The organism is Geodermatophilus obscurus (assembly GCF_900143215.1).
GTDB lineage: Bacteria > Actinomycetota > Actinomycetes > Mycobacteriales > Geodermatophilaceae > Geodermatophilus > Geodermatophilus obscurus_A.
Window position 1 is genome coordinate 1 of record NZ_FRDM01000024.1, and the last position, 57,671, is coordinate 57,671.

General features: G+C 74.2%; 50 protein-coding genes, 1 tRNA gene and 1 pseudogene (1 of these 52 running past the window's edge). 33 read left to right on the top strand and 19 right to left on the bottom strand.

Annotation, left to right across the window (positions count from 1 at the left end; all coding sequences use genetic code 11):
• The 7 genes and pseudogenes from BUB17_RS18090 to BUB17_RS28295 all read right to left on the bottom strand — a co-directional run.
• A pseudogene (locus BUB17_RS18090) lies at positions 1-241 on the bottom strand (ISL3 family transposase); the annotation flags it as partial.
• A gap of 224 nt (positions 242-465) precedes the next feature.
• Positions 466-597: a hypothetical protein gene (locus BUB17_RS28290; protein ID WP_280173889.1), complete on the bottom strand. Its 132-nt coding sequence runs from the start codon at positions 595-597 to the stop codon at positions 466-468.
• Positions 598-870: 273 nt separating this feature from the next.
• Positions 871-941 (bottom strand) — tRNA-Gly (locus BUB17_RS18095).
• A 16-nt stretch (positions 942-957) separates the two neighbouring features.
• A complete protein-coding gene (locus BUB17_RS18100) occupies positions 958-3,732 on the bottom strand; it encodes an ATP-binding protein (protein ID WP_072920085.1) in 2,775 nt (924 codons plus the stop codon).
• A gap of 64 nt (positions 3,733-3,796) precedes the next feature.
• Positions 3,797-4,762: a methyl-accepting chemotaxis protein gene (locus BUB17_RS18105; RefSeq protein WP_244277350.1), complete on the bottom strand. Its 966-nt coding sequence runs from the start codon at positions 4,760-4,762 to the stop codon at positions 3,797-3,799.
• Between the two features lies 1 nt (position 4,763).
• Positions 4,764-5,339 carry a PAS domain-containing protein gene (locus BUB17_RS18110; protein WP_208983467.1) on the bottom strand — a complete coding sequence of 192 codons (576 nt, stop codon included), beginning with the start codon at positions 5,337-5,339 and terminating at the stop codon, positions 4,764-4,766.
• Positions 5,340-5,486: 147 nt separating this feature from the next.
• Positions 5,487-8,225, bottom strand: coding sequence for a S8 family serine peptidase (locus BUB17_RS28295; protein WP_175561407.1), 2,739 nt, complete (start codon positions 8,223-8,225; stop codon positions 5,487-5,489).
• A gap of 154 nt (positions 8,226-8,379) precedes the next feature.
• Here BUB17_RS28295 and dcd point away from each other — a divergent pair, with 154 nt between their 5' ends.
• A complete protein-coding gene (dcd, locus tag BUB17_RS28590; RefSeq protein WP_072920087.1) occupies positions 8,380-10,020 on the top strand; it encodes a dCTP deaminase in 1,641 nt (546 codons plus the stop codon).
• Here dcd and BUB17_RS18125 read toward each other — a convergent pair.
• Both BUB17_RS18125 and BUB17_RS18130 read right to left on the bottom strand, forming a co-directional pair.
• Positions 9,986-11,242, bottom strand: coding sequence for an MFS transporter (locus tag BUB17_RS18125; protein ID WP_072920088.1), 1,257 nt, complete (start codon positions 11,240-11,242; stop codon positions 9,986-9,988). The two genes, dcd and BUB17_RS18125, sit on opposite strands and share 35 nt — an antisense overlap.
• A 233-nt stretch (positions 11,243-11,475) precedes the next feature.
• Positions 11,476-13,764: a (Fe-S)-binding protein gene (locus tag BUB17_RS18130; protein WP_072920089.1), complete on the bottom strand. Its 2,289-nt coding sequence runs from the start codon at positions 13,762-13,764 to the stop codon at positions 11,476-11,478.
• Positions 13,765-14,122: 358 nt separating this feature from the next.
• Here BUB17_RS18130 and BUB17_RS28445 point away from each other — a divergent pair, with 358 nt between their 5' ends.
• The 7 genes from BUB17_RS28445 to BUB17_RS18160 all read left to right on the top strand — a co-directional run bounded on the left by BUB17_RS28445 (position 14,123) and on the right by BUB17_RS18160 (position 20,178).
• Positions 14,123-14,371 (top strand): type IV toxin-antitoxin system AbiEi family antitoxin domain-containing protein, encoded by a 249-nt coding sequence (locus BUB17_RS28445; protein WP_348537049.1) that lies wholly within the window; start codon positions 14,123-14,125, stop codon positions 14,369-14,371.
• Positions 14,284-15,102 (top strand): hypothetical protein, encoded by an 819-nt coding sequence (locus BUB17_RS18135; RefSeq protein WP_244277352.1) that lies wholly within the window; start codon positions 14,284-14,286, stop codon positions 15,100-15,102. Before BUB17_RS28445 ends, BUB17_RS18135 begins: the two co-directional genes overlap by 88 nt.
• 263 nt (positions 15,103-15,365) lie before the next feature.
• Positions 15,366-17,249: a molecular chaperone DnaK gene (dnaK, locus tag BUB17_RS18140; RefSeq protein WP_072920091.1), complete on the top strand. Its 1,884-nt coding sequence runs from the start codon at positions 15,366-15,368 to the stop codon at positions 17,247-17,249.
• Complete coding sequence (grpE, locus tag BUB17_RS18145; RefSeq protein ID WP_072920092.1) at positions 17,246-17,950, top strand: nucleotide exchange factor GrpE; 705 nt, start codon at positions 17,246-17,248, stop codon at positions 17,948-17,950. Before dnaK ends, grpE begins: the two co-directional genes overlap by 4 nt.
• A 19-nt stretch (positions 17,951-17,969) precedes the next feature.
• Positions 17,970-19,181 (top strand): molecular chaperone DnaJ, encoded by a 1,212-nt coding sequence (gene dnaJ / locus BUB17_RS18150; protein ID WP_072920093.1) that lies wholly within the window; start codon positions 17,970-17,972, stop codon positions 19,179-19,181.
• Positions 19,178-19,636, top strand: coding sequence for a heat shock protein transcriptional repressor HspR (locus BUB17_RS18155; protein WP_072920094.1), 459 nt, complete (start codon positions 19,178-19,180; stop codon positions 19,634-19,636). The genes dnaJ and BUB17_RS18155 overlap by 4 nt, the downstream gene beginning before the upstream one ends.
• A gap of 74 nt (positions 19,637-19,710) precedes the next feature.
• The gene (locus tag BUB17_RS18160; protein ID WP_072920130.1) at positions 19,711-20,178 is read left to right on the top strand and encodes a MarR family winged helix-turn-helix transcriptional regulator; all 468 of its coding nucleotides are present in this window, start codon (positions 19,711-19,713) and stop codon (positions 20,176-20,178) included.
• Positions 20,179-20,398: 220 nt separating this feature from the next.
• Here the strand turns inward: BUB17_RS18160 and BUB17_RS18165 are convergent, their stop codons facing one another.
• The 5 genes from BUB17_RS18165 to aceB all read right to left on the bottom strand — a co-directional run bounded on the left by BUB17_RS18165 (position 20,399) and on the right by aceB (position 28,307).
• Positions 20,399-22,198, bottom strand: a complete 1,800-nt coding sequence (locus BUB17_RS18165) for an L-lactate permease (protein WP_072920095.1) — start codon at positions 22,196-22,198, stop codon at positions 20,399-20,401.
• A gap of 139 nt (positions 22,199-22,337) precedes the next feature.
• A complete protein-coding gene (glcF, locus tag BUB17_RS18170; protein WP_175561408.1) occupies positions 22,338-23,969 on the bottom strand; it encodes a glycolate oxidase subunit GlcF in 1,632 nt (543 codons plus the stop codon).
• Positions 23,970-25,157 carry an FAD-binding oxidoreductase gene (locus BUB17_RS18175; RefSeq protein WP_072920096.1) on the bottom strand — a complete coding sequence of 396 codons (1,188 nt, stop codon included), beginning with the start codon at positions 25,155-25,157 and terminating at the stop codon, positions 23,970-23,972. It abuts the gene before it with no gap.
• Complete coding sequence (locus BUB17_RS18180) at positions 25,157-26,689, bottom strand: FAD-linked oxidase C-terminal domain-containing protein (RefSeq protein ID WP_083606419.1); 1,533 nt, start codon at positions 26,687-26,689, stop codon at positions 25,157-25,159. Before BUB17_RS18180 ends, BUB17_RS18175 begins: the two co-directional genes overlap by 1 nt.
• Before the next feature lie 7 nt (positions 26,690-26,696).
• Positions 26,697-28,307 carry a malate synthase A gene (gene aceB, locus BUB17_RS18185; protein WP_072920097.1) on the bottom strand — a complete coding sequence of 537 codons (1,611 nt, stop codon included), beginning with the start codon at positions 28,305-28,307 and terminating at the stop codon, positions 26,697-26,699.
• Between the two features lie 191 nt (positions 28,308-28,498).
• Between aceB and BUB17_RS18190 the strand changes: the two genes are divergently transcribed.
• The 4 genes from BUB17_RS18190 to BUB17_RS18205 all read left to right on the top strand — a co-directional run bounded on the left by BUB17_RS18190 (position 28,499) and on the right by BUB17_RS18205 (position 32,529).
• Positions 28,499-29,275 carry an IclR family transcriptional regulator gene (locus BUB17_RS18190; RefSeq protein ID WP_072920098.1) on the top strand — a complete coding sequence of 259 codons (777 nt, stop codon included), beginning with the start codon at positions 28,499-28,501 and terminating at the stop codon, positions 29,273-29,275.
• A 97-nt stretch (positions 29,276-29,372) separates the two neighbouring features.
• Positions 29,373-29,843 carry a MarR family winged helix-turn-helix transcriptional regulator gene (locus tag BUB17_RS18195; protein ID WP_072920099.1) on the top strand — a complete coding sequence of 157 codons (471 nt, stop codon included), beginning with the start codon at positions 29,373-29,375 and terminating at the stop codon, positions 29,841-29,843.
• A gap of 53 nt (positions 29,844-29,896) precedes the next feature.
• Positions 29,897-31,546 (top strand): MDR family MFS transporter, encoded by a 1,650-nt coding sequence (locus tag BUB17_RS18200; protein ID WP_072920100.1) that lies wholly within the window; start codon positions 29,897-29,899, stop codon positions 31,544-31,546.
• Between the two features lie 56 nt (positions 31,547-31,602).
• A complete protein-coding gene (locus BUB17_RS18205) occupies positions 31,603-32,529 on the top strand; it encodes a diacylglycerol/lipid kinase family protein (protein ID WP_072920101.1) in 927 nt (308 codons plus the stop codon).
• A 93-nt stretch (positions 32,530-32,622) separates the two neighbouring features.
• Here the strand turns inward: BUB17_RS18205 and BUB17_RS18210 are convergent, their stop codons facing one another.
• Positions 32,623-33,063 carry an OsmC family peroxiredoxin gene (locus BUB17_RS18210; RefSeq protein ID WP_072920102.1) on the bottom strand — a complete coding sequence of 147 codons (441 nt, stop codon included), beginning with the start codon at positions 33,061-33,063 and terminating at the stop codon, positions 32,623-32,625.
• A gap of 88 nt (positions 33,064-33,151) precedes the next feature.
• Positions 33,152-33,595, bottom strand: a complete 444-nt coding sequence (locus BUB17_RS18215) for a MarR family winged helix-turn-helix transcriptional regulator (RefSeq protein ID WP_072920103.1) — start codon at positions 33,593-33,595, stop codon at positions 33,152-33,154.
• Positions 33,596-33,796: 201 nt separating this feature from the next.
• Between BUB17_RS18215 and clpB the strand changes: the two genes are divergently transcribed.
• The 12 genes from clpB to BUB17_RS26945 all read left to right on the top strand — a co-directional run bounded on the left by clpB (position 33,797) and on the right by BUB17_RS26945 (position 45,908).
• Positions 33,797-36,382 (top strand): ATP-dependent chaperone ClpB, encoded by a 2,586-nt coding sequence (clpB, locus tag BUB17_RS18220; protein ID WP_072920104.1) that lies wholly within the window; start codon positions 33,797-33,799, stop codon positions 36,380-36,382.
• 240 nt (positions 36,383-36,622) lie between these two features.
• Positions 36,623-37,324 carry a hypothetical protein gene (locus BUB17_RS26940; protein ID WP_072920105.1) on the top strand — a complete coding sequence of 234 codons (702 nt, stop codon included), beginning with the start codon at positions 36,623-36,625 and terminating at the stop codon, positions 37,322-37,324.
• 65 nt (positions 37,325-37,389) lie between these two features.
• Positions 37,390-39,027 carry a molybdopterin-dependent oxidoreductase gene (locus BUB17_RS18230; RefSeq protein WP_072920106.1) on the top strand — a complete coding sequence of 546 codons (1,638 nt, stop codon included), beginning with the start codon at positions 37,390-37,392 and terminating at the stop codon, positions 39,025-39,027.
• A 96-nt stretch (positions 39,028-39,123) separates the two neighbouring features.
• Positions 39,124-39,789: a fasciclin domain-containing protein gene (locus BUB17_RS18235; protein WP_072920107.1), complete on the top strand. Its 666-nt coding sequence runs from the start codon at positions 39,124-39,126 to the stop codon at positions 39,787-39,789.
• Between the two features lie 139 nt (positions 39,790-39,928).
• The gene (locus BUB17_RS18240) at positions 39,929-40,582 is read left to right on the top strand and encodes a fasciclin domain-containing protein (protein WP_072920108.1); all 654 of its coding nucleotides are present in this window, start codon (positions 39,929-39,931) and stop codon (positions 40,580-40,582) included.
• A 154-nt stretch (positions 40,583-40,736) separates the two neighbouring features.
• The gene (gene pyrE, locus BUB17_RS18245; protein WP_244277354.1) at positions 40,737-41,339 is read left to right on the top strand and encodes an orotate phosphoribosyltransferase; all 603 of its coding nucleotides are present in this window, start codon (positions 40,737-40,739) and stop codon (positions 41,337-41,339) included.
• Positions 41,340-41,400: 61 nt separating this feature from the next.
• Complete coding sequence (locus BUB17_RS18250) at positions 41,401-42,753, top strand: FAD-dependent oxidoreductase (protein ID WP_072920109.1); 1,353 nt, start codon at positions 41,401-41,403, stop codon at positions 42,751-42,753.
• On the top strand, positions 42,750-43,346 hold the full coding sequence (locus tag BUB17_RS18255) for a pentapeptide repeat-containing protein (RefSeq protein WP_072920110.1): 597 nt from the start codon (positions 42,750-42,752) through the stop codon (positions 43,344-43,346). Before BUB17_RS18250 ends, BUB17_RS18255 begins: the two co-directional genes overlap by 4 nt.
• Before the next feature lie 77 nt (positions 43,347-43,423).
• On the top strand, positions 43,424-44,458 hold the full coding sequence (gene fbaA / locus BUB17_RS18260; protein ID WP_072920111.1) for a class II fructose-bisphosphate aldolase: 1,035 nt from the start codon (positions 43,424-43,426) through the stop codon (positions 44,456-44,458).
• A 78-nt stretch (positions 44,459-44,536) separates the two neighbouring features.
• Positions 44,537-44,959 carry a DUF3151 domain-containing protein gene (locus BUB17_RS18265; RefSeq protein ID WP_072920112.1) on the top strand — a complete coding sequence of 141 codons (423 nt, stop codon included), beginning with the start codon at positions 44,537-44,539 and terminating at the stop codon, positions 44,957-44,959.
• 114 nt (positions 44,960-45,073) lie between these two features.
• Positions 45,074-45,658, top strand: coding sequence for a hypothetical protein (locus BUB17_RS18270; RefSeq protein WP_072920134.1), 585 nt, complete (start codon positions 45,074-45,076; stop codon positions 45,656-45,658).
• 106 nt (positions 45,659-45,764) lie between these two features.
• On the top strand, positions 45,765-45,908 hold the full coding sequence (locus tag BUB17_RS26945; protein ID WP_175561409.1) for a GPGG-motif small membrane protein: 144 nt from the start codon (positions 45,765-45,767) through the stop codon (positions 45,906-45,908).
• A gap of 56 nt (positions 45,909-45,964) precedes the next feature.
• Here BUB17_RS26945 and BUB17_RS18275 read toward each other — a convergent pair whose 3' ends face one another.
• A complete protein-coding gene (locus tag BUB17_RS18275; RefSeq protein WP_072920113.1) occupies positions 45,965-46,582 on the bottom strand; it encodes a hypothetical protein in 618 nt (205 codons plus the stop codon).
• Positions 46,583-46,648: 66 nt separating this feature from the next.
• Here BUB17_RS18275 and BUB17_RS18280 point away from each other — a divergent pair, with 66 nt between their 5' ends.
• Positions 46,649-47,938 (top strand): adenylosuccinate synthase, encoded by a 1,290-nt coding sequence (locus BUB17_RS18280; protein ID WP_072920114.1) that lies wholly within the window; start codon positions 46,649-46,651, stop codon positions 47,936-47,938.
• 106 nt (positions 47,939-48,044) lie between these two features.
• Here the strand turns inward: BUB17_RS18280 and BUB17_RS18285 are convergent, their stop codons facing one another.
• Positions 48,045-49,076 (bottom strand): glycerophosphodiester phosphodiesterase family protein, encoded by a 1,032-nt coding sequence (locus BUB17_RS18285; RefSeq protein ID WP_072920115.1) that lies wholly within the window; start codon positions 49,074-49,076, stop codon positions 48,045-48,047.
• Positions 49,077-49,180: 104 nt separating this feature from the next.
• Here BUB17_RS18285 and rsgA point away from each other — a divergent pair, with 104 nt between their 5' ends.
• Positions 49,181-50,203, top strand: a complete 1,023-nt coding sequence (gene rsgA / locus BUB17_RS18290; RefSeq protein ID WP_072920116.1) for a ribosome small subunit-dependent GTPase A — start codon at positions 49,181-49,183, stop codon at positions 50,201-50,203.
• A 25-nt stretch (positions 50,204-50,228) separates the two neighbouring features.
• Positions 50,229-51,485: a phosphoribosylamine--glycine ligase gene (gene purD / locus BUB17_RS18295; RefSeq protein WP_072920117.1), complete on the top strand. Its 1,257-nt coding sequence runs from the start codon at positions 50,229-50,231 to the stop codon at positions 51,483-51,485.
• Here purD and BUB17_RS18300 read toward each other — a convergent pair.
• Positions 51,472-52,902, bottom strand: a complete 1,431-nt coding sequence (locus tag BUB17_RS18300; RefSeq protein WP_072920118.1) for an AI-2E family transporter — start codon at positions 52,900-52,902, stop codon at positions 51,472-51,474. The two genes, purD and BUB17_RS18300, sit on opposite strands and share 14 nt — an antisense overlap.
• Before the next feature lie 94 nt (positions 52,903-52,996).
• On the opposite strand from BUB17_RS18300, the gene purB reads away from it, so the two are divergent.
• The 6 genes from purB to purQ form a co-directional block, all read left to right on the top strand.
• A complete protein-coding gene (purB, locus tag BUB17_RS18305; protein ID WP_072920119.1) occupies positions 52,997-54,304 on the top strand; it encodes an adenylosuccinate lyase in 1,308 nt (435 codons plus the stop codon).
• A 52-nt stretch (positions 54,305-54,356) separates the two neighbouring features.
• Positions 54,357-55,217, top strand: a complete 861-nt coding sequence (locus BUB17_RS18310; protein WP_072920120.1) for a phosphoribosylaminoimidazolesuccinocarboxamide synthase — start codon at positions 54,357-54,359, stop codon at positions 55,215-55,217.
• Positions 55,218-55,366: 149 nt separating this feature from the next.
• The gene (locus BUB17_RS18315; protein WP_072920121.1) at positions 55,367-55,984 is read left to right on the top strand and encodes an alpha/beta fold hydrolase; all 618 of its coding nucleotides are present in this window, start codon (positions 55,367-55,369) and stop codon (positions 55,982-55,984) included.
• 68 nt (positions 55,985-56,052) lie between these two features.
• Positions 56,053-56,832, top strand: a complete 780-nt coding sequence (locus BUB17_RS18320; protein WP_141243084.1) for an endonuclease domain-containing protein — start codon at positions 56,053-56,055, stop codon at positions 56,830-56,832.
• 147 nt (positions 56,833-56,979) lie between these two features.
• Positions 56,980-57,219 carry a phosphoribosylformylglycinamidine synthase subunit PurS gene (purS, locus tag BUB17_RS18325; RefSeq protein ID WP_072920123.1) on the top strand — a complete coding sequence of 80 codons (240 nt, stop codon included), beginning with the start codon at positions 56,980-56,982 and terminating at the stop codon, positions 57,217-57,219.
• Positions 57,220-57,229: 10 nt separating this feature from the next.
• Positions 57,230-57,671 carry the 5' portion of a phosphoribosylformylglycinamidine synthase subunit PurQ gene (gene purQ, locus BUB17_RS18330; protein ID WP_072920124.1) on the top strand. 230 nt of this gene lie beyond the right edge of the window, so the window shows 442 of its 672 coding nt (coding positions 1-442); the start codon lies at positions 57,230-57,232; the stop codon falls past the right edge of the window.

A 57,671-nucleotide genomic window follows, 5' to 3' on the forward strand; every position in this document is an offset into this window, starting at 1 on the left:
GCACGAGTACCTCCAGCGTCGTGGGGCGCCAGCCCAGCGGCTCGTGCGCCAGCCGTCGCAGGACGGTGTCGCGCGGTGTGCCCTCGCAGCCGCAGCGCCGGCACCACTGGTCGGGTTCCACGACACGGCACGCCAGCACCGCACGATCGGGCTCGAGCCGCTGCCCGAGCACCTCCAGGCCGAGCTCGTCCAGGCGGCAGAACGTGGTCAGGTCGGGGCGAGCGAAGGTAGCGTCAGGCACGTCGAGGTCTTCCGGATGGGCAGTGTGAGAACTTCCATCCTCGGGAGGCCTCGACGTCTATCCCAGGACCGACGCGCCAGCCCGATCTACACCCTCAACTGCGAAGAGCCTGAAAACCTCCCCCTTCAACGATCTCCGATTGCTTCGCTCGCGGCCGAGATGCCGCGAGCGCGCTCACGAACGCCGGTCGAATCAGGCTCAAGGCCGGAGCTGCGGATCGCCTGCTACAGGGCTGCGACGACCTCCTGCTCTGCCCGACCGGCGAACGCCCGCTCGACCTCCTTGAGGGCACGGTCGTGGTACTCCATGGCGCTGCCGCGCGGCTGTCGACCGGGGTCACCGTGGAAGGTCGTCATGCCTCGACGCTACGGCCTCGACCTGGCCGGGGAACGGCGACGCCCCGTGAAGATCTGCCCGGCGGGAACGCGTGACCGATGTTGGTCACGGCGAGCGGCACGCATCTCCGCATGAGGGCCTCACCTGCGCATAGAGACCTCTTGGCGTGACCTATCCATGACCTACGCGGCGGAAAACAGAGGGTCGCAGGGGGCTGGAACGGGCCGTTCAGACGATCCTCCGGTACTCCTCCGGAGGACCCAACAGCAGCCCTGACCTGCAGCTTTACGCGGAGCGGGTGACGAGAATCGAACTCGCACTGTCAGCTTGGGAAGCTGATGTTCTGCCATTGAACTACACCCGCGGAGTGCGACCCGAGCTTACCGGAGCGCCCCGTCGGAGGGGAGCGGGGGGCCGCCCGCGCGGATGACGACGGTGGTGCCGGCCGGGCTCGGCGTCGCCGTGACGTCCCCGACCGCGCTCATCAGCATCGAGCCCCGGCCGCGGTCCATGCTCGGCACCCGCTCCCGCCACCGGCCGTGGTCGCGGACGGCGACCTCCACCCGGACGCCGGCGACCTCGACCCCGACGTCGATCACCGGCTCGGCGGGGTCCTGGGCGTGCTCGATGGCGTTCGTGGCCGCCTCGCACGCCGCCAGGACCAGGTCGTAGGCGAGGTCCTCGTCCAGGCGGGCCTCGGCGAACAGGGTCCGCAGCCGCCGGCGCAACGCCGGAACGGACGACGTGGTGGCCGGGAAGCGCCAGTGCCGGCGGAGGGCGGCCTTCGCGGGGGCTCCGGAGCCCCGCCGCGCGGCCTGGTCCCCGGCGGCAGGTGCAGCCACCGGTGGGGTCATCGGCGGGCGCGGGCGGGGCGGCACCGAGGGCGGTCCGCCCCCGTCGGCCGCAGCCGCGCCGGACGGGACAGCCGCGCCGGACGGGACAGCCGCGCCGGCCGGGAGCTCCGCGCCGCGGTCGGCGGGGCGGGCACCGGTCGCGCGCCCGGCGGCGCGCTCGACGACGGCGCGCAGCCGTCCGATCAGTTCGGCGGACTCGAACGGCTTGGCCAGGTAGTCGTCCACCCCGGCGTCGAACCCCTCCACGGCGGCCTCCTGGCCGGCGCGGGCGGTGAGCATGACCACCGGGACGTCGCGCAGGGCGGGATCGGCCCGCAGGGCGCGCAGCAGGTCGAAGCCGTCCAGCCCGGGCATCATCACGTCGGTCACGACGACGTCGGGCCGCGCGGCCCGCACCGCGTCGAGTGCCTCCTGGCCGTTGGTCGCCGTCCGGACGGTCCAGATCGGTGCCAGCAGCCGCGTCAGGTAGGCGCGCATGTCGGCGTTGTCGTCCACGACCAGGACGCTGGTGCCCGGGGTGCTGGCCGGCGTCCGCGGGGCCGCGCCGTCCGTGACGTCGTCCCACGGGGTCACCACGCCGCCGCGCGAGGAGGTCGAGGGGGCGGCCGGCGGGCCCGCCGGGGCGTCGGGTTCCCCGAGGGGGAGCCGGACCGTGAAGGTGCTGCCGGCGCCGGGCTCGCTGGTGGCCCCCACCTCGCCGCCGTGCAGGGCGACCAGCTCGCGCACGAGGGCCAGGCCCAGCCCGCTGCCCTCCCGGCTGCGCGCGGCGGTTCCGACGCCGCGGTGGAACCGTTCGAACAGGCGTGGCAGCTCGGCGGCGGGGATCCCGACCCCGGTGTCGGACACCTGCAGCACCAGGTCGTCGCCGTCGGTCCGCAGGACGACGTCGATGCCGCCGACGAAGGTGTACTTGACCGCGTTGGCGACCAGGTTGAGGACGACCTTCTCCCACATCCGCGGGTCGACGTACGCCGGCCGGCCCAGCGGCGGGCAGTCGACGGTGAGCCGCAGGCCGGCGCGCTCGGCTGCGGCCCGCAGCACCCCGGCCAGCTCGGCGGTGTAGGCGGCCACGTCGGTCTCCACCCGCACCGCCGACGCCCGGCCGGCCTCGATGCTCACGAACTCCAGCAGGTCGTTGACCAGCCGCTGCAGGCGCTGCCCGTTGCGCAGCGCCAGGGTGAGCGACTCGCGGACGCCCCCCGGCAGCGCCGGCCCGTGCTCGGCGAGCGTGTCGGCGATCGGCCCGAGCAGCAGGGTGAGCGGGGTGCGCAGCTCGTGGCTGACGTTGGCGAAGAACGCCGTCTTGGCCTGGTCCAGCTCGACCAGCGCCTCGGCCCGGGCGCGCTCCTCGGCGTAGGCACGCGCGTTGCGGACCGCGGCGGTGAACTGGCCGGTCAGCAGCTCGTGGAAGGAGCGGTGCTCCCCGTCCAGCGCTCGGTTGGGGTTCAGGCCGACGACCAGCGCCCCCACGCCGTCGCCGTCCGGGTCGCCCAGGGGCAGCACGGCGGCCTCGGTGACCGGGTCGCCGAACGGCCCGCCGGGAACGCCCAGGGCGCTCACCGCCGGGGGCAGCAGCTCGCCGGGCGTGGCGGCCACCTCCGGGAGCAGCGCGGGGTCGCAGCCGACCGTGGCGGTGCGGCGCAGCCCGGTGCCGGGGGTGTCGAGGTAGACGGCGGCGAACGGCACGTCGAGGGGGTGACCGGCCAGCGCGGCGGTCATCGCCGTCACCGTGGCCGTCTCGTCGGCCAGCTCACCGGTCGAGGTCGCGACGTCGTGCAGGAGCCGCTGCCGGCGCTCGGCCAGCACCTGCCGCGTGACCTCGGTGCAGACCGCGTGCATGCCCGCGACCCGGCCGTCGTCTCCGTAGGCGGGGGCGTGGGAGACGGTGAAGTAGGTCTCCTCGCGGTAGCCGGCGCGCTCGAGGAGCAGCAGCAACTGCGGGATCCAGGAGGCCTCGCGGGCGGCCATGGCGTGCTCCACCGGCTCCTGCAGTGCCGCCCAGCCCTCGGCCAGGGTTCCCCGGAGGTCGTCACCGATGGCGCCGGGGTGCTTGGTGCCGATCAGCGTCGCGTACGCGTCGTTGTAGAACTGGGTGTAGCCGGGCCCCCAGGCCAGGATCATCGGGAACCGCGACACCAGCACGGTGCGCACCGCGTGCCGCAGGCTGGCCGGCCAGCCCCCGACCGGCCCCACCGGCGTGGCGGCCCAGTCGAAGGCGGCCATCAGCCGGCCGTTCTCGCCGCCGTCGCGGAAGAGCTCGTCGTCCCCCGGGGCGGGGGACGGGGAGGGCCCTGCGCTCACGTGCGGCCCCCTTCCGCGTGCTGCTCCCCGGCCCTCCCGACGCGGCCCGAACGGTACCCCGGTGTCAGCGGCGCATCGCCGCCAGGAAGCCGGTCGCCTCCGAGCGCAGCCGTTCGGCCAGCTGGGACAGGCCGGTGACGTCGTGGCCGCCGGGCCCGAGCGACGCCGAGCCGTCGACCGCGGCGGCGATCCCGTCCACGACGCCGTTCATCTCGGTGACCGTCGTCCCGACCCGGGTCATGACGGCGGCGACCTCCTCGCAGGCCGCCCGGACCTGCTCGACCTGGGCGGTCACCCGCTCGGTCGCCCGGCCGGTCTGGTCGGCGAGGTCCTTGACCTCGGAGGCCACGACGGCGAAGCCCTTGCCGGCCTCGCCGGCCCGGGCCGCCTCGATGGTCGCGTTCAGGGCCAGCAGGCGCGTCTGGGCGGCCACGGAGTCGATCAGCGCGATGACGTCGCGGATCTCGGTAGCCGACCGCGTGAGCGCGGTCATCGTCTCCTGGGCGGTCTCCGCCTGGGCGCTCGCGGCCGACGCCGCGCTGGCCAGCCCCGAGGCCGAGGCGCTCATCTCCGTCGAGGCGGTGGCCACCTGCTCGGAGGTGGAGAGGACGACGGTCTCGAACTCGTCGGCCAGTCGCAGTCGGGCGCTGGTGGCCTCGGTGACCCGGCCCGCGGTGGCCTGCATGGCGTCGCGGGCGGCGTTGATGTCGGCAGCCCCCTTCCGGTAGCCGCCGGCCAGTCCGGCGAGCAGCACCGAGCGGTGGAAGCGGCCGCCCGCCGCCGAGGTCAGCACGGCCGAGGCCTCGCGCACGAACGCGTCGGAGACGTCGAGCACGCGGTTGACGCCGTCGTTGAGCGCCTGCAGCTCCGGCACGCTCCCCACGCCCGGCGCCGGGCGGCTGCGGGCCTCCATGTCGCCGCGGGCCGCGGCCCGGCAGGTCTCGGTCAGCTGCCGGACGAACGCGCGGTACACCGCCAGCTCATCGGCGTCGCTGCGCCGTCCGGCGTCGGGTCGCCTGCGGATGCCCACGTCAGCGCTCCTCACGGTTGATGACCGACCAGACGAACTCCTCGTAGGACTCCGCCTGCGCGGCGACCAGCTCGTCGAGCAGCCGGGAGGAGGCGGTGACGGCGGCCTTGGCCGTCGGGTGCCGCCGCTCCTCGGCCAGCAGCTGCTCGTAGAGCGGGACGACCGTGCGGATCGCGCCCGGGGAGGGGCGGCGCCGGTTCGAGTGGTAGCCGACGATCCCGCCGTCGGGTCCGTACGACGGCGTGACGTGGGCGAGCACCCAGTAGTGCGCGCCGTCGGAGGCCAGGTTGTTGATGTAGGCGAACAGCTCGCGGCCCTCCGAGAGGGTCTGCCACAGCAACGCGAAGACGGCGCGGGGCATCTCGGGGTGCCGGATCAGGTTGTGCGGCCGGCCGATCACCTCGTCCAGCTCGTAGCGGCTCACCCGCAGGAAGACGTCGTTGGCGTAGGTGATGACGCCGCGGAGGTCGGTCTTGGAGACGATCAGCTCGTCGGGCGCGAAGGTGCGCGCCTCCCCGGTGGGGCGGGGGCCACGGCCGACCTCCCGTGCCGCCGGTCGCGCCTGGATCTCCGGCAAGGGTCCTCCCACGGGTCTGGACGCAGTCGTCCTCTCCGTCATCGGCAGGACGGCCGGGCGATCCAGTCGGGCCCGTCGCTGCGGGGAACGACCGGGCCACCGGCCGGACGGGTGTCCGGCCGGTGGCCCGGTGGGAACGCCCGCGCGTCAGACGCGGATCCCGCGGCAGGACACCGAGCAGTCGGTCGACCAGACCGTCCGCAATCCGGCGAAGACCGCGCTCCGGACGAGCCGCAGTCCGCCGGCGCCGGTGCGCACGTCGGACGAGGAGCCGCCGCCGGCGCCCGCGGAGCCGTCGGTGCCGCTGCCGGCACCGCCACCGGTGCCGGGCGCGCCGCCACCCGTGCCGGACCCGCCACCGGAGCCGCCCGGCGTGCTGCTGCCGGGTGCCGTGCCGCCGGGGGAGGCGGTGTAGGTCAGCGCCGCGGTCAGCACCGAGTACCGGCCGTCCGGGGCGAAGACGTGCACGTCGTACACGCCCGCGGCCCGGGCGGGCACCCGGACGACGACCTCGGTCGGCGACGAGCGGACCACGGTCGCCGCCGCGCTGTCCCCGATGCGGACCCGCGGGTTCGCCGGCAGGGCCGCGCCGGTGATGGTCACCAGGGTGCCGCCCGCCGTGCCGACCCGGGCCGGGCTCAGCGAGGTGATCCCGAACGGGCCGACCGACGGGTAGACGTGCTGGCCGCCGGGGGTCGGGCTGCCGGAGCCACCCGGGCTCCCGGACCCGCTGGGAGTGTCCGGGGACGTCGGCGTCCGGGTGCCCGAGGGCGCGTCCGGGACGACGGGCGTCGTGCGGCCGGACGGCGCGTCCGGGCTGCCGGAGCCGCCGCCGGCGCCGCCCGACCCCGGGCCGGCCGGACCCGACCCACCGGACCCGCTGCCGCCGGAGCCACTGGCCCCGCTGCCGCCGGAGCCGCTGCCGTCGGAGCCGCCGTCCCCCGACCCGGCACCGCCCGATCCGGAGCCGCCGGTCCCCGAGCCGTCCGGGCCACTGCCGCCGGAGGCGGACCGGTCCGTCCCGCCGGTCCCGGAGCTCCCCGGGTCCGAGCCGCCCGAGCCCGAGCCACCCGAGCCGGAGCTCCCCGAGCCGGAGCCGGATGAGCCGGGGCCGGGCGAACCCGACGGGCCGCTGCCCGGGGCGTTCCCGCTCCCGCCCGGCGCGGGAGCCACCGTCGTCCCGACGACCAGGGGGGCGGCGAAGGTGCGCCCGACGGCCGTGCCGTCGCGGTCGAGCTGGACGGTGAGCACGTAGCGGCCGTCGCCGAGCTCCACGGAGGGGGCGAGGGCGAGATCGGCCGGGCCGGCCGCGCGGCCGAGCGGGAAGCGCGCCGTCCCGGTGTCGTCGGTCGCCAGCGTGGTGCCGCCGACGGTGAGCGCCGCGCCGGACACGGCCCAGACCTCGCCCTCGTGCTCCATGCCCAGGCCCAGCGTGACGCCGTAGTCGCCGGCCACGGCCGGGCCGGCCGCGGCGACGCCGGGGGAGACCACCCCGGCGGGGGCCGACATCGAGGTGAACGTGTAGGAGACGGTGTCCCCGGCGCGGGCCGGCAGGCGGCTCAGCGAGAGCCGGCCACCGGTGACCGACGTCCCCGCGAAGCCGGCGACCGGGTCCACGTCCTCGAGCAGGGCCTGGCGCAGCTGCTGTGGCGTCGCGGCCGGCATCGCCTGCCGGTAGAGCGCCACCGCGCCGGCGACCTGCGGGGAGGCGATCGACGTCCCGTTGATCAGCCGGTAGCCGCCGTCGTTCCAGGTGGTGAAGACGATCGTGCCCGGAGCGTGGAGGTCGACCGAGCGGGCGCCCCACGCGGAGAAGTCGCTGCGGGTGTCCGACGCCGTCGAGGAGCCGACCGTCACGACGTTGGCCTCGGTCAGGCTGGCCGGGTAGAGCGGGGCGGCGTCCCGGTCGCGGGCGTCGTTGCCGGCCGCGACGACGACCACCACGCCCTTGCTCGCGGCGTAGGCGACCGCCGAGCGCAGGTTGTCCAGCGCCCAGCCACCGGCCGGGCCGCCCCACGAGGCGTTGACGACGTCGGCGCCGTGGTCGGCCGCGTAGCGGATCGCCTCGGCGCCCAGGGTCAGGTCGACCGACCCGCCGCTGCCGATGACCAGCGGCATGATCGTCACGCCGGGGGCCACGCCCGCGGTGCCCAGGCCGTTGCCGGCGCGGGCGCCGACGGCACCGGCGACGCTCGCGCCGTGGGTGCCGCCCGCCCCGTTGTCGACGTCGGCGCTGTTGGTCGTGAAGTTCCAGCCGTGGCAGTCGCCGGCCATGCCGTTGCCGTCGCGGTCGGTGGGGCCGCACGGCTCGGCCGGGTTGGTCCACAGCGCGCCGGCCAGGTCGGGGTGGTCGGAGTCGTAGCCGGTGTCGACGACGGCGACGACCACGCCCTCGCCCGTGCCGGCCTCCCAGCCGGTGGTGACGTCGTCGTCCGCGTCGACCCGCGCCGGCTGGTTGTAGGCGTTGGTGCCGGTGTTCTCCAGGTTCCAGCCGTACTGCGGCCAGTAGGGGTCGGCGACCGTGCCGGCGGCCACGGGCACCGCCGGTGAGTACTCGGCGTCGGCGACACCGGGCAGCGCCTCCAGGTCGTGCGGCGCGAGACCCTCGGTCGCCACCAGGGCGCGGTCGGCCCCGACCGGCTGGGCGTTGACGACGCCGTCGGCGAGGGCGACCGCCTGGGCCAGGTCGGCCGGCGCGACACCCTCGTCGGCGGTGAGCACGTAGCGGGTCAGCCCGTCGCCGGGGCCGAAGTCGGAGACCAGCGGCACGGCGGGGGAGGCGAGAGCGCTGTAGGCCGCGGCGCCGGCGTAGCCGGCGACCGAGGCGGAGACGAGCACGACCGCCAGGGCGCCGCGACGCAGCGGGGCTCCTCGGGACTGGGACACGGACCCTCCACTCCACCGGGACCGCGGCCCCGGGTCAGAGCCGGCCCAGAAGGGAGCCGGCGGGAGGGGATCGGCGTCCGGGTGCGCCGGGTTGAGGGCTCGCCGGCCGGGTTCGCCCGGAGTGGTGAGCGGAGGCGTCCCTAGACTCCGCCGCATGCTGCTGTCCGACCGCGACATCACGGCCGCGATCTCCGAGGGCCGCCTGGGCATCGAGCCCTACGACAAGGCCCTGGTGCAGCCCTCGAGCATCGACGTCCGGCTGGACCGCTTCTTCCGCGTCTTCAACAACGCGCGCTACACCCACATCGACCCCGCGCAGCAGCAGGACGACCTGACCACGCTGGTCGAGCCCGACGGCGAGGAGCCGTTCGTGCTGCACCCGGGTGAGTTCGTGCTCGGCTCGACGCTCGAGGTCGTGAGCCTCCCGGATGACCTCGCAGCACGGCTGGAAGGCAAGGCGTTGGCCCTGGAGACCCAGGTGCCGACCCCCACCGGCTGGAAGACGATGGGCGATCTCTCCGTCGGCGACGAGGTCTTCGGCGAGAGCGGCATGCCGTGCCGGATCGTGGCCGCCACGGAGGTGATGGTCGGCCGGCCGTGTCGTGAGGTCGAGCTCAGTGACGGTTCCCTGTTCACAGCCGACGCCGCTCACCTGTGGGTGACGACCAGCAAGCAGGAGCGCCGCACCGGCCGACCCCGGACGTCGTCGGCGAAGACCACGGACGAGATCGCCGCCACCCTGCGCTACGGCCAGGAGCTCAGTCACCACATCGCACTGGCCGGAGCCGCGCAGTACCCGACGGCGGATCTGCCCATCGACCCCTACGTCCTCGGTTACTGGCTCGGCGATGGTGCGAGCACCGAGGGGGAGATCACCGTCGGCCGTGGTGACGAGGAGGTCCTCGCCTCCTTCGAGGCCGCGGGGTACCGCGTGTGGCCGGCGACCGCCCCGTCGGCGTACCGGCTCGGCGGTGCCGTCCGCGGCGACGACCACGCACACCGGCACGGTGCGGGCGGGCGGTTCGCCGGCAACGGCTCGTTGAGCAGCCACCCCCGTGCTCTCGGCCTGCTGGGGGACAAGCAGGTGCCCGCCGCCTACCTGACCGGCGACGTCCAGCAGCGGCTGGCGCTCCTGCAAGGCCTCATGGACTCCGACGGGTACGTCGACGAGCAGGGCCGCTGCGAGTTCGTCAACACGCGCGAGGACCTCTCCCGGGCGGTGCACGAACTGGCGGCGAGCCTCGGCCTGCGACCGACCCGCCGGAAGAAGCGGGCGATGCCGAACGGCATCGACTGCGGCCCGGCCTTTCAGGTGACGTTCACGCCGCGGCTGCCGGTGTTCCGGTTGACCCGCAAGCTGGCCCGACTCAAGACCGACAGCCGGGGTCACGAGCACCGCAGCGTGCGCGCCGTCAGGGAGGTGCCGACCGTGCCGGTGCGGTGCATCCAGGTGTCGGCTCCGAGCGGCATGTTCCTGATCGGGGACAGCTACGTCCCCACCCACAACTCCTCGCTGGGGCGTCTCGGACTGCTGACCCACTCCACTGCGGGCTTCGTCGACCCGGGCTTCTCCGGGCACATCACCCTCGAGCTGTCGAACGTGGCCAACCTGCCGATCACGCTGTGGCCGGGCATGAAGATCGGCCAGCTGTGCATGTTCCGGCTGACCAGCCCCGCCGAGCACCCGTACGGCTCGGCGGTCTACGGCTCCCGCTACCAGGACCAGCGCGGCCCGACGCCGTCGCGGTCCTTCCGGAACTTCACCCGGGCCGAGACGCGGCGTCCGGCTCCCTGACCGCCCCGGCCGCGCGGGCGGCCACCTCGTCGTCGACGAACCGCTCCCGGGTGGCCACCCAGCCGGTGGCGGTCAGTGCCACGACGCCGGTGAGGGCGACGGCGAACATGCCGGCGTAGCTGCCGGTCGCGCCCAGCAGGACGCCGGCCAGCAGCGGCCCGCCGCCGGCGAGCACGTACCCCCACCCCTGGACGACGGTGGACAGCGCGGCCGTGGCCTCCGGCGTGCGAGCGCGCAGGCCGATGAGCGCGAGCACCATGGCGAAGGTGCTCATGCCGACCGCGAGCAGGCTCATCCACAGCCACGGGACGGTCCGCGGGGCGAGCATCAACCCGATCCAGCCGCCGACGTAGCAGGCGCTGAAGACCACCAACAGCGGCCGCTGCAGGCGCGGACGCACCGCCAGGGGCGGGACGATCGCGTTGAGCGGCACGACCACCACGGTGTTGACGCCGAGCAGCAACCCGGCGGTGCCGGCATCCAGCCCGGAGTCGCGCAGGTACTGGGCCGTCCAGCCGATGATGAGGTAGGCCTGCATCGCCTGGAACCCGAAGAAGGCGGCCAGGGCGACCGCCGTGGGGCTGCGCGTCAGCGAGCGCAGCGGCATCGGGGCGCGCGTCGTCTGGGAGGCGCCCGGCCGCGGCCGCACCGCGAGCCACGGCAACGCCGCCAGCAGCGCGGGGAGCGCCCACACCCCGAGGGCCCAGCGCCAGCCGGCGTCCCCGGCGGCCGCCGCGATGGGCGCGGCCGACACCGAGGCGACCGCCCCGCCCGCGGCCATGGCGGTGCCGTAGGCGCCCACGAGCAGCCCGGTGCGCGCCGGGAACCACCGCTTCACCAGGCTGGGCAGCAGCACGTTGCCCAGCGCGCCGCCGGCCATCGCCAGCACGGTGCCGGCGACGAAGAGCCAGAACGGCCCGGCCACCGCCCGCACCACCAGGCCCGCGGCCATCGCCAGCAGGGCGCCGGCCAGCACGTGCCCGTCGCGGAACCGCGCGGCCAGCGGCGGCCCGGCGAACCCGATGACGGCGAAGCAGATGAGCGGCAGGCTGGTCACCAGCCCGGTCAGGCCGCTGGAGATGCCCAGCCCGGACTGCAGCTCCTGCAGCACCGGGCCGACGCTCTGGACCGCCGTCCGCAGGTTCAGCCCGGTGAGGACGATCGCCGTCCCGACGAGCAGCAGCCCCCGGCGGGAGGAGGCGGGGGCGGCGGTGCGGGGCACCCGGTGATGGTCCCGCCCCGGTGCGGGTCGTCCGGCAGCGGGGGCCGTTCCCCCGTCCGACGACGGCGGCGCGTGCCCCCGCCCGGGGACACGCGCGCCGCCGTCGCGGTGGTTCGGCCCGCCCCCCTGGGGCCCTCTCGCAGGGGCCCGCCGCGAGCCTGGGGACGTACTGGAACGGCTCCCTCGCAGGGCCGCGCCGCGGGCCTGCGAGGGGTGGGGGCGAAGGGGTCCTCCTACTGCGCGCCGTGCTCCGTCGCCGCCGAGCCGGTGCCGGCGACGTCGTCGTCCTTCGTCCCGACGTCCGCGCCGTGCTCGGTACCCGGCGTGCCGACCGGGGCCAGCGAGCGCAGCAGGATCTGGCTGACGTCGAGCACCTCGACGTGCTCGCCGGCCCCGCCGTTCTGCTTCTTGGTCGTCAGCGCGTCGCTGAGCATCGTGATGCAGAACGGGCACGCGGTGGAGATGACGTCCGGATCGAGGTCGAGCGCCTCCTCGGTGCGCTCCATGTTGATCCGCTTGCCGATCTTCTCCTCCATCCACATGCGGGCGCCGCCGGCGCCGCAGCAGAAGCCGCGGTCCTTGCAGCGGTGCATCTCCTGGGTGGAGAGGCCCTGGACGGACTCGAGGATCTCCCGCGGCGGCGTGTAGACCTTGTTGTGCCGGCCGAGGAAGCACGGGTCGTGGTACGTGACCTTGCGGTCGACCGGCGTGACCGGGGTCAGCCGGCCGTCGGCCACCAGCTGGTTGAGCAGCTGGGTGTGGTGGACAACCTCGTAGTCCCCGCCGACCTGCGGGTACTCCCGGCCCAGCGAGTTGAAGCAGTGCGGGCAGGTGGTGACGATCTTGCGCATGCCCGGCACGCGGCCCTCGAAGACGCCGTTGAGCGTCTCGACGTTCTCCTGGGCGAGCATCTGGAAGACGAACTCGTTGCCCATGCGGCGGGCCGGGTCGCCCGAGCAGGTCTCGCCCGAGCCGAGGACGGCGAACTCGACGCCGGCGGTGTGCAGCAGCTCCGCGACGGCCTTGGTGACCTTCTTGGCCCGGTCGTCGATGGCCCCGGCGCAGCCGACCCAGAACAGGTACTCGACGTCGAGGGGCAGCGGGCCGTCGGCCTGCCGGACCTCGAAGTCCAGGTCCTTCATCCAGTCCTCGCGCGTACTGGGGCTGACGCCCCAGGGGTTGCCGCGGTTCTCCAGGTTGCGCAGCATCACGCCGGCCTCGGAGGGGAAGTTGGACTCGATGAGCACCTGGTAGCGGCGCATGTCCTCGATGTGGTCGATGTGCTCGATGTCGACCGGGCACTGCTCGACGCAGGCGCCGCAGTTGGTGCAGCTCCACAGCACGTCGGGGTCGATGACCCCGCCCTCCTCGAGGGTGCCGACGAGCGGACGGTGGGCCTGCGCGTCGTTGGTGCCCTCGATCCGGGCGTAGCCCGAGGCCCAGACCTGCTCGTCGCTGGGCTTGAGGACGTCGTAGTCGGGCGCGGTCTCGCTCGCCGTCTTCTCGCCGAGCAGGTACGGGGCCTTGGCGTACAGGTGGTCCCGCAGGTCCATGACCACCATCTTCGGCGACAGGGGCTTGCCGGTGTTCCACGCCGGGCACTGGCTCTGGCACCGCCCGCACTCGGTGCAGGTGGTGAAGTCGAGCATCCCCTTCCAGGTGAAGTCCTCGATCTTGCCGCGGCCGAAGGTGGCGTCCTCGTCGGGGTCCTCGAAGTCGATCGGCTTGCCGCCGGAGGTCATCGGCTGCAGCGGGCCGAGGGCGACGCTGCCGTCGTCGTGGCGCTTGAAGTAGATGTTGAAGAACGCGCTGAACCGGTGCCACGCGACGCCCATGTTGAGCAGCCGGGAGACCACGACCAGCCAGACCAGCGATGCCACGATCTTGACGAAGGCGATGACGCTGACCAGGTCGGGGTTGGCCGGGAACAGGTTCGACAGCGCGCTGGAGACCGGGTGCGACCAGGTGGGCGCCTCGACCAGACCCGCCGAGATCTTGGCCGCGCGGATGCTCAGGATGCACACGCCGACGATGAGGACGATCGCCTCGACGAAGTAGCCGCGGCCCTCGTTGGAGCCGGCGAAGCGGCTCTGGCGACCCTGGCGGCGCGGGTGGTCGAGCTGGCGCCGGACGATCAGGTACAGGATGCCCAGCACCGTGCCGGTGCCGATGACGTCGACGAACAGGTTCCACAGGCCCCACTCGCCGATCAGCGGCAGGTGGAACGCCGGGTTCCAGACCTCGCCGAAGGCCTCGACGAGGGTGAGGAACAGGCCGTAGAAGCCCAGGAACACGAACCAGTGGGCGACGCCGATCGACGACCACTTGAGCATCCGGGTGTGCCCGAGCGACTCCACGACCAGCGTCTTCAGTCGCGGACCCACCGGGCCGGTGCGGGTGCTGTCCGGCTGCCCGGTCCTGATGATGCGAACCATGGCCCGGACCGCCCGGTAGGCGAACACCACCGACACGATCAGGAAGATGACGCTGATCGTCCCCAGGACGACCTGCAAGGGGCCCATCGAAATCCCTCCCGGACGCCCGGAGGCGTCGGTTGATCCCCCGCCCGCCACGGCGGCGGGTGGACTCGCCGCCGTCGAGCGGACCGCGCGTGGGCACCTGCGCCCGCGCCCGTCGGACGATAGCCGTCCGGCGCACAGGCTACTCGCCGGTAACCCGCTCGCCGCAGCGTCCGCGCGCCCGCTGGGGTTGCCTCCGAAGATCAGCTGAGCTGGTCATCGTGGGTCCTGGCTCACCTCTGGTGCCGAGCCAGGACCCGAGCAGCTGAGTCAGGAGTGCGCTGTGCACAGATGTCCGGCGCCCGTTCCGCGGCCGCCGCGGCCGATCCACAGTCCTTCCGTGCACCCAGCTCTGCGCGTCGTGGCCGACCGCCAGTTCGGCGCCTTCGCCTCCGAGGACGCCATCCGAGCCGGCTACACCCCCGAGGAGGTGCAGTCAGAGGTCTCCCGAGGTCGCTGGGTCCGGCTGCGGCGCGGTGTGTACGCCGAGCGGGCCGTCTGGCGGCGGTGGAGGCGGACCCGGTGGGCAGGCACCGGCTGGAGTGCGCGGCGGTGCTGGTCCGGCTCCGCGGGCGACCCGTGGTCAGCCATGCCTCGGCCGCACGGCTGAGCGGCATCGTCGTCCCGTCGTCCGGCCCGGAGGTCGTCCGCCTCACCGATGAGGTCCAGTGGCGACGCGGGCGGGGCTACGAGGTCGCCCGCGCCACGCTGCTGCCGTCCGAGGTGCATGCGCTCGGCGCTTTCAAGATCACTGCGTCCGCCCGCACGCTGGTCGACTGTGCGCGATATTGGCCGCTGGAGGACGCCGTCGTGGCGATGGACGCCGCCCTCAACGCCGGGCTGTCGTCGCACGCGGACCTCACGGACGCGGTGCTGGCGCAGCGGCACTGGGCCGGGATCGGCGACGCAGCGCGAGCGGCGAACCTGGCCGACGCCCGCGCCGAGTCCCCGCTCGAGACGCTCGGACGACTGCGCATCCTGGCGAGCGGCCTGCCCGCGCCCGAGCTGCAGGTGGAGATCCGTGACGCCCGGGGCTTCGTCGCGCGGGTGGACGCCTGGTACGAGGAGGCGGCCGTGGCGGTGGAGTTCGACGGGCTGGTCAAGTACGAGGCGCCTCGGGACGGCCGGTCGCCGGCGCGGGTGCTGTGGGAGGAGAAGCGCCGCGAGGACCGCCTGCGCGATCTCGACATCCGGGTACTGCGGGTCGTGCGGGCAGACCTGGGGCCCGCGTGGGAGCGGGCGGGCGGACGTCTCGCTGCACTGCTGGCGACGCCGCTGACCGGGCCACGCCGCTTCGTCGTCGTCCGCGACGTCGTCGTGCCGTCCTGGCGGTCGGCCTGACGTCCCGAGGGCGTCCGGGTTCACCACCGCGGGTCCTGGCTCAGCACCAGTGGTGAGCTCGGACGCGGGACGATCAGCTGAGCTGATCATCGGTCACGAGCGCGGACCGGCGACGGTGGGAGGGATTCCGGCACCCGGGAACACTCCGCCGCGGGCTGCCGTTAGGGTGGGCAGGAAAGTTGAGTGGACCCCGCGCAAGGCGGGCACCCGGCTCCTACCCGGACCAGTACCACCCCGGAACACACGGAAGAGAGGCCAGCTCCATGACTCGAGCGGTCGGTATCGACCTCGGCACCACCAACTCCGTCGTCACCGTCCTGGAGGGCGGCGAGCCGACGGTCATCGCGAACTCCGAGGGCTCGCGCACCACCCCGTCGGTCGTCGCGTTCGCCAAGAACGGCGAGGTCCTCGTCGGTCAGTCGGCCAAGAACCAGGCGGTCACCAACGTCGACCGCACCATCCGCTCGGTCAAGCGCGAGATGGGCACCGACTGGAGGTCGCCGGAGATCGACGGCAAGCGCTACACGCCGCAGGAGATCAGCGCCCGCGTCCTGCAGAAGCTGAAGCGGGACGCCGAGACCTACCTGGGCGAGCCGGTGACCGACGCGGTCATCACCGTCCCCGCCTACTTCGAGGACGCGCAGCGCCAGGCCACCAAGGAGGCCGGTGAGATCGCGGGCCTCAACGTCCTGCGCATCGTCAACGAGCCGACCGCGGCCGCACTGGCCTACGGCCTGGACAAGGGCGAGACCGAGCAGACGATCCTCGTCTTCGACCTCGGTGGTGGCACCTTCGACGTCTCCCTGCTGGAGATCGGCGAGGGCGTCATCGAGGTGAAGGCCACCGCCGGTGACAACCACCTCGGTGGTGACGACTGGGACGAGCGGGTCGTCAAGCACCTGGTGCAGACGTTCAACGCGCAGACCGGCATCGACCTGTCGAAGGACAAGCTGGCCATGCAGCGGCTCCGCGAGGCCGCCGAGAAGGCCAAGATCGAGCTGTCCGGCGCGCAGTCGACCAACGTCAACCTGCCCTACATCACCGCCGGCGCCGAGGGCCCGCTGCACCTGGACGTCACGATCACCCGTGCCGAGTTCCAGCGGCTGACCCAGGACCTGCTCGACCGCGCCCGGGCGCCGTTCAACCAGGCGATCCGCGATGCCGGCATCTCCGTCGGCGAGATCGACCACGTCGTCCTCGTCGGTGGCTCGACCCGCATGCCGGCCGTCACCGACCTGGTGCGTGAGCTGACCGGCGGCAAGGAGCCCAACAAGGGCGTCAACCCCGACGAGGTCGTCGCCATCGGCGCCGCCCTGCAGGCCGGCGTCCTCCGCGGTGAGGTCAAGGACGTCCTGCTGCTCGACGTCACCCCGCTCTCCCTGGGCATCGAGACCAAGGGCGGGATCATGACCAAGCTCATCGAGCGCAACACCACGATCCCGACCAAGCGCTCCGAGATCTTCACGACGGCCGACGACAACCAGCCGTCGGTGCAGATCCAGGTCTTCCAGGGCGAGCGCGAGATGGCCATGTACAACAAGAAGCTCGGCATGTTCGAGCTGACCGGTCTGCCGCCGGCGCCGCGTGGCGTCCCGCAGATCGAGGTGGCCTTCGACATCGACGCGAACGGCATCGTGCACGTGTCCGCCAAGGACCTCGGCACGGGCAAGGAGCAGTCGATGACCATCACCGGCGGCTCGGCCCTCCCCAAGGAGGACATCGAGCGGATGATGAAGGACGCCGAGGCGCACGCCGAGGAGGACAAGCGCCGCCGCGAGGAGGCCGAGACCCGCAACCTCGCCGAGTCGCTGCAGTACCAGACCGAGAAGTTCCTGGCCGAGAACGGTGACAAGATCCCGGCCGACAAGAAGGAGGAGCTCGGCGAGGCCCTCACCGAGCTGCGCTCCGCGCTCGGCGGCTCGGACATCGCGGCGATCAAGGCGGCCCAGGAGAAGGTCGCCCGGGTCTCCCAGGAGGTCGGCGGGGCGCTCTACGCCCAGCAGGCCGAGGCGGGGGCCGCGGGTGCCGGCGCCGCCGGTGACGCCGGCACGCCCGGCGGTGCGGCCGGTGGTGCCACCGGTGCGACCGCGTCGGACGACGACGTGGTCGACGCCGAGATCGTCGACGAGGACAACGACCGCCGATGACGGGCAGGGAAGAGGAGCCGCGGGTCGTCATCCGCGACAAGCGGCGCATCGACCCGACCAGCGGCACCGTGCGGGTGCCGGCCGGTGAGCAGCCGGCCGGCGCCCGCCCGGGCGCGGATCCAGCAGGGGAGCAGATGAGCGAGCACGAGGCCACCGTCGACGGCGGGCAGCCGGCGGTGGTGGACGACGACAGTGCCGGTGGTGACGTGGTCCGCCAGCTGGCGGAGCGGACCGAGGACCTGCAGCGGGTCACCGCGGAGTACGCGAACTACCGCCGCCGGGTCGACCGGGACCGCCAGCTCGTGGTGGACCAGGCCGCCGAGCGGTTCGCCACCCAGCTGTTCCCGATCGTCGACGACATCGAGCGGGCCCGGGACCACGGCGACCTGACGGGCGCCTTCAAGGTCGTGGCCGACCGCGTCCTGGGGCTGCTCGACGGCCTGGGGGTCGAGGCGTTCGGCAAGGCCGGTGACCCGTTCGACCCGGCGCTGCACGAGGCGGTCATGCACGACACCTCGGCCGACGTCCAGGTCCCGACGGCGACGACGGTGCTGCGGCAGGGCTTCCGCCGCGGCGACCGGGTGCTGCGGACGGCGATGGTCGCGGTCACCGACCCGGAGCCGGTGGCGGCCGCGTCCGCCGACGGCGCGACCGACGGGACCGTCCCCGCACAGCCGGGCGAGGGCCCGGCGTCCGACTGACCCGGAGAGGGGGCGCCCGATGAGCACCCGGGACTTCATCGAGAAGGACTACTACGCCGCTCTGGGCGTCGCCCAGGACGCCGACGCGGCGGCCATCAAGAAGGCCTACCGGCAACTGGCCCGTGACCTGCACCCGGACAAGAACCCGGGCAACGCGGACGCCGAGGCCCGGTTCAAGGACGTCTCCGAGGCCTACGACGTCCTCTCCGACCCGAAGCGGCGGGCCGAGTACGACGAGGCCCGCCGCCTGTTCGGGTCCGGCGGGGCGGGCGCGCGGGCCGGCTTCCCCGGCGGGTTCCCCGGTGGGGCGGGCGGCGGCCAGCCGTTCGACCTCGGCGACCTCTTCGGCGCCGCGGGCGGCAGCCGCACCGGCGGTGCCGGCGGGCTCGGCGACCTGTTCGGAGGTCTGTTCGGCGGTGGTGGCGGGGCCGGGTCGGCCAGGGCGCGCAGCCAGGCGGCGTCCGGCCCGGCCCGCGGCCAGGACGTCGAGACCGAGGCGACGCTCTCCTTCGAGGAGGCCATCCTCGGCGTGACGGTGCCCCTGCGGATGCAGAGCCCCGGCACCTGCCCGACCTGCTCGGGCTCCGGCGCCCGGCCGGGCACCAGCCCGCACACCTGCCCGGTGTGCCAGGGCGCCGGCGTGACCAGCCGCAGCCAGGGGGCGTTCGCCTTCTCCGAGCCGTGCCGCAACTGCCGCGGCACCGGCCAGGTCGTCGACGACCCCTGCCCGACCTGCGCCGGGAACGGCGTCACCAACCAGACCCGCACGATCACCGTGCGGATCCCGGCCGGCGTCAAGGACGGTCAGCGCATCCGGCTGGCCGGCAAGGGGGCACCCGGACGGCGCGGTGGCCCGGCCGGCGACCTGTTCGTCGTCGTCCACGTCTCCGAGCACGAGCTGTTCGGCCGCAAGGGCAACGACCTGACGCTGACCGTGCCGATCACCTTCGCCGAGGCCACCCTCGGGGCGACGCTGACCGTGCCCACGCTCGACGGCAACGTCACGCTCAAGGTCCCCGCGGGGACGGCGAGCGGGCAGACGCTCCGGGTGCGCGGGCGCGGCGTCCCCGGCAAGGGCCGGCCCGGGGACCTGCTGGTGACCGTCGAGGTGGCAGTGCCCAAGCGGCTCACGCCCGCCGCGGAGGACGCCGTCAAGGTGCTCGAGGCCGAGCTCGGCGACCCGCGTCCGCGGATCACCGCCGCGGTGCAGCAGCAGGGGGGTGCGCGGTGAGTCTCCCCGCCGACGGCGGCCGCGAGCAGGCCGGGGCCGGGCGCGCCGTCGCCGAGGACGCGCCGGTGTTCGTCATCTCGGTCGCCGCCGAGCTGGCCGGCATGCACGCCCAGACGCTGCGCCAGTACGACCGCCTGGGCCTGGTCAGCCCGGGCCGGACCCGAGGTGGTGGCCGGCGGTACAGCCCGCGCGACGTCGCACTGCTGCGCGAGGTGCAGCGGCTCTCCCAGGAGGACGGCGTCAACCTGGCCGGCATCAAGCGGATCATCGACCTGGAATCGCAGGTCGAGGCGCTGCAGCAGCGGGTGCAGGAGCTGCTCACCGAGGTGGAGATCGCGCAGAGCCGGGCCATCGCGGCCGAGTCGGCCATCCGGGCGGGCTACGGGCGTGACCTGGTGCCGCTGCGACCCTCCACCTCGGCGCTGGTCGTGTGGCGGCCCCGGACCGAGAGGTGACCGAGCGTGCCAGGTCACTCCGGGAGCAGAGCTCGTCGCGGGCCGGCACCGACGAGCGCCGGGGAGGCGGTGTCGTGACCGCGGTCGACCCCCACGAGGCCTACGTCCAGGTGGAGCGGGAGATCGGCCTGCTGCTGCGCCGCTCCCGCGCCATCTCCGCCCGTCTGGCCCGCGAGCTGCACCCCGACCTGGACGGTGCCGCCTACGGGTTGCTGGCGCTGCTGCAGGACGCCGGTCCGCTGCGCGCCAGCGACCTGGTGGCCTGGCTGGGTCTGGACAAGAGCACGGTGAGCCGCCAGGTGTCCTCGCTGGTCAACCTGGGCCTGGTCTCCCGCGAGGCCGACCCCGCCGACGGGCGCGCCCAGGTGCTCAGCACGTCCCCCGAGGGCGCGGCCCGGCTGTCCCGCATCCGGGACGCCCGCCGGGCCCGCTGGGAGGCCGACCTCTCGGACTGGCCGGCCGAGGACGTCGCCACGCTCGGCGAGCTGCTGGCCCGGCTGAACCGGCTGGGCGAAGCGCGCGAGGCGGAGAGCAGCCACTGAAGAACCCCGTCCTCCCACCCCTCGGAGAAGGACCCCCTGCCCCCACACCTCGTTGAAGGACCCCGTCCCTCTCACCCCTCGCAAGCTCCGGGGCGAGCCTCCGGACGGGGCCAGCGAGACCCTGCAGGAGGCCGGCGGAGCCCCCAACAGGGCCGGCCCGCCCCGCGACACGACAGCGCCCCCGTACCCAGCTGGGCACGGGGGCGCTGTCGTCAGCGGGTCAGCCGCCGGTCACCGGGTCGGGGACCATCCAGCCGAGCACCGGGGAGGCCTGCAGGACCACGATCAGGCACATCAGCAGCAGGAGCAGCATGCTCCAGCCGAACACCTTCCGGAACAGCTCGCCCTCCCGGCCGGCCATGCCGACCGCCGCGGCCGCGATGGCCAGGTTCTGCGGGCTGACCATCTTGCCCATGACGCCGCCGGAGGAGTTGGCCGCGGCCAGCAGCACCGGGTCGAGGCCGGCGTTGGTCGCCGCCTGCACCTGCAGCGCACCGAACAGCGCGTTGGCGGAGGTGTCCGAACCGGTCACCGCGACGCCGATCCAGCCCAGGATGGGGGAGAGGAAGGCGAAGAAGGCGCCGGTCTCGGCCAGCAGCCGGCCGAGGTGGCTGGTCATGCCGGACTGGTTGAGCACGTAGGCCAGCGCGAGCACCGCCATGACGGTGACGATGGCCCACTTGAGCTCGCGGTAGGTGTCGACGTAGGCCTTCAGCGCCCGTCCCGGCGAGATCCGCAGCACCAGCATGGTGAGGATGCCCGCGAAGATCATCAGGGTGCCGGCCGCGGGCAGCCAGTTGAACGAGTACGTCGTCGAGGCCAGTTCGGTGTCCGAGCCGGACGCGAACACGTTCAGGCCCGGCCAGGCGAACGACGTCGTCCACGGGGCCTCGGCCAGCGCGGCCTTCACCGGGCCCAGGCTGGCCAGCGAGAAGATGAGGATGATGATCAGGTACGGGGCGTAGGCCTTGATGACCTCGTTGCGGCTGTCGTCGACCACGGGCCCGTCCGCGCCGACCGCGGGAGCGTGCGGGTCCCGCGCGGCCTGGTCGCCCGGGGCGTCGCCGAGCTGCTCGCCGGCGGTGGCGCCCACGCCACCCCGCTCGCGCCCGCCGCCGGCTCCGCTGGCCGCGGTGCCGGCACCGCCGCCCCCACCGGCCAGCGTGGCTGCGGTGACCGGCTCGTAGGCGGCCTTGCGCATGCGGACGACGGCCACCACGGCGGCCGCGGCCACGAGCGCGGCGATGATGTCGGTCAGCGGCACCGAGATGTAGTTCGAGGAGACGAACTGGGCGACGCCGAACGCCACACCACCGACCAGCGCCTCGCGCCAGGTGTCGCGCAGCCCGCGCTTGCCGTCGACCACGAAGACCAGCACCAGCGGCACGAACGCGGCCAGGATCGGCGTCTGCCGGCCGGCCATGGCGCCGAGCGTGTCGACCGTGAGCCGGGCGTCGTCGCTGACACCGGAGGTCACCGTGGCCAGCGTGATGATCGGCGTGGCCAGCGCGCCGAAAGCGACGGGGGCGGTGTTGGCGATCAGCGCCACCGCCGCGGCCTTCATCGGCTGGAAGCCCAGCGCCATCAGCATGACCACGCTGATGGCGACCGGCGTCCCGAAGCCGGCCAGCGCCTCGAGCAGGGCGCCGAAGCAGAAGGCGATGATGATCGCCTGGATCCGCTGGTCGGGGCTGACCTTCTCGAACGACCGCCGCAGCACGTCGAAGTGCCCGGTGGCGACGGTGAGGTTGTAGACCCAGATCGCGTTGATGACGATCCACAGGATCGGGAAGAAGCCGAACGCGGCGCCCTCGGTCGCCGACAGGACGGCCTGCCCGACCGGCATCCGGAACGCCACGATGGCCAGGACGATCGCGACGGCCAGGGAGATGAGCCCGGCCAGCCACGCCTTGACCTTCAGCGCACCCAGCAGCACGAACAGGGTGAGCAGCGGGATCGCTGCCACCAGTGCGCTCAGTGCGAGTGACCCACCGACGGGGTCGACGACCTGCTCGAACAACGGAGCTCCTTCCCTCGGCGGTGAGGGCGCGAGGCTGGGTAGGGGGACGTGGGGCGGTTCAGTGTGGAGCAGAGCCGGCGCCCCTGCGGGGTCCCGCTGCGGGCGTGCGAGCAGCGGGACCCCGCAGGGGGGTCCTTCTTCACCCGTCCGAGGTGGCGGCCCGGGCCAGGGCGGTGCCGGGACCGGTGAGCGCCCGCTCGAGCAGGTCCTCGACGGGCACCCCGCGGATCGAGGCGTCGAGCACCTGGACGGTGTGCGCGACCGGCATCCGCTTTCCCATCCGGGCCAGCGTGGTCGCCACCTGCATCCAGCAGCCCGGGTTGGCGGTCACCATCAGGTCCGCGCCGGTGGCGAGGACGGCGGCCGCCTTGCGCTCGCCGAGCTCCCGTGCCGGCTCCGGCTGCAGCATGTTGTACGTGCCGGCGCTGCCGCAGCACAGCTCGGCCTCGGCGATCTGCTTGAGCTCCACGCCCGGGATCCCGCGCAGCAGCTTCCGCGGCTCCTCGCGGATGCCCTGCGCGTGGGCCAGGTGGCAGGCGTCCTGGTAGGCCACGGTCATCGGCAGCGGGTGCCGCTCGGCGACCGGGCCCATCTCGACGATGAACTCGCTGATGTCCCGGGACTTGCGGGCCAGCGCCTCGGCGCGCTCCGCCCACTCCGGCTCGTCGCGCAGCTGGTGCCCGTACTCCTTGATGTTCGAGCCGCAGCCGGCGGCGTTCACGACGACGTAGTCGACCCCGGCCTGCTCGAAGGTCTCGATCGTCCGCTTGGCGAAGTCGAGCGCCTGCTCCTCGCGGCCGCCGTGGCCGGGCAGGGCGCCGCAGCAGCCCTGCCGCCTCGGCGTGATGACGTCGCAGCCCTCGGCGGCCAGCACGCGCACGGTGGCGGCGTTCACGTCGGGGAAGAAGGTGCCCTGCACGCAGCCGGCGAGCAGCCCGACGACCGCCCGCCGCTGCCCCGCGGCCGGCGTCCGCTCGGGGACGCGCTCCACCGGGCCGAGCTTGGGTGCCAGCGACTCCATGGCCATCAACGGGCCCGGCAGCTTGCTCATCAGCCCGGTGCGGGTCAGCAGGCTGCCGAGCCGGCTGGCCTGGTAGGCGCGCAGCGGCCCGCGCAGCGCACGCAGCCGCCGCGGGTAGGGGAACAGGTTGTAGATGAGGTCGCGGTAGAACTTCTCCGCCCGCGACCGCTGGTAGCGCCGCTCGATCTGCGGGCGGGTGGCCTCGATGAGCTTGTCGTACTGGACGCCGGACGGGCAGGCGGTCACGCAGGCCATGCAGCCCAGGCACTGGTCGAAGTGCCGCACCATCGAGTCGTCGAGCGGCTCGCCCTCCAGCGCCTCCTTCATGAGGTAGATGCGCCCGCGAGGGCTGTCCATCTCCTCGCCCCAGAGCACGTAGGTGGGGCAGGTCGGCAGGCAGAACCCGCAGTGCACGCAGTCACCGATGAGCGCGGGGTCCGGCGGGTGGTGGTCGTCGAAGGCCGGCTGCACGGCCTGCCGCGTACTCGGCAGGCCGAGCAGGGTCGAGGTGCCCACGGTGGCGGCCCCGGTGCCGGCCGGCAGGTCGATGTCCTGGCCGATGTCGAGCGGACGGCGCGCCCCGACGACCGCGGAGGGGGCCTCGTCGGCCGCCCGGACGGCCCCGGTGGGCGCTCCGGCCGGCAGGTCGGCGACCGAGTCGCGCACGGGGCCGACGTTCGGGGAGGCGCCGGGGGACCCGGGCGGGGGCGCGTCGCCCTGGTCGTGGCTGCCCGGCGTGATCTCCGTCATCTACACCCCTCCGACGAACCGGCCCGGCGACATCCGCCGCTCGGGGTCGAACCTCTCCTTGACCCGCCGCATCAGGTCCAGCGAGTCGCCGACCGGCCCCCAGTGGTCCAGGGAGTCGCGGACGGCCTCGGGCGCACGCAGGACCACCGCCGTCCCGTCGTGCGGCGCGAGGGCGGCACGCAGCCGGGGCAGCGCATCGGCCGCCTCGGCGGCCGGCACGGCCGCGTAGGACACCCCCGTGGCGGCGTGCGCGGCCACCGCCGTACCGGCAGGCAGTGCGGCCAGCACCGCCGAGAGCGAAGCCGGCGCGTAGGCCAGCCGCAGCAGCACGTCGTCCGCCCCGCCGGGTCGCCGGCCGAGGTCCCCGGGCAGGTCCTCGGACTCCTCACCGCCACCCAGCAGGGCGACGGCGGCGCGCGCCTGCCCGGCCACCGACTCCGCGATCGACTCGAACAGCACGATCAGCCGGGCGGCTCCGCCGGCGCTGCCGACCAGCTCCACGGCCGACGGGGTGAGCGTCGAGCGGGCCAGCGCGATCGACAGCGGGCCGGCGGCCGCCGCGTCCGGCACCTCCAGCGTGACCACCCGGCGCGCGGGCGGCACCGGGTGCAGCCGCCAGGTGGTGGAGGCCACGACGCCGAGCGTTCCGTGCGCCCCCGTGAACAGCTTGCCGAGGTCGTACCCGGCGACGTTCTTGACGACCTTGCCACCGGCGTGGGCCACGGTGCCGTCGGCGAGCACGACGGTGATGCCGATGAGCAGGTCGCGGGTGGTGCCGTAGCGCAGGCGGCGCGGTCCCGACGCGTTCGCGCTCACGATGCCGCCCAGCGTGGCGCCGTCCTCGGGCGGGTCGAGACCGAGCAGCTGGCCGGCCTCGCCGACCTGCGCCTGCAGGTCCGCGAGACGGACCCCGGCCTCGGCGACGACGGTGAGGTCACCCGCCACGTGCTCGACGACGCGGTCCAGGCCGGTGAGGTCCACCAGCAGGTCGCACGACTCCGGCGGCGCGGCCCAGGTGAGCTTGCTGCGCCCGCCGACCGGGACGACGGCGCGACCCTCGGCGGCCGCGGCCCGCAGGACCTCGGCGACCTCCTCGACCGTGCCCGGCCGGACCACCTCGCGCGGCACCACGCCACCGACCGCGTCACCGGCGTCCCCCGGTCGGCGAGCGGCGGTCACCGCGGTCATCAGAAGACCTCGCCCAGGCCGGCGGCCTGCACCGGGTGCTCGCCCTTGCGGACGCCGGGCCGCTCGCCGCACAGCCGCGGGGTCGGGAAGACCTTGCCCGGGTTGGCGATGCCGTCGGGGTCGAAGGCGCACCGCAGCAGCTGCATCGTGTCGAGGTCCTCGGGAGTGAACTGCTTGGCCATCTTCATGCGCTTCTCGCTGCCCACCCCGTGCTCGCCGGTGATCGAGCCGCCGGAGGTGACGCAGAGCTCGAGGATGTCGCCGGCCAGCTCCTCGGCCTCGTGCGCCTGGCCCTCGACCGCGTCGTCGAAGAGCACCAGCGGGTGCAGGTTGCCGTCGCCGGCGTGGAAGACGTTGGCCACGCGCAGGCCCTTCTCGTCGGCCATGCGCTTCATCTCGGTGAGCACCTCGGGCAGCTTCGTGCGGGGGATGACGCCGTCCTGCACGAAGTAGCTCGGACTGATCCGGCCGACCGCCGCGAACGCCGACTTGCGGCCCTTCCACATCAGCGCCCGCTCCGCGTCGTCGGCCGCGATGCGGGTCTCGAAGGCGTTGCGGGCCCGGGCGATCTCCTCGACCTGCGCGAACTGGGCCTCGACCTCCACGCGCGGGCCGTCCAGCTCGATGACCAGCACCGCCACCGCGCCCTCGGGGTAGCCGCAGCTCACCGCGGCCTCGGCGGCCTCGATGGCCAGCGCGTCCATCATCTCGACGGCGGCGGGGAGGATCCCGGCCGCGATGATGTCGCTGACCGTGCCGGCGGCGTCCTCGACCGAGGAGTAGCCCACCAGCATGGTCTGCACCGCCTCCGGCACCCGGATCAGCCGCAGGGTGAGCTCGGTGGCCACGCCCAGGGTGCCCTCGCTGCCGATGAAGGCGCCCAGCAGGTCGTAGCCGGGGTGCTCGGGAGCCCGCCCGCCGAGGTGGACGACCTCGCCGTCGGGCAGCACCACCTCGGCGCCGAGGACGTGGTTGACCGTGAAGCCGTACTTGAGGCAGTGCGCGCCCCCGGCGTTCTCGGCCACGTTGCCGCCGATCGAGCAGACCAGCTGGGACGACGGGTCGGGTGCGTAGGCCAGGTCGTGGGGCGCCGCGTCCCGGGTGACCCACAGGTTGATGACCCCGGGCTCGACGGTGACCTGGCGGTTGTCCGCGTCCACCGGGGACAGCGTGCGCAGCCGCGACAGCACCAGCAGCACGCCGTCGGCACTCGGCAGCGCGCCGCCGGACAGGCCGGTGCCCGAGCCGCGCGCCACGAAGGGGACGCCGGCCTCGGCGCAGAGCCGGACGGTGTCGACGACGTGCTGCCGGCTCTCGGCCAGCACCACGATCGCCGGGGTGACCTTGAAGTTGGCCAGCCCGTCGCACTCGTAGGTGCGGACCTGGGTGCGGTCGGTCAGCACCCGCTCGGTGCCGACCGCGCGCCGGAGCCGGTCGGCCAGGGCGGCGGTGCGATCGGAGCGGACCGGTTCGGCGACGGCGGTCCCGGCGGTGGTGGTCCCGGCGGTGGTCGTCCCGGCGGTGGTGGTCATGGCGTCCTCACGGCATCCGCTCGTATGCGGGCAGGGTCAGGAAGTCCGAGTACTCGTCGGACACCGCCATCTCCAGGAACAGCGCGCGGGCGTCGTCCCAGCGGCCGGAGGAGAAGGCGTCGCCGCGGGCCTCGGCGATCGCCTCCATCTCCTCGTCGGTGATCCGCTCGACCAGCTCGCGGGTGACCGTCTCGCCGTTCGAGAGCCGCACCCCGTTGTGCAGCCACTGCCAGACCTGGCTGCGGGAGATCTCGGCGGTGGCGGCGTCCTCCATGAGGTTGTTGATGCCGACCGCGCCTGAACCGCGCAGCCACGACTCGATGTACTGGATGCCGACGCTGATGTTGCTGCGCAGCCCCGCCTCGGTGATCTCGCCCGGCGTGGAGCGCACGTCGAGCAGCTGCTCGGCCGCGACCTGCACGTCCTCGCGCTTCTTGTCGATCTGGTTCGGCCGGTCGCCGAGGACGGCGGTGAAGACCTCCGTGCAGAGCTCCACCATGCCCGGGTGGGCCACCCACGAGCCGTCGAAGCCGTCGTTGGCCTCGCGCTCCTTGTCGGCCCGGACCTTGGCGAACGCCTGTTCGTTGACGGCCGGGTCCTTCGACGGGATGAAGGCCGCCATGCCGCCGATGGCGTGCGCGCCGCGCTTGTGGCAGGTGCGCACCAGCAGCTCGGTGTAGGCGCGCATGAACGGCACGGTCATCGTCACGGAGTTGCGGTCGGGGAGGAGGAAGTCCTCGCCGCGGGTCCGGAACGTCTTGACGACGCTGAACATGTAGTCCCAGCGGCCCGCGTTGAGGCCGGCGGAGTGGTCGCGGAGCTCGTAGAGGATCTCCTCCATCTCGAACGCCGCGGGGTAGGTCTCGATGAGCACGGTCGCGCGGATGGTGCCGCGGGGGATGCCCAGGTGGTCCTGCGCCAGGTTGAAGGCGTCGTTCCAGAGCCGCGCCTCCAGGTGGCTCTCCATCTTCGGCAGGTAGAAGTACGGGCCCTGGCCGCGGTCGATCTGCTTCTGGCCGCAGCTGGCCAGGTAGAGCGCGAAGTCGACCAGGCTGCCGGAGGTCTGCTCGCCGTCGACGGTGATGTGCTTCTCGGGCAGGTGCCAGCCGCGCGGGCGCACGATGATCGTGGGCAGCTCCACGTCGTCGCGGACGCGGTACTCCTTGCCCTCCGGGCTGGTGAACTCGAGCGTTCCGTCGATCGAGTCCATCAGGTTCAGCGGACCGTTGACCACGTTGGTCCACAGCGGGGAGTTCGCGTCCTCCTGGTCGGCCAGCCAGCACCTGGCGCCGGAGTTGAGCGCGTTGATCGTCATCTTCCGGTCGGTGGGGCCGGTCATCTCGACCCGGCGGTCGACCAGGCCGGGCGCGGGCGGGGCGACCTGCCAGGAGTCGTCCTCGCGGATCGACCGGGTCTCCTCCAGGAAGCCCAGGCTGGCCCCGTCGGCCAGCGCGCGGACCCGCTCCTGCCGGGCGGCGAGCCGCTCGAGCCGGCGGCCGTTGAGCTCGCGGTGGAGGAGGGCGACGAGCTCGAGCGCCCGGGGGGTGAGGACCTCGTCGAACCGGTCCTCGATCGGACCGGTGACCTCGAGGCCGTCCACGCCGGCGATGGTGCTCATGGTTCTCCCTGGAGTCGCTGTGCTGGGGGGCCGACCCGTTCCGCTCAGCGGGAGGTCGGAGTACTGTCATTCCGCATCGTGGAACGAGCTGTCTGATTACTGGAAAACTAGTGGGACCCATCACGGCGGTCAACCCGAGGTCCCCACGGTCCGGAACTGGGTCGGCCGAGCGGGACGAGGGGAGCGGGCGCATGGCCGCTGGCGGGTCGGCGGAGGGCGTGCAGTCGCTGGACCGCGCCTTCCTGCTCCTCGAGCTCATGGCCGACGCCGGCGGCGAGGTGGCCATCAGCCGGCTGGCGGCCGACAGCGGCCTGGCCGTCTCCACGATCCACCGGCTGGTGCGCACCCTCGTGGGCCGCGGCTACGTGCGCCAGCTGCCCTCACGGCGCTACGTCCTCGGGCCGCGGCTGATCCACCTGGGGGAGTTCGCGTCGCGGATGCTCGCCACGTGGGCCCAGCCGCACCTGACCCGGCTGGTCGACGCCATCGGGGAGACGGCGAACCTGGCCATGCTCGACGGCGACCGGGTCGTCTACGTCGCGCAGGTGCCGTCGCGGCACTCCATGCGGATGTTCACCGAGGTCGGTCGGCGGGTGCACCTGCACTGCACCGGCGTCGGCAAGGTGCTGCTGGCCCAGTTGCCCCCCGGGACCGCCCGCGAGCTGCTGGTGCAGGGCGGCATGCCCGCGCGTACGGAGCTCACCGTCACCGACCCCGACGAACTGCTGCGCCAGCTGCCCGCGATCGCCGACCAGGGCTACGCCGTCGACGACGGCGAGCAGGAGACCGGCGTCCGGTGCGTGGCCGTCCCCGTGCCCGGTGGCGCCGCGGCGGGGGCGATCTCGGTGTCCGGTCCGGCGGGGCGGCTGGGGCTGGACGCGGTGCCCCGTGCGGTGCCGCTGCTGCAGTCGGCGGCGGCCGCGCTGGCCACCGAGCTCGGACGGGACGGCGGTCGCCCGGCCGGTTGACCGGAGGGCGGCTCGCCGTCGCGGATGAAGTTGCAGACCGCAACCAACTAGATGTATGGTTGCGGTCTGCAAGTACTTCCGCGTGGCGAGGAGCCCCGTGCCCATCACCCCCGAGACCCGTGACCGGCTCACCGCCGGAGTGGGCCGCGTCATCCGCAGCGGACGCCAGCTGGGCGTCCGCGCCGCGGACGCCCTGTACGGCGACCTGCCCGCGTTCGGCTGGGCGCTGCTGGTGCCCCTGGAGCAGGACGGCGAGCAGCGCTGCAGCGCCCTGGCGGCGCGGGCCGGTGTCGACGTCTCCGTCGCCAGCCGGCAGCTGGCGGCCCTCGAGCGGGCCGGCTACGTCGAGCGCCGTCCCGACCCGCAGGACGGCCGGGCCAGCCTGGTGCACCTCACCGACGAGGGCGTCCGTGCCCTGGCCGTGACCCGCGCCCTGCGCGCCCGGTGGGCGGCCGCCGCACTCGCCGACTGGGGTGAGGACGACGCGCGGCTGCTGTCCGGGCTGCTGGAGCGGCTCGCGACCGACCTCGACCGGGCTCCCGCCGTCGTCCACCCCGCCGCCTCGTGACCCGCGGCCACCTCGCGCCACCCACCCACCGCACCAGCCAGTCCAGGAGAACCGTGGCCACCACCGCCCGCGACGACCGCACCGCGGCCGTCGCCACCCCGGCGCCCGCCGGCATCCCCCTCGGCGATGTCCCCCTCGGCGATGTCCCCCTCAGCGATGTCGCCCCTGCGGAGCAGCCGGGGCGGATGACCCACCGCCAGATCCTCTCGGCACTGTCCGGGATGTTGCTGGCGATGTTCGTGGCGTTCCTGTCCTCGACGGTCGTGTCGAACGCCCTGCCGACGATCATCACCGAGCTGCGCGGCACGCAGGGCCAGTACACCTGGGTGGTCACCGCGACGTTGCTGGCCTCGACGGCCTCGACCCCGATCTGGGGCAAGCTCTCCGACCTCTACAGCAAGAAGCTGCTGATCCAGCTCTCGATCGTGGTGTTCATCGTCGGCTCGATGCTGGCGGGCCTCGCCCAGTCGGTCGAGACGCTGATCGCCTGGCGGGTGCTGCAGGGCCTCGGACTCGGCGGTATCCAGGCGCTCGTGCAGATCGCGATGGCCGCGATGATCAGCCCGCGCGAGCGGGGCCGGTACTCCGGTCTCATCGGCGCCGTCATGGCGGTGGCCACGGTCGGTGGCCCGCTGATCGGCGGACTGCTCGTCGACACCAGCTGGCTGGGCTGGCGCTGGTGCTTCTACGTCGGCGTCCCCTTCGCCGCGGTCGCGCTGGTGCTGCTGCAGCGCACGCTGCACCTGCCGGTGACCCGGCGCGCCGTGCGCATCGACTACCTGGGGGCCGCCTTCCTCTCCGCCGGCGTCTCCGCGCTGCTCATCTGGGTCACCCTGGCCGGCGGCACCTTCGCGTGGGCGTCCACCGAGACGGCGCTGTTCGTCGGGGGCGGGCTGCTGGCCGTCGTCGCGTTCGTGGTCACCGAGCTGCGCGCGCCCGAGCCGATCGTCCCGCTGCGGCTGTTCCGCGACCGGACGACGACGCTGTCGATCCTGGCCAGCATCGCGATCGGTGTGGCGATGTTCGGGTCGTCGGTCTTCCTCGGCCAGTACCTGCAGATCTCCCGCGGCTACTCGCCGACCGCCGCGGGCCTGCTGACCCTCCCGATGGTGGGCGGGCTGCTGCTCTCCTCGACCGTGTCCGGCATCCTCATCAGCCGCTCCGGGCGCTGGAAGGGCTACCTGGTCGCGGGGTCGCTGCTCGTCGTCCTCGGCTTCGCGCTGCTCGGCACGGTCGACCACGAGACGGACATGGTGCTGCTCGGCGCCTTCCTGTTCGTCCTCGGCGTCGGCATCGGCATGACCATGCAGAACCTGGTCCTCGCCGTGCAGAACACCGTCGCCGCCCGCGACCTGGGCGCGGCGAGCTCGGCCGTGGCCTTCTTCCGCAGCCTCGGCGGCACCATCGGCGTCGCCGTCCTCGGGGCCGTGCTCGACTCCCGCGTCGGCGAGCTCACCGCGCAGGGCCTGGCCGGGGTGCCGGGCGCCGGGCAGGGCTCCGGTGGGGCCGGCCTGGCCGACCTCGCGGACGCGCCGCCCGCGGTCCGGGCGCTGATCGCGGCTGCGTACGGGGACGCGACCGGGCGGATCTTCGCCGTCTCGGCCGTGGTCGCGGTGGTGGCGGTCGTGACCATCGCCTTCATCCGCGAGGTGGCCCTGCGGACCGAGAGCGGCGACGAGCGGCTGCAGACCGAGTCCGCCTGAGCGCCCGGTCGATCCGCTGGGGCGAGTCGCTCGCCGCCGCGGGCTACGGTGCGCCGGTGAGCGACGCGTCCCGGCTGCTGCTGGTGGTCAACCGCGCGGCCGGCACGGCCGGGGACGACGCGGTCGAGGCCGCGGTCCGGACGCTGCGCGCGGGCGCCGACGTCGAAGTGGTCGCGACGGGGTCGGCGGCCGAGCTGGACGCCGCGGTCGCCGCCCGGGACGGACGCCGGCTGGTCGTGCTGGGGGGCGACGGCTCGGTGCACGCCGTGGCGCGGGCCCTGGACCGGGCCGGCGCGCTGGACCCCGCCGATCCGGTGGGCATCGTGGCCCGCGGCACCGGCAACGACCTCGCGCGGACCCTGGGGCTGCCCCTGGACCCGGAGGAGGGGGCGGCCGTCGTCCTCGCCGGCCGGCCCCGGCCGCTGGACCTGCTGGACGACGACGCCGGGGGGCTGGTGGTCAACGCGGTGCACGCCGGGGTCGGGGCGCGGGCCGGGGCCCAGGCCGACCGGCTCAAGGAGCGGCTCGGCGTGGCCGCCTACCCTGTGGGTGCGGCGCTGGCGGGGGTGAGCAGCCCCGGCTGGCTGCTGCGGGTCGAGGTCGACGGCCGGGTCGCGACGCACCCCTCCGAGGGTTGGGCGGCCGACGGCACGTGCGACGTGCTCATGCTCGGCGTCTGCACAGGCCGTTCCATCGGCGGCGGGACGCCGCTGGCCCCGCAGGCCGAGCCGGACGACGGGCTGGCCGACGTGGTGGTCGCGATCGCGACCGGGCCGGTCGCCCGCGCCGCCTTCGCAGCGGCGCTGACCAGCGGCGACCACGTCGACCGGCCCGACGTCCTGGTGCTGCGGGGACGCCAGGTGTCGGTCGCCGGGGGGCCGGTCGACCTCGACGCGGACGGCGAGGTCGAGGAGGGCGTCCTGGCCCGGACCTGGCGGGTGCGGCGGCACGGCTGGTCGGTGCTCGCGCCGCCGCACCGGTGACCGACCGGAACGGCTCCCGTGGTGACGTGCTGGAACGGCCACCCTCCAGGGCCCCGCGCCGAGCCAGCGAGGTGTGGGGGAAGGGTGGTCCTTCTACTGCTCGAGCGCGGCGTCCAGGCTCATCTCGTCGACCCCGGCCAGCGCCTTGCTCACCGGGCAGCCGGTCTTGGCCGCCTGCGCGGCCTGCTCGAACCCGGCGGCATCGAGGCCCTCGACCTCACCGCGGACGGTGATCGCGATCTTCGTGATGTGCGGCCCGCCGTCCTTCTGGCCCAGCGTGACGTCGACGGAGACCTCCAGGGACTGCGGGGTGCCGCCGGCCTTGCCGATCTCGTTGGACAGCGCCATCGCGAAGCAGGACGAGTGCGCCGCCGCGATGAGCTCCTCGGGGCTGGTGGTGCCGTCGGCCTCCTCGGCCGCGCGCTTGGGGAACGACACCTCGTAGGTGCCGACCTTCGAGCTGGACAGCTCGACCTGGCCGGATCCCTCCTGCAGGGTGCCGTTCCAGGCGGTGCGAGCGGTACGGGTGGGCATGCGATCTCCTCGTCTATGCGGGTACGGCGGCCCCGCTGCAGGGTCCCGCCGCGAGCTTGCGAGTGGTGGGGGGCAGGGGGGTCCTTCTTCAGTTGGTGGTGACCCGCTCGGTGATCAGGTTCAGCTTGGCCTTGAGGTCGGCGAACTCGGCGCGGTCCAGGTCGAGCGCGCAGATGATCTCCCCGGAGATGGCGTCGGCCTTCTCCCGCAGCTCCCGGCCGGCGTCGGTCAGCGCGATGGCGACCGAGCGCTCGTCCTCCACCCGGCGGTGGCGGGTGACCAGGCCCGCGGTGGTGAGCCGCTTGAGCAGCGGGGACAGCGTGCCGCTGTCCAGCGAGAGGCGGGCGCCCAGTTGACCGACGGTCTGGTTGTCCTCCTCCCACAGCAGCATCATCACGAGGTACTGCGGATAGGTGAGTCCGATGGCGTCGAGCAGCGGGCGGTAGCGCGCGGTCATCGCCCGGGAGGCGGCGTAGAGCGCGAAGCACAGCTGGTCCTCGAGGACCGCGCTCGGAGCCGGGAGACGCGTCATTCCTCAGATCCTAGGCCCCCGGCTCCCGGGCGACCGGGGGTTGCCGCTCGACGTGCCCCACACTGGCGCTGAGGCCACGTCCCGCACGGCCTGGACACAGCAGGGTTGAGCGGAACAGACTCAACCCTGCGGTCGTTGGACATCTCGAGACCAGCCGGCCGGCGTGCCCGGCCCCACCCGAGAGGACCGTCCCCACAGACCATGCAGAGCAAGCTGACCACCCGTTCGCAGGAGGCCATCACCGCCGCCCAGCGGCTCGCGGTCGACCGCGGTCAGGCCGCGCTGGAGCCCCTGCACCTGCTCGCCGCGCTGCTCGAGCAGACCGACGGCATCGCCGGCCCGCTGCTCAAGGCCGTGGGCGCCGACGTCGCCGACGTCCGGGCGAAGACCGACGCCGCGCTGCGGCGGATGCCGAGCGTGAGCGGCGCGACCGTGCCCGCCCCCGCACCGTCCCGCGAGCTGCTCCGCGTGCTCAACGCGGCCGGGGAGCAGGCGAGCGCGCTGGGCGACGAGTTCGTGTCCACCGAGCACCTGCTGGTCGGCCTGGCGAGCGCCGACGGCGAGGCGGCGGCGGTGCTCACCAGTGCCGGCGCGACCCGCGATGCGCTGCTGGCGGCCTTCCGCACCGTGCGGGGCAACCGGAAGGTGACCACCGCCGACCCGGAGAGCACGTTCCAGGCGCTGCAGAAGTACGCCGTCGACCTGACCGAGCGCGCCCGCGAGGGGAAGATCGACCCGGTCGTCGGCCGGGACACCGAGATCCGCCGCGTCGTGCAGGTGCTCTCCCGCCGCACCAAGAACAACCCGGTGCTGATCGGCGAGCCCGGCGTCGGCAAGACGGCGATCGTCGAGGGCCTGGCCCAGCGCATCGTGGCCGGCGACGTCCCGGAGAGCCTCAAGGGCAAGCGGCTGATGGCGCTCGACCTGGCGAGCATGGTCGCCGGCGCCAAGTACCGCGGTGAGTTCGAAGAGCGGCTCAAGGCCGTCCTGCAGGAGATCGCCGAGTCCGAGGGCGAGGTCGTCACCTTCATCGACGAGCTGCACACCATCGTCGGCGCCGGTGCCACCGGCGACTCGGCCATGGACGCCGGCAACATGATCAAGCCGATGCTGGCCCGCGGCGAGCTGCGGATGGTCGGGGCCACCACGCTCGACGAGTACCGCGAGCACATCGAGAAGGACCCGGCCCTGGAGCGCCGCTTCCAGCAGGTCTTCGTCGGCGAGCCCTCGGTCGAGGACACGATCGGCATCCTGCGCGGCCTCAAGGAGCGCTACGAGGTCCACCACGGTGTCCGGATCACCGACGCCGCGATCGTCGCGGCGGCGACGCTGTCGGACCGCTACGTCACCGCCCGGTTCCTGCCGGACAAGGCGATCGACCTGGTCGACGAGGCCGCCAGCCGGCTGCGGATGGAGATCGACAGCCGGCCGGTCGAGGTCGACGAGGTCGAGCGCGCCGTCCGCCGGCTGGAGATCGAGGAGATGGCGCTGGCCAAGGAGGACGACCCCTCCTCGGTCGAGCGGCTGGCCACGCTGCGCGCGGACCTGGCCGACAAGCGCCAGCAGCTCGACGAGCTGACCGCCCGCTGGCAGCAGGACAAGAGCGCGATCGTCCGCATCCAGCAGATCAAGGAGGAGCTGGAGCGGGCCCGCCTGGAGGCCGAGCGCGCCGAGCGGGACGGCGAGCTGGCGAAGGTCGCCGAGCTCCGCTACGGCCGGCTGCCGCAGCTGGAGAAGGCCCTGGCCGACGCCGAGACCTCGGTCGCGGGCAGCGACTCGATGCTCAAGGAGGAGGTCGGCCCCGACGACATCGCCGAGGTCGTCCAGGCCTGGACCGGCATCCCCGCCGGGCGGCTGCTCGAGGGCGAGACCCAGAAGCTGCTGCGGATGGAGGACGAGCTCGGCCGGCGCGTCGTCGGCCAGCCCGACGCCGTCCGTGCGGTCTCCGACGCAGTCCGCCGGGCGCGCTCCGGGGTGGCCGACCCGAACCGGCCCACGGGTTCCTTCCTGTTCCTGGGCCCGACCGGCGTCGGCAAGACCGAGCTGGCCAAGGCGCTGGCGGAGTTCCTGTTCGACGACGAGCGGGCGATGGTCCGCATCGACATGAGCGAGTACTCCGAGAAGCACTCGGTGGCCCGGCTGGTCGGCGCCCCGCCCGGCTACGTCGGCTACGAGTCCGGCGGCCAGCTCACCGAGGCGGTGCGGCGGCGGCCCTACACCGTCGTGCTGTTCGACGAGGTCGAGAAGGCCCACCAGGACGTCTTCGACGTCCTGCTGCAGGTGCTGGACGACGGCCGGCTCACCGACGGCCAGGGCCGGACGGTGGACTTCCGGAACACCATCCTGATCCTGACGTCGAACCTCGGCTCGCACCTGATCGCCGACCAGTCGATCCCGGAGGAGCGTCGCCGCCAGGCGGTCATGGACGTGGTCCGGCAGCACTTCAAGCCGGAGTTCCTCAACCGGCTGGACGACGTCGTGGTGTTCCACGCGCTCGGCAGCGAAGAGCTGGCCGGCATCGTCGACATCCAGGTCGGCGTCCTCGCCCGCCGGCTGGCCGCCCGCCGGCTCGCGCTGCAGGTCACCGACGCCGCCCGCGAGTGGCTGGCGCTCAACGGGTTCGACCCGGTCTACGGCGCCCGCCCGCTGCGCCGGCTGGTGCAGTCGGCGATCGGCGACCAGCTGGCCAGGGCCCTGCTGTCCGGTGAGGTCCGGGACGGTGACGAGGTCGTCGTCGACGCCCCCGAGGACCTGGCCGAGGAGGGCCTGACGGTCCGCCGCGGCTGAGGGAGGACCCCCCTGCCCCCACCTCCCGCTGTCCCCCGCGAGCGGGAGGTGCTCCCAGCTCGGGGCGGGTCCCTGCAGGAGGGCCGTTCCAGTGCGTCACCGGGCCCGCCGTCCCAGCCGGGACGGCGGGCCCGGTGCCGTCTCCATCGATCAGGTCTCGATCGCCGTCCGGCCCTGGCCGGTGTGGGCGGGGTGGGTGATCATCGCGGCAGGGACTCGACGGCGAGCAGGGAGTGCGCGATGACGTCAGGGCAGGGCGGTCAGGACCCCCAGCAGGGGTGGCAGCCGCCGCAGGACCAGCCGGGCTGGCAGGCGCCGCCCCAGCAGGGCTGGCAGAACCCGCCGCCGCAGCAGCAGGGGTGGCAGAACCCGCCGCCCCAGCAGGGCTGGCAGGACCCCCAGCAGGGCTGGCAGGGGCAGCCGCCGTACGGCTACGCCGCCGCCCCGTCGGCGCCCGGTTCCCACTTCTCACCGGAGGCGCCGGAGCGGCCGACGACGGTGCGGGTCGGCGTCGGGGCCTTCATGGCCACGCTCATCCTGGGCCTCATCGGCTCGCTGGTGCAGTTCTCCGGCCTCGAGGACCTCGTCGCCCAGGAGGTGGCCAGGGCGAGCGACCCGGTGATCACCGAGGACGTCATCCGGGCCGGCCTGGTCATCGGCGTCGTGATCGGGCTGCTGCTGGTCGCCCTCGAGGCCCTGTTCATCTGGTTCGCCTGGAAGGGCCGCAACTGGGCGCGGATCGTGCTCATCGTGCTGGGCGGGCTCGGCGCCGTCTTCGGCCTGGCCGGCCTGGGCGCGGCCACGGCCAGCACCGGCTTCCTCGACTCGCTGTCGGTCATCTCGTTGCTGCTGACGATCGTCGGCGTCGTCGCGTTGGCGCTGCGGCCGTCCAGCGAGTGGTACCGGGCGATGACCGCCCGCCGGCAGGCCGGACTGCGCTGACCGCTCGTTACGGAGTTGTGATCGGGAGGATGAACCCATAGGGCGGCTGGTCACGAAGACCAGTCGTGACCACCACCGAGCAGCCGCCGGCGACCGGGCAGGGCGGCGGGCGCCGTCCGCTCGCCGCCGGCGCCGGGCTGCTCTCCGCCGGGGTCGCGCTGGGCGCAGCCGAGCTCGTCGCCGGCCTGATCGGCCCGCAGTCCTCGCCGGTCGTCGCCGTCGGCGACACGGTCATCACCCTGGTCCCCGAGCCGGTCAAGGCCTTCGCGATCGCGACCTTCGGTGAGAACGACAAGACCGCCCTCGTCGTCGGCACGCTGGTCGTTCTGGCCCTCTACGCCGCGGTCCTGGGCGTCCTGGCGCTGCGCCACCGGACGGTCGGGGTGGCCGGCGTCGCGCTGTTCGGCGTGGTCGGCGCGGCCGCGGCCGTCACCGGTCCCGCCGGCGGCCCGCTCGACGCGCTGCCCGCGCTGGCCGGCGCGCTGGCGGGGGTCGCCGCGCTGCTGGCGCTCCTGGCCCCGCTCACCGTGCCGACGGCGGGTGCCGCGCACCCCCGTCCCGGCGACCGGACGCCGCCGGCCGAGCGTCTGCGGACGTCCCTCGGCGCCGGTGACCGCAAGGGCGCCGGGCTCGACCGCCGCCGCTTCTTCCTCATCGGCGCTGCCGCCGCGGGCGCCGCCGTCGTCACCGGGGGCGCCGGCCGCCTGCTGCTGCGCCGGTTCCACGTCGGCGAGGCGCGGGCCGACCTCGTCCTCCCGGCCCCGGCCTCCCCGGCGGCGGCCCTGCCGGCCGGCGCCGACCTCGCCGAGCGGATCGTCGGCCTGACCCCGCTGTTCACGCCCAACCGCGAGTTCTACCGGGTGGACACCGCGATCACGGTGCCGCAGATCAGTCCGGCGGACCACCGGCTGTCACTGACCGGGATGTTCGACACCCCGCGCAGCTACACGCTCGACGACCTGCTCGGCCGCTCCGACGTCATCGAGCGCGACATCACCCTGACCTGCGTCTCCAACACGGTCGGCGGCCGGCTGGCCGGCACCGCGCGCTGGCTCGGGATCCCGCTGGGGGCCTTGCTCCGCGAGAACGGCATCCGGCCCGGCTCCGACCAGCTGGTCTGCCGCTCGGCCGACGGGATGACCATCGGCGCCCCCACGCGCTCGGCGCTCGAGGTCGAGGACGCGATGATCGCGTTCGGGATGAACGGTGAGCCGCTCCCGGTGGAGCACGGCTTCCCGATGCGGATGGTCATCCCGGGCCTCTACGGCTACGTGTCGGCCTGCAAGTGGCTGAGGGGCATCGAGGCCTCCACCTACGACGCGTTCGACGCCTACTGGACCCAGCGCGACTGGGCCGCGCAGGCGCCGGTCAAGATCGCCTCCCGCATCGACACCCCGGCGCCGCTGCGCCGCTTCCCGGCCGGTCGCCGTGCGATCGCCGGAGTGGCCTGGGCGCAGACCCGCGGCATCGGCGCCGTCGAGGTCCGGGTCGACGACGGACCGTGGCTGCCGGCGCGGCTCTCCCCGCAGGTGGACGCCGACCTGTGGCGGCAGTGGGTGCTGCCCCACGACTTCGCCCCCGGCTCGTACCAGCTCACCGTCCGCGCGACCAGCGCCGAGGGCGAGGTGCAGACCGCGGAGCGCGCCGAGCCGTTCCCCGATGGGTCGAGCGGACTGCACTCCATCCGGGTCAACGCGACCTGAGCCACCCCACAGCTCGTCTCGGCCGCCGGCCGCAGGCGTGGTCCGCGACCCCCCGGGTCGCGGGCCGGACCCCGCACGACGACCAAGGAGATCCCCGTGAAGGGCACCCTCACCCGCACCGCCGTACTGGTCACCGCCGCCGGCACGGCCATCACGCTGAGCGCCTGTGGCGCCGAGGACACCGCCTCGGACGCCGCCGCCGACACCGGCTCCAGCAGCTCGTCCCCGGCCGCGCCGGAGACCAGCACGCCGATGGGCACCGACACGGCCACCGCCGAGCCGTTCGGCGAGGGCTGCACCGCGGTCCCGGCCGACGGTGAGGGCAGCTTTACCGGCATGACCGACGACCCGGTGGCCACCGCGGCCAGCAACAACCCGGTGCTGTCCACGCTGGTGCAGGCCGTTCTGCAGGCCAACCTGGTCGACGCCCTGAACACCGCGGAGGACGTCACCGTGATCGCCCCGGCCAACGCGGCGTTCGAGGCCGTTCCGCCGGACGCGCTGCAGGCGGTGCTGGCCGACAACACCCAGCTCACCGCCATCCTGACCCACCACGTCATCGAGGGTCGGCTGGCCCCCGACGAGCTGGCCGGCACGCACACGACCCTCAACGGCGACGAGGTGACCATCGAGGGCTCCGGTGCGGACTTCACCGTCGCCCAGACCGTGACCGGCACCCCGGCCTCGGTCATCTGCGGCAACGTCCAGACGGCGAACGCCACCGTCTACATCGCCGACCAGGTGCTCGCTCCGGCCATGTGATCGACCGCTGACGGCGGGCCGTCGTCCTCACGGACGGCGGCCTGCGGTCATGTGCCGGATTGCAGCCGCGCCGTTACGTGCTGTGGTGGCTCGCGCCGGGGATGATGGCGGGCGCCCCCGACGAAGGAGCCCCGCCCCCGTGACGCGCACCCCGATCCGCCGCGCCCTGCTCGCCGCCACCGCACTGGCGCTGCCGCTGGCCGGCTGCGGCTCCGACGGGCCGGCGGACGACGTCCCCGCGGCGAGCGGCGCGCCGGCGACGACGCCCGCGACGGAGGCCGCCCCGCCCGCGCCGACCGGACCCTTCGGCCCCGGCTGTGCCGGGCTCCCGCCCGAGGGGCCGGGCAGCCCGGCCGCCCTCGCCGCCGCCCCGGCCGCGACCGCGATGTCGACCATCCCGGGGCTGGCCAACACGATGGTCACCGTGCACGCGGCCACGCTCGCCGCGTCCCTCGACGCCACCCAGGACCTCACCGTGCTGGCCCCGGTCGACGAGGCCTTCGCTGCCGTTCCGCCCGCCACGCTCGACCCGCTGCTGGCCGACACCCCGCGGCTGACCGCGCTGGTCACCCACCACGTCATCGCCGGCCGGCTGGCCCCCGGCGAGCTGGCCGGCACGCACACCACGCTCGACGGCGGCCAGGTGACCATCGACGGCGCGGGCGAGGTCTTCACGGTCAGCGCCGACCAGACCCTGCTGGGTGCGGCCGACGCGACGGTCGTCTGCGGCAACCTGCCGACGCTCAACGCGACGGTCTACGTCGTCGACCAGGTGCTCACCCCACCCGACTGAGCGTGCTGGAACGGCCTCCCTCAGGAACCCGCCGTGGCCCCGTCCAGCGGCTCACCGCAGGCTTCGTCCCGGGTCCCACCCTGAGCCTGCGAAGGGTGGGGAGGACGAGGTCCTCCCACGGTGAGGAGGGCGGGGTCCTCCTAGGGTCGGCGGCATGGCACAGGACCCTCTCCCTCCGCACTCCTCGTCCCTCGGGGCAGGCCCCGGTGAGGGTGCCGCCCTGCCCGACCGCGACCGGCTGCTCGAGCTGGTCGTCGACCTCGCCGTCGTCCACGGGCGGGTGACGTTGTCCTCGGGGCAGGAGGCCGACTGGTACATCGACATGCGCCGGCTGACGCTGCACCACGAGGGCGCGCCGCTGGTGGGCCGGGTGATGCGTCAGCTCACCGGGGACCTGCGCTACGACGTCGTCGGCGGGCTCACCCTGGGCGCGGACCCGGTCGCGACCGCGATGCTGCACGCGGCGGCCGCGGGGGAGGGCTTCCTCGACGCGTGCGTCGTCCGCAAGGCCGGCAAGGCGCACGGCCTGCAGCGCCGGATCGAGGGGCCGGACGTCGCCGGTCGCGCCGTCCTCGTGGTCGAGGACGTCTCCACCACCGGCTCCAGCCCGCTGACCGCCGTCGAGGCGCTGCGCGAGGCGGGCGCCGAGCCGGTCGCCGTGGCGGTCGTCGTGGACCGGGGCGGGCGGGCCGCGGTGGAGGCGGCGGGTCTGGAGTACCGGGCCGCGTTCACCCTCGCCGACCTCGGCCTGGAGTAGCCCAGGTCCTCGTCCCGCTCGACCCCGGCACGGTGCAGCGGAGGCGTGACAGTCTGGCGTCATGAGCGCAGACCGCCTGCTCGTCGTCGGGGGCGACGCCGCCGGGATGTCCGCGGCCACCGCGGCCCGGCGACTGCGCCCGGCGGAGGACCTCGCGATCACCGTCCTCGAGCAGGGCCCGGACGTCGCGTTCTCCGCCTGTGGCATCCCCTACTGGGTGGGCGACCTCGTCGAGGACCGCGACCGGCTGATCGCCCGCACACCGCGGGAGTTCGCCGCCCAGGACGTCGAGGTCCGCACCGGCACCCGCGCCGAGGAACTCGACCTGGACGCCGGCACGGTGCGCACCAGCGGCGGCGAGACGCTCGGCTTCGACCGGCTGGTCGTGGCCACCGGCGGGCGGCCGCTGCGTCCCGACGTCCCCGGCCTGGACGCGCCCGGCGTCCACGGGGTGCACCGGCTGGCCGATGGCGCCGGCATCCGCGCCGCGGTCGCGGCCGGCGCCCGCCGGGCGGTGGTCCTCGGCGGCGGCTACATCGGCCTGGAGATGGCCGAGGTGCTGCAGGCCCGCGGGCTCGAGGTGACCATCGTGCTCGCCGACTCGCTGCCGATGTCCCTGCTCGACGCGGACATGGGGGAGCGGATCTGCAAGGCGCTCGGTGACATGGGCATCGACGTGCAGCCCGACCAGCCGGTGCGCGCGGTCGAGACGGGTGCCGACGGCGCGGCGCGCGCGGTCACCACCGACGTCGGCAGCTACGCCTGCGACCTCGTCGTCCTCGGGCTGGGCATGGGCCCGGAGGTGGAGCTGGCCCGCGCCGCCGGCCTGCGCATCGGCGAGACCGGCGCGATCGACGTCGACCGCACCCAGCGCAGCCGGTCGCACGGCTCCGTCTACGCCGCCGGGGACTGCAGCCAGACCTTCCACCGGCTGACCGGCGAGGCGGTGCACGTGGCGCTCGGCACGCACGCCAACAAGCAGGGCCGCGTGGCCGGCTCGGTGATCGGCGGCCGGGCGGCCCGCTTCGCCGGTGTCCTCGGCACGGCGGTGACCAAGGTGGGCGACCTGGAGATCGGGCGCACCGGGCTGTGCAGCGGCCAGGCCGAGGCCGCCGGCCACGACTTCCGCACCGAGACCATCGAGGGGACGACGCGGGCCGGCTACTACCCGGGCGCGGAGCCGATCACGGTGAAGCTGGTCAGCGACAGCGGATCCGGGCAACTGCTCGGGGGCCAGATCATCGGCGGGCCGGGTGCCGGCAAGCGGATCGACGTCCTGGCCACCGCGATCTGGGCCGGGCTGACCGCCGAGGAGTTCGCCGGCTCCGACCTCTCCTACGCGCCGCCGTTCTCACCGGTGTACGACCCCGTGGTCGTCGCGGCCCGGGTGGCCAGCCGGGTGGAGCTGGGGTGAGCGGGACCGAGGTCCGGGACGAGGACCGCTACGGCGAGGACCTCTCGGGCTCGGAGCACACCGGGGTCACCTTCAGCCGGGTCGACCTGTCCGAGACCACGGACGACGGCGCCGTGTTCACCGACTGCGTGTTCCGGGACTGCCGGTTCACCCTGAGCCGGCACGCCGACGCCGCGTTCGTGAACTGCACCTTCACCGGCTGCTCGTTCGCCCAGGCGGTGTTCACCGACTGCAAGCTGGTCGGCAGCAGCTTCGACCGCTGCAACGTCGACCTGATGACCGTCGAGGGCGGCGACTGGTCCTTCGTCGTCCTGCGGCGCGCGCACCTGTCGCGCGCGACGCTCACCGGCGCGCGGATGCGCGAGGCCGACCTCACGGAGGTGCGGGCGGCCGGGGCCGTCCTGCGGCACCTGGACCTCTCCGGCGCGCTGCTCACCGGGGCGGACCTCTCCGGCGCCGACCTGCGCGGCAGCGACCTGACCGCCCTCGACCCGCGGGAGGTCGAGCTGGCCGGCGCGCAGGTCGACGCGGCGCAGGCGGTGGTGCTGGTGACCGCACTGGGCCTGCAGGTCGGACCGGAGGCCACCGGGTAGCGGGTGTCGCCGCAGGGGAGCCGGGCGCGATACTGGCCGCCGGACCAGCGCCGCCACCGACGCAAGGAGTGCCCCGCATGCCCATCGCGACCCCCGAGGTCTACGCCGACATGATCAACCGGGCCAAGGAGGGCGGCTTCGCCTACCCGGCGATCAACTGCACCTCGTCGGAGACGGTGAACGCCGCGCTGCGCGGCTTCGCCGACGCCGGCAGCGACGGCATCATCCAGTTCTCCACCGGTGGTGCCGAGTTCGGCTCGGGCACCCGGGTCAAGGACATGGTCACCGGCGCCGTCGCGCTCGCTGAGTTCGCGCACGTCGTCGCCGAGAAGTACCCGGTCAACATCGCGCTGCACACCGACCACTGCCCCAAGGACAAGCTGGACGCCTACGTGCGCCCGCTGATCGCCCTGTCCAAGGACCGCGTCGACGCCGGCCAGGCGCCGCTGTTCCAGTCCCACATGTGGGACGGCTCGGCCATCGACCTGGACGAGAACCTGCACATCGCCGCGGAGCTCATCGAGAAGTGCGCCGCTGCGAAGATCGTGCTCGAGGTGGAGATCGGCGTCGTCGGCGGCGAGGAGGACGGCGTCTCGCACGACATCAACGACAAGCTCTACACCGCGCCGGGCGATTTCGTGGCCACCGCCAAGAGCCTCGGTCTGGGCGAGAAGGGCGTCTACCTGCTCGCCGCGACCTTCGGCAACGTGCACGGCGTGTACAAGCCCGGCAACGTCAAGCTGCGCCCGGAGATCCTCAAGGAGGGCCAGGACGTCGTCTCGGAGGAGTTCGGCCTCGGGGACGGCGCCAAGCCGTTCAACCTGGTCTTCCACGGCGGCTCGGGCTCGGCGCAGGAGGAGATCCGCGAGGCGCTCTCCTACGGCGTGGTGAAGATGAACGTCGACACCGACACCCAGTACGCCTTCACCCGGCCGATCGCCGGGCACATGTTCTCCAACTACGACGGCGTGCTGAAGGTCGACGGCGAGGTCGGCAACAAGAAGACCTACGACCCGCGCACCTACATGAAGCTCGCCGAGACCAACATGGCCGCCCGCGTCGTCGAGGCGTGCGAGGACCTGCTGTCGGCCGGCCAGTCGGTCGGCGCCTGACGTGACCGAGCTCGCGAGGGCACGCATGGACGGAGCGACCCGGGCCGCAGGTCCGGCGAGCGCCAGCGAGGCGGAGCTGTGACCCACTCGCACCACAACCTGCTCGGCGAGCCGCCGGCCACGCTGCTGCCCGGCAACCCGGAGGCCGACGCCGAGCTCGCCGCGGGCAACCCGCCGGCCGAGGTCGCCGCGCACCACCCGACGGTGAGCGCGGCGTGGGCGGCGCTGGCCGAGGCGGCGATCGACCGGTCCGAGCGGGTGCTCACCGACGTCATCGAGGCCTACGCCTACGCCCGCACCGGCTACCACCGGGGGCTGGACGCGCTGCGCCGCAACGGCTGGAAAGGCCACGGCCCGGTCCCGTGGTCGCACGAGCCCAACCGCGGGTTCCTGCGCTGCGTGACGGTGCTGGCCCGCGCGGCGGAGGCGATCGGCGAGACCGACGAGCAGGAGCGCTGCAGGCAGCTGCTGCGCGACTGCGATCCCACGCTGGCCGCCTGACGAGCCGGTGCGGGCGCTCCTCGCGCACTGCCGGTGCAGGAGAGCCGGCAGTGCGCGGGGAGCACCCGCGGAGTGCGCCCCTGGATCGTCGGGCCCGACCGGCACACTCGAGCCGTGGACCACTTCCCGGGCACCGTCACCCGCCGGCTGCGTCCCCTGCTGATCGCCGTCCACGAGGCGCTGTCGGCCGGCGTCGCGGTCAGCGCGGCGATCCACGCCCGCCACGGGTGGAACCCGACCGCTGACCGGCACCTGGACCACCAGCTGGTCCGCCGCGAGGCGATGGAGCGGCTCCGGCCGTGGGGTGCCGGTCCCGACGAGCTCTCCGATCCGCTGCAGGCCCGCCTGCTGGACCTCGACACCGGCACCGACAACCTGGGCCTGCCGATGAGCGGGCTGATCCTGCGCACCCCCACCGATGTGGTCCGGGTCTGGCGTTCCGACGACGGCGAGCTGCCCGCCGCGGCCACCGACGGCCTGCGCGCCTTCTACCGCCAGGACCCGAGCCGCCAGCTGCGGCTCCCCCTCGACCCCGAGGGGCCGCGCGCCGCGGCAGGACACCTGGCGCTGCTGTGGGCCGACTCCGGCGGCGTCCTCACCCGCTTCGACCTGGTCCGGCCGTGCGGGCACGTGGGCCGGCGGGTGCAGGTCGACTGGCACGTCGACCTGCGCGAGCGGCTGGGACCCCCCGCTGCCTGACATCACTCTGGGTGATGGGAGGACGGAGAACGGGCGGGAGCGACCCGTGATCGGTTACCGTCCGTCCCCAGCGTCCGGTCCGGACGCCCGTCCCGGAGGTGCCTCCATGGCCACGCTTCTCTGGATCCTCGCCGTCGTCCTCGTCGTCGCCGGCATCGTCGCGATCGTCCGCAGGCAGCTGCTGTGGGGGATCGTGCTGATCGTCGTGGGCCTGCTCGTGGGGCCCGGCGGGGTCAGCCTCTTCGCCTGAACGCGGCCCCGTCCAGAGGCGAAGCTGCGAGCAGCGAGCCTCTGGACGGGGCCCTCTCAGGGCTGCAGGCGCCAGCGCACCCGGTCGTCGGCGTACCACGTCCAGCGGGTGACCGGCCGCGGGTGGGGGACGCCGTCCCGGGTGATCCGGGCCGGGTCGCAGGCGATCTGCACGGCTCGTCCGCTGGTGCGCCGGCCAGGGCGCAACGGCAGCGTCAGAACGGTCACGTCGAGGGTGTCCACGGCCCGCCAGTCGGGCCGGACGTCGATGCGGGTGATCTGCCCGTCGGCGACCTTGACCGCGTCGTGGTGCGCCTGCGCGCCCAGCCGCCGCGCCAGCGGACGGCGCCGTTCGTCCCCGGCCGCCTCGACGCGGCCGTGGTGCAGCAGCACGCCGCCGTGGTCGTCGCGCACCAGGCCGAGCTCCCGCGCCGCCCCGGTGCCGATGCCGAGCGCGCGGGCCAGGGCCCCCGAGTCGCCGTCGCCGGCGGGCTCCCAGGAGACGGGGACCTCCGCCGTCCGCCCGGCCTTCCACAGCGCCGCCAGCACGCCGGCGAGCGCGGGCACCGGCCCCCTGACCAGCAGCGCGTCGGCCTCGGCGGCGGGTGCGACGGCCCCGCGGTCCGGCGCCTGACCCGGCGACAGACCGCGCAGGTCGAACTCGACGAGGGGCATGCCGATACCCTGCCACCTGCCAGCCGGTCGACCGCCGGTGACGAGTCCGAGGGGGACGACAGCGAGATGCCGGCAGTCGTGCTGATCGGCGCCCAGTGGGGCGACGAGGGCAAGGGCAAGGCCACCGACCTGCTCGGGGGGCGCGTGCCGTACGTCGTCCGCTACCAGGGTGGCAACAACGCCGGGCACACGGTGATCACACCGGACGGCGAGAAGTACGCGCTGCACCTCATCCCGTCGGGGATCCTCACGCCCGGGTGCACGCCGGTGATCGGCAACGGCGTGGTCATCGACCCCGAGGTGCTCATCGGCGAGCTCGCCGGCCTCGAGGAGCGCGGCGTGGACACCTCGCGGCTGGTCATCTCGGCCGACGCGCACCTGATCATGCCGCACCACCGGGCGCTGGACCGGGTCACCGAGCGCTTCCTGGGCAAGCGCAAGATCGGCACCACCGGCCGCGGGATCGGCCCCGCCTACGGCGACAAGGTCGCCCGCACCGGCATCCGGGTGCAGGACCTGCTCGACCTGTCGATCCTCCGGCAGAAGCTTGAGGGCACCCTGCAGGAGAAGAACCAGATCCTGGTCAAGGTCTACAACCGCAAGGCGATCGACGTCGACGAGGTCGTGGCGGAGTACGCCGGCTACGCCGAGGTGCTCAAGCACCGGATCGCCGACACCCGCCTGCTGCTGGGCAACGCGCTCGACGCCGGTGAGTGGGTGCTGCTGGAGGGCTCCCAGGGCACCCTCCTGGACGTCGACCACGGCACCTATCCGTTCGTGACGTCGTCCAACCCGACGGCGGGTGGAGCGGCCGCCGGGTCGGGCATAGGGCCCACCCGCATCGACCGGGTGGTCGGGATCCTGAAGGCGTACACGACGCGCGTCGGCTCCGGCCCGTTCCCGACCGAGCTGTTCGACGCCGACGGCGAGTACCTGCGCACGCAGGGCGGTGAGGTCGGCGTGACCACCGGCCGGGACCGCCGCTGCGGCTGGTTCGACGCCGTCGTCGCCCGCTACGCCAGCCGGGTCAACGGCATCACCGACTACTTCCTCACCAAGCTCGACGTGCTGTCCGGCCTGGAGACGGTGCCGATCTGCGTCGCCTACGACGTCGACGGCGTCCGGCACGACGAGATGCCGATGACGCAGACCGACTTCCACCACGCCACACCGGTGTACGAGGAGATGCCGGGCTGGTTCGAGGACATCCGGAACTGCCGCACCTTCGACGAGCTCCCGGCCACCGCGCAGGCCTACGTCCGGCGCCTGGAGGAGCTGTCCGGCGCGCGGATCAGCGTCATCGGCGTCGGCCCGGGCCGCGACGAGAACGTCGTCCTCCACGACCTGATCGGCTGATCGTGCCTGGCCATGATCAGGTCACCTGATCATGGAGCGTCCTCCCTCACCGTGTGACGTGAGGGAGGACGCGCTGCGATCAGGTCACCTGATCATCGCGACGCGGCTAGGCTGCGGCGGCGACCTGGAGCTCCTGCCTCGCTGCGACAGCGACGTCGGGGGCGTCGGTGATCAGTCCGTCGACGCCCAGGGCCAGCAGCAGCCGGGCCTCGGTCTGCATGTCGCCGGTCCCGCTCACCGCCTCGCCGCGGCGCAGGTGCTGCGGCAGGAACGCGTTCTCCGGGCGCAGCGTCCACGGGACGACGGCGAGCCCGGCGCGGTGGGCCTGGGCGATGAGGTCCGAGACGCCGGTCATCGCCTGGTCCGCGTCGCGCCGCAGGATCCGGTGCCGGCTCGGCGCGATCCCCTGCGCGTAGGTGCTGACCTCGCGCAGGCCCGCGGGCGTGACCAGGGAGTCGTCCTCGCCTGCGTCGTCCACCAGCTGCAGCATGGTCGGCCCGCGGTGCCCGAGGTCGGCCCGCAGCTCCCGCAGCGCGGCGGCGTCGAAGGACTGCACGACGACGGTGCCGTCCGGGCCGGCCGCGCCGAGGCGGCGCAGCTCGGCGGCGACGAGCTCGGTCATCGGGACGCCGGCCTCGTGGCCGAACCAGCTGGGCTTCTTCAGCTCGGCCAGCACGCGGACCTGCCGGTCGGCGGTGGAGCGGCGGCGGGCGATCGCCACGACCTCCGCCAGGGTGAGGATCCCGGCCCGGCCGTCGTAGGTGGTGTTCAGCGGGCGCAGCGCCGGCATCCGCTCGACGGCGCGCAGCGTGCGCAGCTCGGCGAGGGTGAAGTCCTCGCTGAACCAGCCGGTGCGCTCGCGGCCGTCGACGACGCGGGTGGTGCGCCGGTCGGCGAACTCGGGCCGGTCGGCGACGTCGGTGGAGTGGGAGAGCTCGTTCTCGTGCCGGACGACGAGCGCGCCGTCGCAGCTGACGACGATGTCGGGCTCGATGAGGTCGGCACCCAGGTCGATGGCCAGCTCGAAGCTGGCAGCGGTGTGCTCGGGGCGGTACGACGGTGCACCGCGGTGACCGACGATCACGGGACGGGCAGGGCGGGTCGCCGGGACTGTCGCCGGCGACGCGATCGCGCGCATGCCCTTTACAACACCTGAGCAAGGTGTCCATGACGCGAACGCGCGCCGACTGGTCACCCACAATTCGGAGGACACCGCGCTGACCTGCGCGCGACCATGCCGACGTGACCGATCTCTCACTCCTGGGGTGGTCGCCGGACCGGGACGCCGGGATCCCCGCCGGCTGCGTGCCCGGCCGCGTCGCCCGGGTGGACCGCGGCCGGCTGACCGTGCTCACCGCTGACGGCGAGGTCCGCGCCCACCCGGCGGCCGCGCTGCTCGAGGACCCCGGGCCCACGGTGGGCGACTGGGTGGCGCTGCGCGGCGAGCTGGCGGTGGCGGTGCTGCCCCGGCGGACCGCGTTCACCCGTGTCCTCGCCGGGCGGACGTCGGCCGAGCAGGTGGTCGCGGCCAACGTCGACCTGGTGCTCGTCGTCGACGCGCTCACCACGGCGCCGCGCCTGCGCCGGGTCGAGCGGTACCTGGCCGTCGCCTGGGGCAGCGGGGCGACGCCGGTCGTCGTCCTCACCAAGGCCGACCTGTGCGACGACGTCCCCGCCGCCCTGCTCGCCGTGCAGGAGGACGCCGTGGGCGTCGACGTCGTGGCCGTCAGCTCGGTGACGGGGGAGGGGCTGGCCGCCGTCCGGGCGCTGCTCGGTCCCGGGCGCACGGCGGCGATGGTCGGCCCGTCGGGCGTGGGCAAGTCCAGCCTGGCCAACGCGCTGGCGGGGACGGAGGTGGCTGCCACCCGCGGGGTGCGCGAGGCCGACGGCCGCGGCCGGCACACCACCACGGCGCGGGAGCTGCACCTGCTGCCCGGCGGCGGCCTGCTCGTCGACACCCCGGGCATGCGGGAGCTCGGGCTGGTCGACGACGCGGGCGTCGACACCGCCTACGCCGACGTCACCGAGCTCGCCGCCCGGTGCCGCTTCCGCGACTGCGCGCACCGCACCGAGCCCGGCTGCGCCGTGGCCGCGGCGATCGACGAGGGGCGCCTGGACCCGGCCCGCTACACCGCCTTGCGCAAGCTGCAGGCCGAGGCACACCGTCAGGCGATGCGCTCCGACGCCCGCGCCCGGGCCGCCGAGCACGCCCGCGTCCGCGCCCTGCACCGGTCGTACCGGTCGCAGCCGAACAGGGCGCGGTGAGGCCCGCTCGGTAGGGTCGCCGTCCGTGCGCGTGCTCGTGATCGGCTCCGGTGCCCGGGAGCACGCCCTGTGCGTCGCTCTGTCCTCCGACCCCGCGGTGACCGCGCTGGCCTGCGCGCCGGGCAACGCCGGCACCCGCGCGATCGCCGAACCGGCCGACGTCCACGCCGCCGACCCGGTCGCCGTCGCCGCGCTGGCCTCGTCCTGGCGGGCCGACCTGGTCGTCGTCGGCCCGGAGGTGCCGCTGGTCGCCGGTGCCGCCGACGCCGTCCGCGACGCCGGCATCGCCTGTTTCGGCCCGTCGGAGCAGGCCGCGCAGATCGAGGGCAGCAAGTCCTTCGCGAAGCACGTGATGGCCGCGGCCGGGGTGCCGACCGCCCGGTCCTGGCCGGTGGGCGGCGCGGCCGAGCTGGAGACCGCGCTGGACGAGGCTGGTCCGCCGTACGTGGTGAAGGACGACGGGCTCGCGGCCGGCAAGGGCGTCGTCGTCACGACCGACCGGGACGCCGCCGTCGCGCACGGGCACCGGGTGCTGGACGCCGGCGGGGCCGTGCTGGTCGAGGAGCACCTCGACGGGCCCGAGGTGTCGCTGTTCGCCGTCACCGACGGGACGACGGTGCTGCCGCTGCTGCCCGCGCAGGACGCCAAGCGCCGCGACGACGGTGACGGGGGGCCCAACACCGGCGGGATGGGCGCCTACGCGCCGCTGCCCTGGGCGCCGCCCGGGCTGGTCGACGACGTGCTGGTCACCGTGCTGCAGCCGACGGTCGACGAGATGGCCCGCCGCGGCGAGCCGTTCTCCGGGCTGCTCTACGCCGGCCTGGCGCTGACCTCGCGCGGGATCCGGGTGGTGGAGTTCAACGCCCGCTTCGGCGACCCGGAGACGCAGGTGGTGCTGCCGCTGCTGGAGACCCCGCTGGCCGGCCTGCTGCACGCCGCGGCCACCGGCACGCTGGCCGGCCACCCGCCGCTGCGCTGGCGCGACGGGGCCGCGGTCACCGTCGTCGTCGCGGCCCCCGGCTACCCCGAGCGGCCGCGCACCGGCGACCCGGTCACCGGCGCCGACGCCGAGGGGGTGCTGCACGCCGGCACCACCGTCGACGCGGAGGGGACGGTGCGCTCCTCCGGCGGGCGGGTGCTGGCCGTGACCGCCGTGGGGGAGGACCTGGCCGCAGCCCGGCGGCGGGCCTACGAGCGGGTGGCCGGGGTCCGGCTGGCCGGCGCCCACTGGCGCACCGACATCGCGCTGGCCGCGGTCGAGGGCCGCATCACCGCGTGCTGACCGCCGGCCGGGCGCGATCCCGGCGCGGCTCGGGTGGCCGCGGGCCGTCGTACCGCCGCGACAGGTAGGTGCCGGCCACGTTGGCGCAGGCCACCGTGGGGACGGCGATGAGCGCGCCGAAGATGCCGGCGACGAGCAGGCCCGCGGCGATCGCCAGGACGACGGCGAGCGGGTGCACCCGCACCGCCCGGCCCAGCAGCAGCGGCTGCAGGACGTGCCCCTCCAGCTGCATGACCGCGACCACGATGGCCAGCGCGATCAGCGCGGCGATCGGTCCCTGGGAGACCAGCGCGACGAGCACGGCCACGGTGCCGGCGAGGAACGACCCGATGATCGGGATGAACGCGCCCAGGAACACCAGTGCGGCCAGCGGGATGACCAGCGGGACGCCGAGCACCGCCAGCCCGATGCCGATGCCGACCGCGTCGACCATGGCCACGGCGGCCGTGGCGCGCACGTAGGAGATGAGGGTGCGCCACGAGCGGCGGGCGGCCTCGTCGACGAACGCACGGGAGCCCCGCGGGAACAGGCCGACCAGCCACAGCCAGATGGAGCGGCCGTCCTTGAGGAAGAAGAACAGGGTGAACAGCGCCAGCAGGATGCCGGTGGCGACCTCACCGACCGTCACGGCGGTCGTGAGCGCGCCGGAGGCCAGCACGTCCTCGTTGTCGACCAGCGTCTGCTGGAGCTGCTCGACGGCGGTCTCCAGCTGCGTCCGGGTGACGGGGAAGGTGCGCACGACCAGGTCGCGCACCTGCTCCACGCCCTGGCCGGCCTGCTCGGCGAGGTCGCCGAAGCCGGTGACGACCTGCTGGACGACCAGCGTGATGATCCCCGAGACGGTGCCGAGCCCGACCACGAGCATCGTGAGGGCGGCGAGGACCGGGGGCCAGCCGTGGCGGACCAGCGCCGCGGCGCCGGGCTGCAGCAGCGCGGCCAGCAGCAGCGCGACGATCACCGGGACGACGACCACGGCCACGTAGGCGGCCGCCCAGAGCAGCAGGTACAGCCCGGCGAGGACGACGATGAGCCGCCACGACCAGGCCGCGGCCACCCGCAGGCCGCGGGGCACCTCCTCCTCGGGAGCGCCGGGTCCCCGCGCGGCGCGGCGGCGGTCGGCCGCCCCCCGGCGCGGCTGTCCGCCGGCCGGCGGCCCGCTGACGCCGCCGGGTCCGAGCGGGCCGTCGAGGTCGGGCGCACCCGGCTCGGGACTGCCGAGGGGAGGCCGGCCCGCGTCGGCGTCGTCCGTGTCGTCGCGGAGCTGACCGTCGTGGAGCCGGCCGTCGTGGAGGTCGTCGTCCTCGTGCTCGTCGTCGTGCGGGTAGGACCGGTGCGGCCAGGCGTGCGGGTCGTGCTCGCGGGCGGCGCGGATCCGCTCGCGAGCACGTGTCGCGAGGTGGGTGGCTCGTCGCAGCATCGTTTCCTCCGGCGAGCAGTAGGGGCCGTCACCGACAGCATCCCGCCTGCGGGAGACTGGCGACGTGGTGCGACGAACCGATGAGGGCTGACACGTGATCGAGCGGTACACCCTGCCCGAGATGGGTCGGGTCTGGAGCGACCAGCACAAGTACGAGCTGTGGTGCCGGGTCGAGACCCTCGTCCTCGAAGCGCACGCCGCGGCCGGGCGGGTGCCCGCCGAGGTGGTGCCACCCGTGCGCGACGCGCCGCCGCCCACGCCCGAGCGGGTCGCGGAGATCGAGGAGACGACGCAGCACGACGTCATCGCCTTCCTCACCGCGTGGGCCGACAACACCGAGCCGCGGTCGGCCGCCGCCTACGTGCACCACGGCATGACGTCGTCGGACCTGCTGGACACCGCGCTCGCCGTGCAGCTGACCGAGGCCACCGACCTGCTGCTGGCCCGGCTCGACCGGCTGGTGGCGGTGCTGCGCGACCACGGGCTGGCGCACCGCGACACGATCAGGGTCGGCCGCACACACGGCGTGCACGCCGAGCCCGACGTGTGGGGCCACCGGGTCGCCGACATCGCCTTCGCCGCCGCCCGCTCGCGGGACCGGCTGCGGGCCGCGCGCGAGCGGGTCGGCGTCGTCGCCATCTCCGGCGCCGTGGGCACGTACTCGCTGATCGACCCGTCGGTCGAGGTCGCCGTCGCCGAGGCGCTGGACCTGCGGCCCGCCGACGCCTCCACCCAGGTGGTGCTGCGCGACTCGGTCAGCGAGTGGGTCGCCGCCCTGGCGATCATCGCGACCGTCTGCGAGACGGTGGCCCTGGAGGTGCGGCACGGTCAGCGCACCGAGGTGCGGGAGCTCTCGGAGGCGTTCGGCTCGGGCCAGAAGGGCTCGAGCGCGATGCCGCACAAGAAGAACCCGATCCGCTCCGAGCGCATCGCCGGGCTGGCCCGGGTCGTCCGCGCCGCCGTCGTCCCGGTGATGGAGGGCATCCCGCTCTGGCACGAGCGCGACATCTCGCACTCCTCGACCGAGCGGGTGTTCCTGCCCGACGCCGCGATCACCACCGACTACCTGCTGCACCTGACCACCGGGCTGGTGGAGAGCCTGGTGGTCGACGCCGACCGGATGCGGGCCAACCTGGAGTCGACCGGCGGGCTGATCTACACCTCGTCGGTGCTGCTGGAGCTGGTCGAGGGCGGGGCCTCGCGGGAGGGCGCCTATGCCCTCGTCCAGACCGCGGCGATGGAGACGTGGAACAGCGGGACGCCGTTCCGCGAGACGCTGCGCAAGCGCGCCGCCGATGCGGGCGTGGCGCTGGACGAGGCGCGGCTGGACGAGATCTGCCGGCCCGAGCGCTACGTGACCAACCTCGGTCCGCTGTTCGACCGGCTGGCCGCGCTGTCGTGAGCGGCTCCGTCGTCGTGCCGGCTCCGCCGGGCGGGAGCGGACCGGTGACGTCGTGAGCCTCACCCTCCCGCTCGTCGCCCGGGGCAAGGTCCGCGAGGTCTACGACGCCGGCGACGACCGGCTGCTGCTCGTCGCCTCCGACCGGATCTCGGCCTACGACCACGTGCTGCCCACGCCGATCCCCGACAAGGGGCGGGTGCTCACCCAGCTGTCGGTGTGGTGGTTCGACCAGCTCGCGCCGGTGCTGTCGTCGTTCGGGGCCTCGCACCACCTCGTCTCGGCGTCCGACGTGCCGGCGGAGGTCGCCGGGCGGGCGATGCTCGTGCGCCGCCTGGAGATGCTGCCGGTCGAGTGCGTGGCCCGCGGCTACCTCTCCGGCTCCGGCACGGTCGAATACCAGCGCACCGGCTCCATCCGCGACGTCCCGCTGCCGGCCGGCCTGGTCGAGGGTTCGCGGCTGCCCGAGCCGGTGTTCACGCCGTCCACCAAGGCCGAGCAGGGCGAGCACGACGAGGCGATCGACTTCGCGGCGGTGGTCGCCGCGGTCGGGTCCGAGCGGGCCGAGCAGCTGCGCGAGCTCACGCTGGCGCTGTACCGGCGCGGCGCGGAGGTCGCCCTGGACGCCGGGATCGTGCTGGCCGACACCAAGGTGGAGTTCGGGCTCGCGGACTCCGCGCTGGTCCTCGGCGATGAGCTGCTCACGCCGGACTCCTCGCGCTTCTGGCCGGCCACGCTGTGGTCGCCCGGCGGCGTCCAGCCCTCGTACGACAAGCAGTACGTCCGCGACTGGCTGACGTCGTCCGGGTGGGACCGCGTCTCCCCGCCGCCGGAGCTGCCCGCCGACGTGGTGGCGGCGACCCGTGAGCGCTACGTGACCGCCTACGAGCGCCTGACCGGCACTCCCTTCCGCTGACGTGGCAGCGACGCGCTCCGGCATCTCGTACCGGACCGGCGGCTCCGGGGACTCCCTGCTGGTGCTGCTGCACGGCCTCGGCGCCACGGGCGCGGTGTGGGACCGACTGCTCCCGCTGGTCGAGCGCTCCTGGCCCGGGTCGTGGGCGGGTGCCGGACCTGCGCGGTCACGGCCGGTCGACCGCGGAGCCGCCGTACGGGTACGCGGTGCACGCGGCCGACGTGGCCTCGCTGGTGGCCGAGTCCGGAGCGGCGCGGGTCACCGTGCTCGGGCACTCGTTCGGCGGCGTGGTCGGCGCGGTGCTCGCCGGCGGCTGGTTTGGCGTGGAGGTGGAGCGGGTCGTCGCCGTGGGGGTCAAGATCGACTGGACGGCGGACGAGAAGGCCCGGGCCCGGTCGATGGCCACCCGACCGCCGCAGGTGTTCCCGACCGCCGCGGAGGCCGCCGACCGCCACCTGAGGCTGGCCGGGCTGACCGGGCTCGTGGACCCGTCCTCCGAGGTGGCCGCCGCAGGCGTCCGCGAGGTGGACGGCGGGTTCACGGCAGCGCTCGACCCGCTGGCGTTCGGGCTGGGAGGCCCCCGACGCCGTCTGGTCCCTGCTGTCCACCACCTGACCTCCCGCGAGATCTGCACACCGGTCGCCATCAGCGCCGTGAAGGGCGCCACTGTGCAGATCTCGCGGCAGGCTGTGGACAGCGTGAGCGAGGCAGCCCGGGTGTCGGACAGGGTGCCGCGGTGCCCGCTCGCCGTACCCGCTCCCACCTGACCGGCCCAGCGACTCGAGCGACCGCACGGGCGGCAGGCGTCACGGGCTCCCAGCTGCGTCACCGTGACGTGGTCCGCCTGTCCCGCGACACCTACCTGCCACGTGCTGTGGCCGGTGTCCTCAGCGCCAGGGTCGAGGCCGTCCTGCTCACCGCGCCGGATCGAGCGGTGATCAGCCACGCTACGGCTGCCGGCCTGTGGGATGTGGCGATCCCGCTGCAACGAGAGGATCCGCGGGTCCACCTGACCGTCGCCACGGGGTCGGCCGTCCGCGGGCGCCGCGACCGGGTCGTCCACCGCACGCCGCTGCACGAGAGCGACGTGACCACCCGGGACGGTGTTCCGGTCACCACGCCGGAGCGGACGTGGCGTGACCTGGCCACGGTGCTGGAACCGGCTGCGCTCCTCGCCGTCACCGATCAACTGCTGGCCCGCTGGTGTGGCCGTCCGGACCTCGGGACGCAGCTGACCCGCCGGCCGGCCGGCCGCGGCTCGGCGCGAGCTCGTGCGGTCCTGCCCGTGGCGGACCCGCGTGCCGAGTCTCCGATGGAGTCCGTGCTGCGCTGGCTCCTCCACGAGGCCGGCCTGCCCGCGCCGGAGTTGCAGTACGTCATCCGGGACGACGCAGGTGAGTTCCTCGGCCGAGCCGATCTCGCCTGGCCGGGTCAGAAGGTGCTCGTCGAGTTCGACGGCGACGTCCACCGCGAGCGCGACGTGTTCGTCAACGACCTGCGCCGGCAGAACCGCCTCGTTGCGGCGGGGTGGACGGTGCTGCGGTTCACGTCCGCCGACGTCCTGGGGCGGGCGCACGAAGTGGTCGTCCAGATCCGCCGCGCCGTCGGTTGGTGAGATCTGCGCAGTGGTTGTCATCAGAGCCGGGAAGGGCACCACTGTGCAGATCTCGCGGGAACGGAGGAGCGGAGGGAGCGGAGGAGCGGGGCCAGGGTCACCAGCGCTCCGGCCGGTGGTCCGCGTCACCCCGGTACCCTCGTCGGCGTGCCTCGGGTGGTCGTCGACGTCGTGCTGAAGCCGGAGATCTCCGACCCCCAGGGGCAGGCGGTGCTGGGGGCGCTGGGCCGCCTCGGCCACGACGGCGTCCGCAGCGTGCGCCAGGGCAAGCACTTCGTCCTCGAGGTCGACGGCACCCCCGACCGGGCCGAGTTGCAGCAGATCGCCGAGACGCTGCTGGCCAACCCGGTCATCGAGGACGTCGAGCTCCGCCTCCCGACCGACTGAGGAGACCCCCGTGCGCATCGGTGTCATCACCTTCCCGGGCTCCCTGGACGACGTCGACGCCGTCCGCGCGGTGCGGCTGGCCGGTGCCGAGCCCGTCGCCCTCTGGCACGCGTCGCACGACCTCGAGGACGTCGACGCCGTCGTCCTCCCCGGTGGCTTCTCCTACGGCGACTACCTGCGGGCCGGCGCCATCGCCGCCCGCGCGCCGCTGGTGCAGGACGTCGTCGACCGGGCGCGCAGCGGCATGCCGGTGCTCGGGATCTGCAACGGCTTCCAGGTGCTCTGCGAGGCCGGCCTGCTGCCCGGCGCGCTCACCCGCAACGGCCACCTGCACTTCCGCAACCGCGACCAGGCGCTGCGCATCCAGCGCGCCGACACCGCGTGGACGCAGGACTACGAGGCCGGCCAGCGGATCGTCGTCCCGGTCAAGAACGGCGAGGGCCGCTACGTGG

Excerpts from the sequence above, each read along its gene's own strand:
- aceB (WP_072920097.1), bottom strand. The coding sequence starts at position 28,307 with ATGAGCACCATCGCCGGCGTGGACGGCCTCGAGGTCACCGGTCCGATC.
- BUB17_RS18250 (WP_072920109.1), top strand. The coding sequence starts at position 41,401 with ATGAGCGCAGACCGCCTGCTCGTCGTCGGGGGCGACGCCGCCGGGATG.
- BUB17_RS18130 (WP_072920089.1), bottom strand. The coding sequence starts at position 13,764 with ATGGGCCCCTTGCAGGTCGTCCTGGGGACGATCAGCGTCATCTTCCTG.
- BUB17_RS18175 (WP_072920096.1), bottom strand. The coding sequence starts at position 25,157 with ATGACCGCGGTGACCGCCGCTCGCCGACCGGGGGACGCCGGTGACGCG.
- grpE (WP_072920092.1), top strand. The coding sequence starts at position 17,246 with ATGACGGGCAGGGAAGAGGAGCCGCGGGTCGTCATCCGCGACAAGCGG.
- BUB17_RS26945 (WP_175561409.1), top strand. The coding sequence starts at position 45,765 with ATGGCCACGCTTCTCTGGATCCTCGCCGTCGTCCTCGTCGTCGCCGGC.
- BUB17_RS18285 (WP_072920115.1), bottom strand. The coding sequence starts at position 49,076 with ATGCGCGCGATCGCGTCGCCGGCGACAGTCCCGGCGACCCGCCCTGCC.
- BUB17_RS18190 (WP_072920098.1), top strand. The coding sequence starts at position 28,499 with ATGGCCGCTGGCGGGTCGGCGGAGGGCGTGCAGTCGCTGGACCGCGCC.
- BUB17_RS18300 (WP_072920118.1), bottom strand. The coding sequence starts at position 52,902 with ATGCTGCGACGAGCCACCCACCTCGCGACACGTGCTCGCGAGCGGATC.
- pyrE (WP_244277354.1), top strand. The coding sequence starts at position 40,737 with ATGGCACAGGACCCTCTCCCTCCGCACTCCTCGTCCCTCGGGGCAGGC.
- BUB17_RS28290 (WP_280173889.1), bottom strand. The coding sequence starts at position 597 with ATGACGACCTTCCACGGTGACCCCGGTCGACAGCCGCGCGGCAGCGCC.
- dnaJ (WP_072920093.1), top strand. The coding sequence starts at position 17,970 with ATGAGCACCCGGGACTTCATCGAGAAGGACTACTACGCCGCTCTGGGC.
- BUB17_RS26940 (WP_072920105.1), top strand. The coding sequence starts at position 36,623 with ATGACGTCAGGGCAGGGCGGTCAGGACCCCCAGCAGGGGTGGCAGCCG.
- BUB17_RS18280 (WP_072920114.1), top strand. The coding sequence starts at position 46,649 with ATGCCGGCAGTCGTGCTGATCGGCGCCCAGTGGGGCGACGAGGGCAAG.
- fbaA (WP_072920111.1), top strand. The coding sequence starts at position 43,424 with ATGCCCATCGCGACCCCCGAGGTCTACGCCGACATGATCAACCGGGCC.
- dnaK (WP_072920091.1), top strand. The coding sequence starts at position 15,366 with ATGACTCGAGCGGTCGGTATCGACCTCGGCACCACCAACTCCGTCGTC.
- BUB17_RS18215 (WP_072920103.1), bottom strand. The coding sequence starts at position 33,595 with ATGACGCGTCTCCCGGCTCCGAGCGCGGTCCTCGAGGACCAGCTGTGC.
- BUB17_RS18180 (WP_083606419.1), bottom strand. The coding sequence starts at position 26,689 with ATGACCACCACCGCCGGGACGACCACCGCCGGGACCACCACCGCCGGG.
- BUB17_RS18210 (WP_072920102.1), bottom strand. The coding sequence starts at position 33,063 with ATGCCCACCCGTACCGCTCGCACCGCCTGGAACGGCACCCTGCAGGAG.
- BUB17_RS18275 (WP_072920113.1), bottom strand. The coding sequence starts at position 46,582 with ATGCCCCTCGTCGAGTTCGACCTGCGCGGTCTGTCGCCGGGTCAGGCG.
- clpB (WP_072920104.1), top strand. The coding sequence starts at position 33,797 with ATGCAGAGCAAGCTGACCACCCGTTCGCAGGAGGCCATCACCGCCGCC.
- dcd (WP_072920087.1), top strand. The coding sequence starts at position 8,380 with ATGCTGCTGTCCGACCGCGACATCACGGCCGCGATCTCCGAGGGCCGC.
- glcF (WP_175561408.1), bottom strand. The coding sequence starts at position 23,969 with ATGACGGAGATCACGCCGGGCAGCCACGACCAGGGCGACGCGCCCCCG.